Below are 52,247 nucleotides of genomic sequence, written 5' to 3' on the forward strand. Positions count from 1 at the left end.
TGTTCTTTCGAACTGACCAATGTTTTCTGCGTTAATTCTAAAGTATGCTTGTAATGGCATGTCAACTTTGACACCAGGTGGAACATAGATGAAAGAACCGCCACTCCATACTGCACTGTTAAGTGCTGCAAATTTGTTGTCCTCAGGAGGAATTACTTTACCAAAGTATTTCTTGAAAATTTCTGGATGCTCTTTTAATGCAGAGTCAGTATCCAAAAATAGAACACCTTGTTTTTGTAAATCTTCTCTCAGGCTATGATATACAACTTCGGATTCATATTGTGCACCAACACCTGCAAGGAATTTCTTTTCAGCTTCAGGAATTCCTAATTTGTCAAACGTGTTTTTGACATCTTCAGGAACATCATCCCAGTTCTTTTCTGCTTTGTCAGATGCTTTTGCATAATAGTAAATATTTTGGAAATCAATAACACTAAGATCCCCACCCCAAGTTGGCATTGGTTTTTTCATAAAAATTTCATATGAACGTAATCTAAAATCAAGCATCCATTGTGGTTCATCTTTCATTTTGCTGATGCCAATTACTGTATCCTTAGTCAGGCCTTTCTTGCTAAGGTGAACATACATTTCTGTAGAATCTTTAAAATCATATTTTGAATAATCCATGTCTAGATTTTCAGTTGCCATGAGGAAAATAACCCCGTTATATTATAAATACATGAGGAAAAATAGGCACAGCTAAATAGCTAGAGCTAAACTATTCTGTGCTAGATTATTTTTTGGATTTTTTCTTTGATTTCTTTTTGTCTTTTTTCTGATCATTCTTGTCTTTTTTCTTGTCAGTCTTCTCTTTCTTCTTATCTTTCTTCTTTTTTTCTTCTATTTCTAATTCGATCTCAATTTCAGTTTCTATTGCCTTTTCACAATGAGGGCATGTGATATGGATCTTCTTTTTAATTTCATATTCCATAAACGTAGATTATTTCTAGAGTATTAGAATTTGATCATGCAGTTAGTGTTTCTTTCATTGCATCAAAAGCGCCTGCCACAGTATGAACTTCAGCGACAGTATTTTTGACATTGAATTTTTTTAATTCATCAGACGTAAAGGGACCTATTGAAACCACTGATAGTTTAGAGAGATTTTCTAGAAGGTTTTCTTTTTCATAGTCTTTGGACATTATCTCAAAAAATCCCCTTACAGAGGATGCACTAGTAAAAAGAACACCATTCACTTTGTTTTGAGAAAATAGTTCTCGAAATTCATTCCATTGAGAAGTATCTCTAAATGCACAGACATCATAAAGATGAATTTCCATCACATCAATTCCAATTTTGTTTAGTAATTCTTTAAGAAAAGGAGTGGATGCACCACTACGAGGAACAATTACTTTTTTCCCAACAGCATTAATCTTAGTAAATTCTTCACCAACTCCAACTGAAGAAAATGTGTTTTCGGGTTGGTGGTTTACTTTAATTCCTTCATTTTCAAGTGCAATAGTGGTTTTTGGTCCAACTGACATCACACTAGTGTTTGCAATTGATAATTGTAATTCCTCTAATTTTCCAGATTGTTTTGCAGTATCAAATAGTAATTTTACTGCTTTTGAGCTCATGAAAACAGAATAATCAGGATTGTATGTCTTTACAGATTCTAAAAACTCCTCAACAATTTTTTCACCCTTGCTAACTAGTTCAATTGTGGGCAAAGGCATAGGAGTAGCTTTGTTCTGTTGTGCTAGTTCAATGAATTCAGAGGCATCATCTTTAGAACGAGTGATTGCAATTATTTTACCCTCTAGCATTATTTCCACCCAATAATATCAGAAAGATCCACTACGTTTCCAATAATGATGTTTGTAGGAGGAACAATTTTGTTTTCTTTAACTTTTTTTGCAATGTTGGAAACGTTTCCTTTAATCATTTTTTGTTTAGGAGTAGTACCATTTTGAATTACTGCAACTGGAGTTTTTTTATCCATACCTCCTGCGACAAGCTGTTTGCAAATAACATCTAGTCTAGACAAACCCATCATAATTACAATTGTGTCAACTGACTTTGCAAGTCGTTTCCACTTTACAACTTCATTTTTCTTTTCAGGATCTTCATGACCAGTTACAAAGACTACTGATGATGCATGTTTTCTATGAGTTAGTGGAATGCCAGCATAAGTAGCGGAACCAATACCAGAAGTTATTCCAGGAACAATTTCATATTTTACTTTGTGATCTTTGAGAAATTCTGCTTCTTCTCCACCGCGCCCAAATATTATAGGATCTCCACCCTTTAGTCTCACAACATGTTTTTTTGATTTTGCATATTCTACCATCAAATCATTGGTAGTGTTTTGGTGAGTAGTGTCATCTCCAACTGCTCTACCTACGTAAACTTTTTTGGCTTTTTTTGGAATCATAGAAATTATTTTCTTACTTACTAGCCTATCATACAAAACAACATCAGCTTTTTGAATTAATTCAACAGCTCTCATTGTGATTAGTTTACTATCTCCAGGACCTGCACCGACGAGATACACTTTACCAGTCATGCTTTATTCCACTCCTCTACCTTTTCTCTCCAATTTAATGCAAGATCTTTAACACCTTTTTCTTGTAATTCCTTTCCAGCATTATGACCAATAGAGATAGGATCATTCTTGGAGCCTCTAGTAGTAACTTGAAGAGATTGCTTTCCATCCACTGAAAAAGCAGTAACAGTCAAAGTCATTTCAGAGCCATTTGATTTTGCGTATGCACCAATAGGAAATCTGCATCCTGAATCAACATAGTCAGATAAAGCACGTTCAGCCTCAATTTCTAATCTGGAATCAGCGTCTTCAATACTTTTGAGCATCTGAATTGTTGATGAATCACCTTCTCTAGCAACAATTGCAATTGCTCCTTGTCCAGGAGAAGGAGAAAAATCATCAGTGGAAAGAATAGTATGATTTACCTCAACATCTAATCTAGAGATTCCAGCTTTGGCAAGAACAATAGCATCAAAATCTTCTCCTGATGCTTTCTTTATTCTAGTCTCAATATTTCCTCTGATTGGTTTGACTGTAACATCAGGTCTTTTTCGTGAAATTTGAACTGCACGTCTTAACGAACTAGTTCCAATAACAGAATTTGGTTTAATAGAATCCAAAGTAGAACCATCTGGAGAAATAAACACATCATTTACAACTTCACGCTTTGGGATACTTGCCAAAACTAAACCAGAATCAAGTTTTGATGGAACATCTTTTAGACTATGAACTGCAAAATCAACTTCCTTTTGGGCAACTGCTCTATCAACTTCTTTTTCAAAAATTCCTTTTTGATCAATTGTGAATAAGGGTCTGCTGTCAGTATCTCCTTTTGTAGTGATTGGTTTTATTTCAAATTCTGCATCTGGATTTACTTTTTTTAATTCTGAAATTACCCAATTTGTTTGGGCTACAGATAATTGACTCCCTCTAGCACCTACGAGATACTTCAATTTTTCACCGCTTTGAGTGCAATACGATATGCATCTAGTGTTTTGTTCAAATCAGTTGAAGTATGTGCATCAGACAAAAAGACCACCTCAAATTGAGATGGAGCTATGAAGACTTTGTTTTTTAGTAGAGTAGAAAAGAGTTTTTTGAATTTCTTTGCATCAGCATTTACCGAAGTCTCATAGTTAGTTACAGGTTTGTCTGAAAAGAAAATTTGCATCATTGAAGATGTAAAGTTGATTTGATGTGGAATATGAAAGTCAGTGGCAAGATCATCAACTGCCTTTGAGAAGCGTGCACAATATTTCTCTAATTTTGAATATAGTTTGTTTTCAAGTTTGTTTAGTGTCTTTATTGAGGCTAGAGCAGCACTAACAGCAATAGGATTTCCTGCAAAAGTGCTTGCTTGATACACTTTGCCTCCAGGAGATAATTGGTCCATAATCTGTTTTTTGCCCCCTACTGCTGCAATTCCAAATCCATTGCTCAGGGCTTTTGCCATTGTTGTGATATCCGGTTTAATTCCAAAATATTTTTGGGCGCCACCAGTAGATATTCTAAATCCAGTAACCACTTCATCAAAAATTAGAGGAATATTGTTTTGTTTTGTAAGCTTTCTTACATGCTTTAAGAAATTTTTTTCAGGGAGAATCAGACCCATGTTGGCTAGGATTGGTTCGATGATTACTCCAGCAATGTCATTATTTTTTTTAATGATATTTTCAATATCTTCAAAATTATTGTATTGTGCAACCAGTGTTTTTTTTGATACATCCTTTAGCCCACCTTCGGAAACAGAAATTCCATTGTGTGCAGAACCAGAACCGGCTTTAACCAAAACAGAATCATGGGCACCATGATAACATCCTTCAAATTTGATAATTTTGTTTTTCTTTGTGTAACCTCTTGCAAGACGAATTGCAGTCATTGTTGCTTCTCCGCCAGTATTTACCAATCTAACTTTGTCAATTGAAGGATAATTCTTTACAATCAATTTTGAGAGTTCAGTTTCATTTTCAGTTGGGGCACAATACAGAGTTCCAACTTTAAGTTGCTTTGAGACAGATGAAATAATCTCTTTTCTTCTATGACCTAATAGTAATGCGCCATATCCATTGCAAAAGTCAATCAGTTTTCTGTCATCAGCATCCCAAATGTATCTACCATTTGATTTTTTGACAAAGAATGGGTATGGCTCAAAATATCTAACAGGACTATTAACTCCAGATGGAATAACCTTTTTTGCATCATCAAATAATTTTTTTGACTTTAACAACATCAGAATTATTTCAGATGTTATTATTATTCGTAATAGAAAAGGAAGTTACTAAAACATCATTTCTCAGGCACAAATTCATGCTCAAAATTACAAATGGCCATACAAGTTATTGTTTTTCTTCCTATCATTGCACTGTTTACGAGTAGCCAGGGTTGACTCTTTTACAACTTGTTTAATGATGTCTGCCACTTCTTTGGATTGTAAGATTTTGGAAAATGATGAACCGTCGTGCTCAAGGAAGGAAGCAGTAGCCATTGATTATGCATAATTCTAATTCCATAAAACAAAATTGTAATTATTTTCTGTAAACATCCAAATCGACGTAATCTATATAGAAATTAATTATCTTAATGTGTTGCAAATATCATCACAGTAAGGACAAAATAAAACATCTTTTCCAAATTTCCCACGCCTTAAAATTTCAGTTTCATGGTTACCACATTTTTGACATTTAGTTTTTTGCATAAAATAATAATACATTTTGTGATCTAAAAAAACATCCTAAATAATTTACTGATTTTACGAAGAATTTCTCAGAAATATGTAATATCATAAATTTAAGAGGGTACAACAGTGAAATCTAGGAATAGTTTTTTCATTACAAGAATTACAAATTAATTGAAATACAGTATTACAATCTCTGCATTTGACATATTCATTTAATCGAGTTCCACACTTTCTACAACTTTCATCAGGCATTATTCACAAATAGTGTTAACTGATTTCCAATCATGATCTCGTAGCATAAAAGAAATTTTTTTTGTAAAATAACTTGGTATTATCTCCAAATCAGAAATTACAAACAAAATTCCATCAGAGTAAGGAAATAAGAATTCAAAGACAGTTTCTCTTTGTAAGGTAATACTGTCTAAAGGTCCTATGAGATCATCAAACTCTTTTCCCAAGGATGTCTGCAGTGTTCTCTGCATGAACAACATTTCAGATTCTTGTTTGGACATTTTTGAGATAATTCTATCATCTCTAAATTGTGCCTCAGTAACTCTTCCATTTTTGTTCAAGGAAGATACAAAGTAAACTCGTTCATTTGATGCCAAAATATCCATACATAATCGTGAAACTGCTACTGAGCGGTCATAATTTGTTAACATTTGTTGAAATTACAACTATGAACAACTAAAGAACCACGTAATTAGATCTTGTAAAACCATGTAATCTACGTAAAAACAGTATTTCTCAGGATTCGGAAATTCTTTGTTCTTGGAATTTCTTTCTAAACAAGAATGCAACTATCGTAGTACCTACAAAAGGAGCAGTCCAATATAACCAAAGATTTTCAAATGTTTCAGATAATAACGCAGGTGCCAATGCTCTTGCAGGATTCATCGAAGCTCCAGATATAGTAGCTAAAAATAGAATATCCAATCCAACAATTCCTCCGATAGCTACACCACTAAATCCTTTCAATCCCTTTGTGTAAACAACGTAAAAAATTACCCCCATAAGCATCGCAGAAGCTAATACTTCTACTGGAAATATCAAAAATATTGAATGATCAAAATTTGGTGCATTTGCACCAAGATCTGCAAAGTCACCAATGAAAGTTAGTACAAATATTGATGCTAAAATTGCGCCAATAATTTCAGCTGCAAAATAATATACGATTTGAATTTTTGAAATATGTCCTGTAATGTAATATCCAATTGTTACTGCAGGATTAAAGTGAGCCAATGAAATTTTTCCAAATGAGTAAACCCCAATCAGTAATGCAATAAAAGGTGCAACAGCTGCAAACGGAATTCCCAATTCACCATTGAACATTTTTACATCATATACAATAGAACCAGTTGCAAAAATAACAAGAATAAAAGTACCAATTAATTCAACCGTAAAAATTCGAAGATTAGAATACGTCATTATTTGTTCTCTAAGTTTTTTATTAAATTTGTAACTTGGTTTTTTATTTCATCACGAATTTCTCTAATTTGTACAAGATCTTTGCCTTTTGGATCTGATATATTCCAATCAATTACATCTTTTACAAATAATGCAGGACATGATTCTTTGTCCATACATCCCATATTGACAGTAATGGATTGAGAAATCATTTCATTGGTAAGTTCTTTAGGTTGTTGTTTTGTGATATCAATTCCAATTTCTTGCATTACTTTTACTACATTTGGATTAAGTTCTGATTTTGGTTGTGTTCCTGCGCTCAAAACCTCCATTTCAGGTGCAAAATGACGCAAAAATCCTTCAGCCATTTGACTTCGTCCTGCATTTTCAACACATACAAAAAGAATTTTTTTCATTTTCAAAACCAGATTATTTTATTGCTTTTATGACCAGACTGGAAATTTTTCTTCCATTAATTTTTTCACCTTCCATATAGGATCGTTCGTCCAATACTTCGATTTTTTCAAATCCTGCTGCTTTGATGGATGAAAGATAATTTTCTTTAGTCATTGCACCATCAATGCAATCACACCATTGATCGGAATTAATTTCACCTGGTAACAATTCCATATCAGTAATTAAATCAGAAATCACCATCCTTCCATTTTTTCTTAATATTCTAAAAACTTCTTTGAAAGCATTTGTTTTGTTTGTTGTAAGATTTATGACACAATTACTAATCACAGCATCAACAGAGTCGTGGTGTAATGGAATATTTTCTTCAATGTCTCCTTTCTTGAATTCAACATTTGAATAACTTCCTTTTATTGCGTTTTCTCTTGCTTTCTTGAGCATTTCATCTGTCATATCAATCCCAATGGCTTTTCCTGATTCCATAACTTTTTTTGCTGCCAAAAAAATATCAATTCCAGCTCCAGAACCCAAATCAACAACAATTTCACCTTCCTTTAGATCAGCGTGGTTAATTGGAGCTCCACATCCAACTCCCAAAATTGCTTCTTGAGGAATTGAGTCAAGTTCCTTTTGATCATAACCTATCAACCTTGTTGCATCAATAGGAGAATCACCAGTGTTACATTCACCGGGCATACAACAACAATCAGTATTCCCTGAAACTGCTATCTCAGAGTATTTTTTCTTAATATCGTTTTTAATTGAATTTTCCATGTCTCGGTTTACTAGGTAAACTATTAAAGTTGTAAAGTAGAAAGTATTGCATAAGGTGTAATTATGGAAACTAAAGGGAAGAAACTACCGATTGTTGAAAACAAGTGTGAATTTACAGGATATGATGCTTCAAAATTATTGAAAGAAACTTCGGTAATCAGAGATTTAATTACAAAAAGAGCAACACTAGAAATTCTATTTCCTTTATGTTGTACCACAAAGCCTGTAAGACACAAACAATTCAAAGAATCACTCAAAGGGATTAGTAGCAAGACATTATCAACAAGATTATCAGAGCTTGTATCTCAAGGAATTCTAGAGAGGCAAACATTTGCAGAAGTACCTCCACGTGTAGAATACAAATTAACTGATAAAGGTCAAGAGCTCGTTGAATCAATTACCAATCTATTAGATTGGATGAGAAAGTGGTCAAAGAAATAATTTTTAAAATTTTTCTGGTCTAACTACACCAACATCTGTTACATATAGTACAATAGCAAAGTTTGCAAATAGAGTTCTAGAGATTTCTTCAACTATATCAGATAGTTTTTCTTCACGCATAATCACTTCGACTTTAACATTTTTTTCGTTTTTTAGACCTTGTCCACGAACTCCTCTAGCACCGTTTCCATCTACTTCATAAGTTGTGTAACCTGTAATCTCATGTTTGTCTAGAATTTCAAGGATATTTTTTTGTGCTAAAATTTCACAAGTGATGGTAAGCAGTTTTACATTGAATAGTTTCATCGAAATACCTCCGTAACATGTTGGAATAAGTCTATCGTTCCTTCTCCAGAATGAAGGAATGTAGATAATGTAAATAGAATTGGCAAAGTAACAATGATGTTAAATGGGAATGTGATTCCCAATGCAGAAGTAATGTACAAACTTGGTTTTGCTTGAGGAATTGCATAACGCAAAACTGCAGGTGCTGCAATAAATGAAGCACTAGCCATAAGTAATCCAAACATTACTGCACCACCTACGCTCAATCCAAGCAGAGTTGCGACTACAACACCAATAGTTCCATTAAACACAGGAATGATTATTGCAAAAGCAGTAAGAAATACGCCAACCTTTTTGATATCATCAAGTCTTTGACCAGCAATAATTCCCATTTCAATCATGAAAATTACTATTGCTCCAGTAAACATATCATCAAAAACGATCTTGATTGGTTCAAAACCATCTTTGCCAATAATGTAACCAATTACTATACTTCCTAGAAGAATAACAATGGCTTTTCCGGTAATGGATTCACGTAATACTTGGGAAAGTTTTGTCTTTGTTTGATTAATCCCTATTTCCAAGTCAGAAGCATCATCTCCCAAAGATTGCTTCTTTGCTTTAATCTGTTTTGAGACTGCCATATTTGTCAAAAATATTGCCATGATGAATGCCATAGGTTCCAAAACTGCTAGAATTGCTGCAATGTATCCCTCAGAAGAAACTCCTTGGTTTTTCAAAAACGATAAACCAACTGAGAAATGAACTGCGCCCACTGCACCATAAGTTGATGCAAGTGCATAAGAATCAAAGATATTGAATTTACCAAGTCTACGTAAAATCTGATAGTGATTTAGTGTGAACAGTAATGACAAACCAATTGCAACAAACATTGGAATTAACATATTCTCAAAACCAGTATTTCTCATTTCAATTCCTCCGTGTAATCCAATTGCAGCAAGAAGATAGATGGGTAGGAATTCAGAAATTGCTTCAGGAATTTTCAAATCAGATTTTATTCTAGCTGCAACAATTCCAAACAAGAAGAATAGAATTATTGGAGTAAGTAAGTTAGCCTGAATTAGTTCAAGAATTTCCATTGATAATTCGGAAATTTTGTGCTAGAATAAAAACCAAGAGTAATTTATTCTGGCTTTGTGTGTGAAGCTATACGCTCAGGACTAGGTCTGTGCTTGCCTGTAACAATGTAGTTGATTGCATCACTCATGAAAACTGCATGGTCTCCAATTCTTTCTAAATATCTCAAGAGAAGAGCTTCGGCCAAAGCACATCTTGTATTATCAGATTCAATTAGTTTTGGAAGACGTTCTTTGTAGATTCTATCAATAACTTTTTCATCTTCACGGATTTTGATTGCCTTTCTAACATCAAGTTCTGCAAAAGACATGACTGCTTCTTTGATCATGTGTTTTACTTTTTTAGAAGATTCAATTAACGATGCATTTGTACATTCGGATACATCGCCAAACAAGTCTCGTACCAAAGTGATATCATAAGCATATCGTCCAAATCTTGAAAATGCATAAGATATTTCAGTTGATGAACGGATCAATCTGAAATCATCAGCTACTGGTTGATATTTTAGAAGCATATCAAAGGTCAAATCTTCTACTTCAAAGTATTTCTCTCTTATTGCATCTGAGAGTTTCAAAACTTTGTCTTTAGTGTTTGTTCCATCTACATAGGAATCGATAGCTAATGAAATTGATTCAACGACCATATCGCCCATTTCTGCCATTATGTAAGATAACTTCTGAAGAGAAGCATCAATTAGACGAGTCATTTAACCAAACTGACCTTGAACATATTTTGCAGTAAGTTCATTTTTAGGATCTGTAAACAGTTTCTTTGTTTCTCTAAATTCAATTAAATCGCCCAAATACATGAAACCAGTATAATCAGAAACTCTAACTGCTTGTTGCATGTTGTGGGTAACAATAATTATAGTGTATTCTTTTTTCAATTCTGTTATAGTTTCTTCAATTTTTTGAGTTGCAATAGGATCAAGTGCAGATGCAGGCTCATCCATGAGTAGAACCTCGGGTTGAATTGCTAGTGCACGAGCAATACAAAGTCGTTGTTGTTGACCACCAGATAATTCAATTGCAGATTTTTTCAAATCATGTTTTACTTCATCCCAAAGATATGCCATCTTTAGGGAATCTTCAACAATTTCATTGAGTATTTTTTTATCTCTAACACCATTTAATTTCAGACCAGCTGTGACGTTATCGTAAATAGACATTGTTGGGAATGGATTAGGTTTTTGGAAAACCATCCCGACTTTTCTTCTATGGTAGATAGGATCTATGGATTTATCATAAAGGTCAATATTATCAATCATAACTTTCCCTTCAACTTTAGCATTTTTTGTCATATCATGCATTCTGTTTAAACAACGCAAAAAGGTAGTTTTACCACAACCAGATGGACCAATTAATGCAGTAACAGAACGTTCTTTGAATTTCATTGTAATATCTTTGACAGCTTGAATTCCATCATAACTAATAGTAACATTTTCTGCAACCATTTTGAATTTGTCAGAATCTACAATATCTGGTTGATCAGATGTCATTTGTTTTTCAAGATCTGCAGGTTTTGTTGTCAACGCTGTCAATTTGATCCTTTAACTCCTTTCTTAATTAATCGTCCGAATAATGCATTCTTTCCTTTTCTGCTAGCAAAGAAGTAGCGAACACCAAGATTAATGCCAAGAATGATTATAATCAAAACAAGAGCTGATCCCCATCCTTGAAGTTGTGCACTATCATAGGGTAGCAACGACAATCTCCAAATTCTAAGTGGTAAAGCATCCATAGGAACATCCATGCTACTAAAGAACTGACTACTACCCAAAATAGTCATGATCAAAGGAGCAGTTTCGCCACCAATTCTAGAAACAGAGAGTAAAACTCCTGTTATCATACCATTTTTGGCAGCAGAAATTACAATTCTAAAGGTAATAACCCATTTTTTCAGTCCCAAAGCGGTTCCTGCTTCACGATATGTGACTGGAACCATTTTCAATGATTCTTCAGTAGTACGCGCCACAATTGGGAACATGATAAGAGATAATGCAAAAGCACCAGCCCATACTGAAAAATGACCTAGAATCAATACAATCATCAAGAATGCAAAAATACCTAGAACAATTGACGGAAACTCCATAAAGACATCATTGAAAAATCGAATACTTTTTGCAAGTTTGTTATCACCATATTCAGAAAGATAGATTCCAGACATTACACCAATCGGCACTCCAATTAAACTTGAGAGACCAATAATTATCAGAGTACCTTGTATGGCAGGACCAATTCCACCCTCACCAGTACCAATTGCACCAGGAGTTTCTGTTAAAAATTCATAACTGATAGCAGAAATTCCATTTTTAAAAACTTCAACAAGAATACTTCCTAACGGAATTATTGCAATTATCACACATGCAAAAACTACAATACGAACAGCCTTATCAACTACCAATCTCTTTTCAACATTTTGTTTGAAGAGTGCACGATATTGTTGTCTACGTTCTGTAGTGGTACTCAATTATTTATTGCTCCCTCTTTTACTTTTAGCATTCTTGTAACTAAAATGTGAGCAACAACATTGATTGCAATTGCAATTAATAACAATACTAACGCAACACCAATTATTGCTGGAAGATGTAATGTTCCCAACGAAGCTTCATTGAATTCATTTGCAATAATGCTAGACATTGTTTGACTTGAATCAAACAAAGAACCAGGAATTGCATTCAATCCAGTTGCATTTCCAATTAACATGGTAACTGCCATAGTTTCACCCACGGCTCTACCCAAACCAAGAATAGATGCACCAATTAAACCAGTTTTAGAATAAGGAAATACAGCTAATTTGAACATTTCCCATTTTGTTGCACCTAACATGTATGCTGCTTCTTTTTGTTGTTGAGGTACAGCTTTCATTACTTCACGAGATACAGCAGAGACAGTAGGGATAATCATAATTGCCAAAATTACACTTGCAGTAAGTATGTCAAGACCGAATGGAGTATCTGAAAATAACCAAATAGAATCACCAAATGCATCATGAAGGGGTTTTTCAACCCAATCCTTGAAATAAATTCTGAAAACAAAAAGACCCCAAAGTCCGTAAATTACACTTGGTACGGCAGCTAGTAACTCAACAAGAAATCCTAATGGACCGCCAATCTTTGCAGGTGCGTCTGAGATGAACATTGCTATCCCTAAACTTAGTGGAACACCAATTGCCATAGCAAGTCCTGCAGTTACCAATGTTCCAATGATGTACGGTAATGCTCCAAATGATTCACGGCCTTCAACTGCATTCCAATCTGTTTTTGCAATAAATGATAATCCATCTTCTTCCCAAATAGGATAAGATTCAGCGACTAGTTGAAAAACTAAAAGTGCAACCATTATGAGAACATAAACACCAGCTAACAATGCTCCAATTTTGAAAACTTTATCAGAAATTGGTCGCCTTTTGGGTTTTTCAGGTTTTAATTTTGGCCTAGCCATGTTTTTGAAGCGTGAAAATAGCATTATCTAACATGTGATCATATTTTATGAGAAGATCATAGATCTATATAGTTTCACATCAAAATTGTAAAAAGGAAAGTTTAGCAAATAGTTGTTAATTGGAAACTATAGAAAGTGCAAAACAAACAAGAAGAATGCAACTCAGTGGAGGTTCTACATACATTATTTCACTCCCTAAAAGTTGGATTGAAGAGCTAAAGATCAAAGTAGGAGATAATGTCACCATAATTAAAAATGCAAATCAATCATTAACACTAATTTCAAAAGAAAAAAACAATGAAACAGGAAAAAGTACTGCGATCATTTCATCCAGTCAAAAAGATTCAGGAGAAACTATCAAACGCAAAGTAATTTCGGCATATTTGGCAGGATACAAAACAATCAAAATTAAAACAAAAGGAATGAGGATTCCTGCTGAGCATTCCAGAGGCATTAGAGAGTTGGTTCGTTCTACAATGATTGGAACAGAAATTGTTGAATCTAGTTCAGAAACCATGATTATTCAAATATTGACAAGATTACCAGAATTATCATTTGAAACTGCGTTAAAGAGAATGTATCTAATGGCAAATAACATGGTTCTAGAAGCCATGGAATCGATAGAAGAAGTAGACATTGCTCATGCAGATGAAGTAGTAAATATGGATGACGAAGTAGACAGATTTGGACTATACATGAGAAGAAATCTTGTTCTTGCTGTTGGCAACGAAAGTATTCTTCAAGACATGGGGTTAAGAAAAGCATCGGATTGTTTAGGATATAGAGCTATTGTTAGTAGAATTGAAAGAATTGCGGACCATGCAGGATTAATTGCTAAAAGAACAAAATTTGTAGAAGATGAAATTGATTCAAAAATTTTTACAAAAATAAAAAAATTATCCGAAAAATCATTAGAAGTTTTTGAGAAATCAATTGCTGCAGTTCAAGAACATGATTTTGAAAAAGGGGAAAAAGTTGCTGAAGAAGTAAGCCAAGTAATTGATGAAGAAAAACAGATAATGAGTAAAGTAAAAGAAAATGAAAAAAATGTAACTATTATCAGATTTATTTTAGAAGATTTGAGAAGGATTGCTGAATATTCAAGTGACATTGCAGAAGTAGCTATAGATGAAAATATTCAAAATATCATTACAGAAGAATAATTTATAGAAAAACTCCATTCAACTAGCCTCAAATATTCAAAAAATAATCTTTTTTGTCAAAAAATTAACTTTCTTTTCATTTTATTGAACAAAAATGATCATTTAGAGGAATGATTGAATGGTTTTCCCAAGTCTTGTGTTGGAAACATGAAGGGATAGTAGATTCATCAACTGTTGCAAATGCATACATCTGGTTGACTTCTCATTTTACAGAGGTAGTAGGTCATGCAAGCTGCAGCATAAGTTATGTTGGAACTATCTAAATCAAAATAAAAGGAAAAGAAAAGAGAATCTACTGTACGTAGAAGCCTTGACCCCAATCGTGGGTATCTCTAAGGTCACTTGATTTAATGTTCTTTGCTTTTTCTATTTCAAACATTGCATCATAGACAGGATTGTTAGGATGATATCCTAAACATTCAAAGTCGATGATGTTTGCCAAAGCAAATCCCTTAAAGTAACCGTCTTCTTTATCGCGGTCTGATTCAACAACATAATCTGTTACCCTACAATCTTTGTAGTTAAATGAACGAACATGTTTTCCATCCACAAGTAAATCAACATCGACTTGGAATAGCTGTAAAACAGGATTTGTTCCAGATTGACGTTGGATGCTAAGATTTTCATCTATTACATTATAGAGTAGCGGAGTATCACCAACAATTCCTTCAAGTGTAAAGGTAGGACTAGATTTTGCTAACACATCATCACCTTGATCATAGAATGGAAAGTCAATTACTTCTTGTCCTTCTTCATAGGTAAATGTAGTAATTGCTTGAACGTTTCCAGAAACTGGGAATTCATGTGCTGGAAGTTCATTGGATACATATCTTGTTTTCCAAATTGGAGCATCACCATAAAGTGATTCTAAATTATCATTGACTGGAGTTAGGCCAGCGCAATTAAATCCAATTTGATTAACCATTGCAAATCCACTTTTTCCTGTGAATCCATCTTCTTTATCTTGCCAGGTAGTGATTTGTGCAGTATCTACAATACAATCCCTATAGTCAATAGCACGAAGAGTCTGACCACCTTTAGTAAATTCAACTAATGCATCAAAGTCATTGTTGAATGCTGCAGTAATGCCAGAAACTTTTCTTGATTTATCAATTGCTGCATAGAGCAAAGGATAATCTGCTACAACACTTTCTACTTCAAATTGAGCAGCAACATTGTCAAAATCTTCTGAAAATCCAGAGGTAGTTTCAAAGAATGGGAATTCAATTCTCTCTACTCCTTCATCAAAGTCAAAAGTGACAATTGTTCTTACATCATTTGCAAATTTGTAGTCAAGTGTACCATAGTCAGTGAATGTTCTTTCAGATGCTCTTACAGGTGTTACAGAAGGACCAACTTTGTCCAATCCACCACAATTGAATTCAATGTCATCGACTATTGCAAAACCAGTCTTAGAGGACATGTAACTTTCTTGGTCATCTCTAAGTGTTTTTACTTCATAATCTGTGACATCACAATCATGATAGTTTAGAGTTTTAATCACTTCACCATTTTTTACAAAATCAACATCTACTTCAAAATAACGATAGTCATATTCAAAGCTAGAACCGCCTGAAGTTTGAAGTCTGTATTGATATGCTTGGTCTAGTGCTTCATACAAATGAGGTGCATCAGTTAAAACTCCTTCAACATTAAATGAGATACCATTGTTTGCAATGAAATCTTCACCCATGTTGAATACTGGGAAGTTGTGTACTTCTACACCATCTCTAAAGGTAAATGTTAGAATTGCTTCTATATCATCTGCCATTTTGTATTTTGTTGTTGATTCTTCTTCTGCAAATGCACTGTTAAATTCTGCAATAGTTCCAAGTGCAAGAATTGCAACTAAGCTGAATGTTGTCGTCATCATTGCGTTTTTTGTCATCATTGAATTGCATATTCCAAATGATAGTATAAGCTGGATCCTTATTCACTACGATTAGAATATTGCAGTAGGTAGACTTCGTAACTCTATATAGTACTACAGAAAAAAATCAAATTCTAAAAAATTAGAATTACAAATCAAAATTACAAAATAAAATCAAGTTAAAGAAAATAAAGAAAAGAAAAAGTTTAGACTTTGAGAATTCCTTCTTTAATGAGGAATTGTAGTCCGTTGATGTAGTCTTCGTCTGTGATTAATCCTTCAGACCACCATTTGGCATTATCTCTAATCCATTTTGGAATTTCTAAGCTTCCAGTATCTGCAGATGCTTCATAATTCCACAATGTTTCTCCATCATAGGTTACTTGACCTAATCCTACTTTACCAAGTTCAGTTACCTTATCGGCAAGGGGAACATAGAGTAAGCTTGATGAGAATTCTTGACCATCAGTAATCATCCAATAAATCAAGTGGATTACAGCTTTTGCCTGTTCTTTGTTATCAGTTACTGACTTTAGATCATCATACACTAAGAGGTATGTGAAACTTGCTAGAGGATATGAATCGGCACCTGGTGCATTTACAAGAGATACACCTACCCAGCTGTCGATAGCGGCAGGTAATGAATCTGCAACACCGCTAGAAGCGGCAGAAATGGTATCTAATGTTGGTTCGATGAATCCAGATTTATCACCATTTTGTACTGATGCATAAGACATTCCTGTTTGGAATGCATAAGCAAGTTCAATGTATCCAATAGAGTATTCGGTAGATTTTACAATACCTGCAACTCCTTCATTTCCTGCAGCAGCTAAACCGTTTGGCCATGGAACAGATTTACCTTTTCCAATTTGCTCATCCCATGTAGGACTAACAACTGTTAGATAATCAGTAAAGATGAAAGTAGTTCCAGAACCATCTGATCTGTGAGCAGTTACAATATCTTTGTCAGGAAGATTCAAACCTGGATTTTCTGCTGCAATAGCAGGATCATTCCATTTTGTAATTTCTCCCAAAAATATTCCGGCAACTGCATCAGCAGTCAATTTGAGTCCTTTATTTGGAACTTCAGGTACGTTGTAAACTAGTACTACACCACCAATTGATTCTGGGATGTGTAATGTACCTGGAGCTAGTTCTCTTTCTGAGTCACTCATTGGTTTGTCTGAGGCTGCAAAGTTTACAGTTTTTTCAATGTGTTGTTTAATTCCACCACCACTTCCAATTGATTGGTAGTTTAGGTTAACGTTGTCATACAAGTTATTGTATTCAACTCTCCACAAATCAATTAGTGGGAATGGAAATGTTGCACCAGCAGCAGTAATATTGTATTCAATATTATCCTGAGGGGCATCTGGCATTGAATCTGCGTTTGCACTTAATGGAGGTACTATTGCAACTAGGGTTGCAATCAACAGTAACGAAGTTATCTTTGTTCTCATTGGATTTACATGATTCGGAATTTATTTACAAATAACAATAATAGATTACGAAAAAACAATACGTCTCTATTATCTATATAGAAAGAACCTATTCTTCACAGTTTACTAGAACATCAGTTACGGAATATGGGTAGCAGCGATCAAGATAGGTTCCGCCATCAAGAACATCAGATCCTGCATGAGAATATAGAATATCAATTCCGGCATCGCCTTTTAGAACATCATCGCCAGAATCTCCTTTGAGCACATCATCCCCTTCATTTCCAGAAATAATGTCATTGCCGGGACCACCGTAAATACAATCATTACCAGATCCACCAGATATCATATCATCTCCAGATAATCCAAATATCAAATCATCACCATCAGTGCCAACAATGACATCATCAGATTCAGTTCCTTCAATGAAATTGTAATCAGATGCATTCTTGCCACAAGCTACAACATTTACTGTTTGATAGGCACTCGAAGTATGTCCACTGTTATCAAATGCAACCCAGATAATATTTGAGATTCCCGGAGAGAACAACTCAGGGGCATTGTTAATGAGAGCCTTTATTCCACTTTCATCAGTGGCAGTGGCATTTCCAATGTTTACGCTGGTTAATCTTCCTGTTGCCTCTACAATAAGAGACTCTGGAGCAATGATTTCAGGCTTGGTTTGATCAATTACTTCTTTCTCAATTACAGGTTCAAAGTATGGAATTTGATCTTCAGATTGTTCATAAAATTCTGTTTCAAAGATTTGTATTTTATGAGTTGAAGAATCAACAATTAACAATTCACCATTTATGCCAATTTCAATATCAGAAATTGTTACAAAAGAATCAGGATATGGACCAATTGTTTGAACAGGTGTCAATAACAAATTTGCATCAGGAGACAAATGTAAGATTCTACCATTTGCACTGTTAACTACAAACAATTCGCCATTAGGATCAACTGTGATAGATTCTGGAGAAAATACATATTCATTGTAATAATATGCAAGTGACTTTACAAAAACACCATCAGAAGTAAATTTGTCAATTTTTCCATTTCCTCTGTCAGTTACATAGACATTACCTTCTGAATCAATTGCAATTCCAACTGGTGCAACAAATTGTCCCTCACCTAGACCACTTGAGCCAAATGAAGAAATGAATTCTCCTTCAGTTGAAAATATTTGAATGCGTTGATTACCAGTATCTACAACATAGAGTTTGTCATTGTAAAGTCTAATATCATTTGGGAAGAATAATTGTCCATCATAGCTACCTTTTTGTCCCCATTCTAGAACAAATTCACCACTTAAACTAAATTTTTGAATTCTGTGAAGATCTCTATCTACAACAAAGACAGCATCACTACTTACTGCAATTCCTGCAGGATAGTAAAATCCACCAGATTGTTTTCCACTAGAACCCCAATCAAGTATGTAATCACCACTACTTTGGAATTTTTGAACTCTTTTAGTTCCTAAATCATTTACATAGATAGTACCATCTTCACCAACTCCAATTTGTAATGGGTTAACAAATTTGCCTGGCTGAGTTCCAAGTGAACCCCATTTTCCAATTTCCTCATAATCAGACATTCCAAAAGAATTTTGGGTAAATGAATTAGCTAGAAGAAATACTGAAAATATTGAAAGTACGAGAAACAGTTTCAACAATAATTGATTTCAAAATTTAAGAAACAATACCAAAGTTAGCTAATGTTACAATTCTTGTCAACTTTCTGTCAAAATGGCTTGTTTACTTCACGCGTAAACACGTAACTTGCAAGTCCAACCATTACAAGAACAAATGCACAAATAATTCCCAGGCTCAAAATTATAGAGATCCCACCTTCTGAAACTCCTGTCATCATTTCTCGGACAAGCAAAACGGTGTAAGTTACAGGATTTAGTTTTGCAATTGCAGCAAGCCAATCAGGTAATAATTCCAAGGGGAATAAAGCTGGACTGAGCATAAACAATGGCATTCCAAGAAAATTAATCACACCCCAAAAGGTTTCTTGAGACTTTGCAGTAGCTGCTACCATCACAGAGATTCCAGAAAATCCCAAAGAAAACAAAATAACAATTGCCATAATTGGTGCAATCATTAGAGGGTTAGGAAATGTAACTCCAATAGCTAAAGCAATTCCTAAAATCAAACTAGCTTGTAAAGCTGAAATTAAAGAGATTGCAGACATTTTACCTAATGCAATTGCAGAACGAGAAATTGGTGAAGTTAGTGCTTTATTCATAAATCCATAACGTCTATCCCATAAAGTATTGACCCCACCAAAAATACTTGTAAAAATTGCAGTTAGAATAATCACACCTGGTGCCATAAACTCAATGTATTCACCTTCAAATCCGACTGATTGAATCAAAGGTTGAGTTCCTGAAAAAGTATTACCAATCACAATAATCCAAATTGCAGGTTGGATTAATCGAATTAAGACACCACTTCGGGATTTTTTGTAACGTTTTAGTTCCCTCCAAAAAATCGTATAAGTATCATACATCAAGGTGTTCATACACGTAACCTCTTCATTTTTGCATGTTCTCGTTTTCTGTTGTATGTTGAATCATCATCTCGAATTTCATGTCCGGTATATGAGATGAAAACATCATCAAGTGTTGGCTTTGTTAGAGAGATTGAAGTGATTGTCATAGAAAGATTATTTGATATTTGGAAAATTTTTGGAATTACTTCGGTACCATTTGATGCAAATAATGTAAACTTGTTTTGATCACGATTAATCTTTGAAACATGTTCTAGTTTTTCAAATTCAGATTGTATAGATTCAAAATTCTCATCATTTTCTATAGTAATTGAAATTACCTCATTTCCCATTGCATTTTTCATATTTTCAGGGGAATCAATTACTTGGATTTTTCCTCCATCAATAATTCCTATTCTATCACATAATTGGTCAGCTTCTTCCATATAGTGAGTAGTAAGAAAAATTGTCATGTCAAACTCATCATGAATTTTCTTGATATATTCCCAAATTTTGCGCCTAGTTTGAATATCAAGACCTACTGTAGGCTCATCTAGAAACAAGACTTTGGGACGATGTAGTAAACCACCAGCAATATCTAGTCGTTTTCTCATTCCACCTGAATAAGTAACAACTGCCTCGTTTTGTTTATCAGTCAACTCTATCAAATCTAATACATCATCAATTCTAGAATCAATTTCTGAGGTTGGAATGTGATTCAGTTTTGCTTGAAGAATTAGATTTTCTCGTCCTGTAAGATATTCATCTACAGTAGTCTCTTGTTGAACATAACCAATGTTTTCTCTAACTTTTTTTGGATTTTGTCTAACATCAAACCCAGAGATCATTGCTTTTCCAGATGTGGGTTTTAACAGAGTTGTAAGAATCATCATTGTAGTACTTTTGCCAGCTCCATTAGGACCCAAGAATCCAAAAATTTCACCAGTCTCAACTGAAAAGGATACATCGTTAACTGCAGTGACATCTCCAAATGATTTTACAAGAGACTGTGTTTCAACAGAATACAATATTTTGAACGCTTTTCTCAATTATAAATTGCTAAGTATTGTTTCAATCGATCCTCATAAAAAATTTAAAGACCAATATGAAAATTTTTGCGATGAAAGGACTTTGTCAGAAATGTCACGCTTCAAATGTTGAAATCATCATAGTAGAAGGAATTCCACTATGTGAAGCATGTATCAAAAAAGCAAATTAGACATTATTTGAAAAAAGAAATGTAAAGAGATTATTCAAGAGTCTTGAATTCATCTTTTGTCATTCTTAAAATGACTTTTTCTCCAACTCCCCAAATATCTGATCTGGACAGGACTTTAGAATTCAACAAACCATCACTGACTTCAATAGTTTCAATTTCATTTGTATCAGGATGTCTGTGAATGTGTTTCACCTTTCCAATTTTACGACTGTCTATGTCAGTTACTGGAATTCCAATTCTTACAGGAGGTCTGCTCAAGAGCAATGTCTCTTCAGAAAATTTGTCAATGTAATCTTCTGAAAGAAAGTAATCTCTTCTAAATCCCTGATGGATTGTAACACCAGAAACTGCTAATGTGTCTTGATTGATATGGATGTGTTTTACTTTACCATACTGAATTCCTTCTCTGTCAATTACTTTTTTTCCAGTAAATGTATCAGCAGTAGCCAAATTGGTTGGCATTCCTTCTAGTTTTACGGACATAGTCACAAATCATGAGATTTGCTTATCATAACAGATATCAGAATTTTCTATCAATGGGGTTAAATTACTTGACAGAACAAGTAACCACGCATGGAAATCAAAGAAAAAATTTTCAGACCAATTCTAATTACAAAGGGGCGAGTTTCAGGAAAACCTCATTCAGTTGAATTAAGGGCAGTAAATCATAATGGAAAGATTTACGTTTCAAGACACAGACCTGATGGAGACTGGTTCAAAAATGCAATAAAAAATCCTGCAATCAAAATAGAGTATAATGGACAAACATATTCTGGTAGAGCTAATGAAATAACAGATGAAGAGTTGAACAAAAAAATTTCAGAATTAAAATATCCTGGAGAAGAAAGAGCTAAAGAAAAAAGAGTTACAATAGAAATTACATTAGAAGAATAATTATTTTTTAAAATATTTTACAAGATAAAAAATTGTCAATCCACCTAAAATTGTAGTAATTATTACTAAAGGTAAAAATAATTCAGAACTGGATGCGGAAGTCATTTGTATTGCTTCTTCATTAGCAAAATTTTGAAATTCAACTACCTCATCAGATTCTAAATTAGCTGCACTATCATCCAAATCAGATTCAGCAACAGGTGCCGCAGCAATTCTAGCAGAGGATTCAGGGGCAGATTCAGAGAATTGAAGTTGCTTTTCAGACATTTCACTTGCAAACTGAGCAGGATCATCTACAACAACTGAATTTGGTTGTTCTAACTGAAATGCAGAAAGCAATCCAGAAATTCCAGTAGCAATACCCAATCCTGCTACTTTGTAAATATGACGAAATGAGCGAACCAATAACTTACTCTCCCTAGTTTTTTCAGAAAGTTTTGGAGGTACAATTACAATACTAAATTTTGATGCAGTATAGATTTTCATATCTTGGGATTTTGAATTTTTTTCAATCTTGGAAATTTTTACGACACCAAGATCTTGAAGTTTATTCAAATGGTACTTTACAAGTTGAAGTGAAATCTCTGTTTTTTGAGAAATTTGAGTTGCAGAGAGTTCTTCATTGAACAATAATTGAAGGATTTCACGGCTAGAATCATTGGTAAAGAGTTCCCCAAACGATTTTATCTTTTCATCGTCAGTAGCTAAAATTTTAATTTTTTCTGTTAGTTCATCAGGATTCTCATCTACAGACATTAGAGTTGTTATTGTAAATCATGTATATGTAAATTGTTTGGTAAAAATGAAATTTCACTAATCCTTTTATCTTCAACTACTAAATAGTAGTAATCACTAAATGATAGTTTTCAAAATTGAAGGCATTCGGAGTGAAATAAAAAATGAATTCAAAAATAACAATCCCAATTGCAGTTGTCATTTCGGTTATAGTTACAGCTGGAATAATGTATTCAGTTGGATTTGAACAAGAAGTTCAAGTTACTCAAACTCCACAAACGGAAATTGTCTATGTTGAAAAGACTGTCTCAGATATTTTAGAAGGAACAAATGAAATAAAAAAAATTTCATCTGAAGAGGAATTAACTGACTTGTTGCAAGCTTCTGCACTTTTTGGAGGCAATTTTTACGATAACAGAGCCAGAATGGTAGACTTTGCAATGCCAGAAGCTGCAGTAATGATGGAGTCAGATGCTGTTGCTACTTCAGGAGCACCAGTTGCTGAATCAAAATCACAGGGTTCTGATGACTATTCAACTACTAATGTTCAAGAAGAAAATGTTGATGAGCCAGACTATCTGAAAAATGATGGAAAATATGTTTACATTGTTTCAAGAAACACACTTTCAATAATTGATGCATATCCAGCAGAAGATGCAAGTTTAATTCTAAAAATTGCGTTAGATGTTGAGCATCAATACATCCAAAACATGTTCCTTAATGGAGACAGATTAGTTATTTTCTATAACGGACAAAGTGATAGAGAAATCATTCCAGAGTATGACTTTATTCCAAGGCAATCTTATGATCCAGTCACCCACGCACTAATTATCGACGTATCAGACAGAGAAAATCCATCCATCCTCAAAGACTACTCTATTGATGGCCACTTTATGGATGCAAGGATGATAGGAGACTATGCATACTTTGTTACAAACAGCTACATCAATCATCAACATCCAAGATTCCCAGTAATCATGGAAGATTCAGTTTCAATTATGACGCCTGAAGCATTTTACTTTGACAATATTGAAGAATTCTCAAACTTTAACACATTAACTGCAATCGACATATTTGGAGATACCATAAACTCTGAAACTTTTCTAATGGGACACACTGGAACATTTTACGTATCTGAAAGTAATTTCTATTTGACATATCAGCAATATCTTCCATTTGGTTTCCATGAAGATTCTTCAAGAGATAGATTCTTTGATGTTATAGTTCCATTATTACCAGCAAGTGTTCAAGATGAAATCAAATCCATACAAAGTGATTCTTCACTAAGTTCTGCTCAACAGTGGTCAATGATTTCTGAAGTAATGCAAAACTCTTACAATCAAATGGACAAAGTCCAAAAAGACAAACTCTTTGAAGATATCAAAGAAGCATTAATCGAATACGACACTAAAATTCAAGAAGACACTAGAAAAACAATCATCCACAAAATTGCAATTGATGAAGAAAAAATTGAATATGTTGCTAAAGGCTCAATTCCAGGTAGATTGTTAAATCAATTTTCAATGGATGAAAATGGTGACAGGTTCAGAGTTGCCACAACTACTGAAATCTATACTCAGTATGAAGGAACAATTCGTTCAAATGCAGTATACATACTTGATGAAAATCTGAAAATTGTAGGAGGATTAGACCAAATTGCTCCAGATGAAAGTATTTTCTCTGCCAGGTTTATTGATGACAGACTATACATGGTAACATTCCAACAAATCGACCCATTTTTTGTGATTGATTTGTCTACTGACACGCCTAAAATCCTTGGAGAGTTAAAGATTCCTGGATTTTCAAATTACCTTCACCCATATGATGAAGAACACATCATTGGAGTTGGTAGAGATACTAAAGAAATTGGAGATGGCAGAGTTCAACAGTTAGGAATCAAGATTGCACTATTCAATGTAGCAGATGTCAGTAACCCAATAGTTGCTGATGATATCGTCATTGGTGACAGATCAACTCATTCAGAAGCACTACATAACCACAAGGCATTTTTCTTTGATAAAACTAGAGGTGTTTTATCCATCCCAATAACTGGTGATGCAAATGAGCTTGATGAATTATCAAGTTCAAAAATGATTGCACCAGAATATGACAGATGGAGTGGATTTTATGTATTTGATCTTGATGGCAAATCAGGCTTTGATTTGAAAGGAACCGTTACGCATTCTGATGGCGATTCAAGATATTATGGAATGGGTAATGCTAGAACATTCTATATTGATGATGTATTGTATACAGCTTCTGAAAGTTATTTGAAAATGAATTCATTTGATAATCTGGATGAAGTAAACACAATCAAATTAGAGAATACTGGTAAATTCATTGAATACTTGGAAGAAGAATTTATCAGATAATCACACAATGTGAACTATTGTAGAGACTCCACGTTTGTCAACTTCCACATGATTTTCTATTTCAAAAACAGTTACTGTGAATGAAATCACATCGCGTTGATGTGCTTTTTCTGCATGAAGTTTTAGATGAATATCCATCAAATCAAATTCTTCATCAGGAAGATCTGTTTCTTCCAGATATGCGCCACATGTAGATTCGATTCTAAAGCGGTCATCTTTAAAATGAAAACCTAGTTTCATTTTTCTTCCATCTCTACCACTTGCCTTTACATTAACATCAATAACACCAGGCTTGGATTCGGTGTAGCTTGATTGTTGATTTACAAAGACGCCAATTTGCATGGGTTTTCCAGCAGTAGATTCGGCCATCTTTTGAATTCCATCATTCATGGTCACATCAATTGCTTTGATAGTTTGTGCAACTTTTGCAATCCACTCGTTAGTTCTAGTGATGGTAGCACGAATTCCTGCACGACGGCGTTTATCTTCATCTTCAGGCAATTTGTAATAATCTACCCAAGCCTCATAATCATGGGAAATATCCTCAATAAAGTCAATACATGTTCGCTTGTATTCAGTAGGATCATCTGTTCTCTCTGATGCATCATCAGTTCGCATACCATCAAAATCCATCGGCATTGCCATACAGAAATTCCAAACAAGTTCTAAAAAAACCAATCTTGAAAGATTATGATTATAATAGGAATTTTTGAAACACCATACATGATATTTACCGAATTAATCACAGATCTTCAAAATCAACTCAAACGAGATTTGGCACAGATTCGATTCATGTTAAAGAAAAATCCGGCTATGGGATATACCAAAATTGTTGAAATCGGAAAAGAAGTCGGTAAGAGATACAATATCAAACTAGTAGTTAATTTTCCAAAAGAGGGCAGAATTGAAGAGTTTGACATGTATGGAAAAAGAGATTTGAGTTTAATTATTGATCAAGAAAGAAAGAGATTTCCAATAGATAGACAGCTAATCAAAGACAAGGCAATTGAGATTCTTGGAGATGTTAAAACAGAGGATGCTTACATGTATGAAAATAAAGAAGGGGTCAGAGTATTTACAAACAAATGGAAAATCGATATTTTGCCTCATTCAGTTCATATCTGGACAGAATTTGATGAAAATGTTACAAAGTTTTGTGATTGGTTAATGGAAAACGCCTATCAAATGAAAAAGCAAGAATCCTAGGCTTCGTTTAATTTCTCTAAGAGATCCAGTGCCTCATCATTTTTAGGTTGGATTTCTAAAATTCTATTTACACAATCAATTGCCTCATCTTTTTGTTGCAGGGCAAGATGAACATTAGTTTTTAGAGTTAATGTTTCAACGTCTTTTTTGTCAAGTTCAAATGCTTTCTCAAAGTAAGGCAGTGCTTTTTTTGCATCATCTACAATAAAGAATGCACTTCCCATGATAAACATGAAATCATGGTCTTCGGCAAATTTGTCTTCTAGACTTTTTCCAAATGCTATAGCCTCATCATACTCCCCATCTTTGAGAAGTTTTTTCATCTTACGTTTTGGATAGAGAGTGAATCCTGCCATATTCTATACAGTATTTTTTGAAATTAAAACAATTTGAATGTAGACACCTAGGAAATATTCATGATTCCTTCTTTGATTAAGAATTGTATACCTTGAACAAAGGAGTTATCATCAATTGCTCCATCTGCCCACCAACCAGCATTTGTCTTAATCCAATCAGGGATTCCATCAGATCCACCACTAGAACCCTGAGTTGTAGGTGGAATTTGCATTATTCCTTCTTTAATCAAGAATTGAATTCCTTGAACAAAAGAACCATCATCGATTGCTCCATCTGCCCACCAACCAGCATTTGTCTTAATCCAATCAGGGATTGCAGGAGTGGAGGGAGTAACTGGATCTGGGATTGTTGGTATTGATGGAGAACCACCTTCACCAGCAAAAATCGTTACGGGAATTTCAACATAGTCAGATGCAGTAGATGGGACAATTCCTTCAGGTGCTAATCCGTAAATCCAAACAACATATTTTGCTTCTCCAGGTTCTTCTTCTACAATCAAGTCAAGGATATACTGACCTGATGGAGAGTAAAGAAATGGTCTACCTTCTTCCTGAGCAATGGAACGTAATGGTTTAAGATTATCATCTACTACAAGAAAGTCAAATTGAACTTGATTCAAAAATTCAGTATCATCAAATTTACTGATGAATTTGATTAGCCAGTCCATTTCACATCCTTGAACAGGATCCTCAGGTCCGTAAAATACATGAACTTGATAATCAAAACCTACCGTTGACTTCTTTACAGCAGTAGTTTTTTCTATATCAGTTTGACAGCCTTGAGCTGCAAATTTATCTGCAGTAGAAACAATTCCAACAAATGGACTTGATTCAACATTTTCTCTATATTCTAATAAAGTGAATTCATATTCAGGTGGAGGAATTCCTTCTGAAACATGAGTGAAAGTTTTAGCTTTAATTGGGAATGGAAAATCATCTACAATCCAAACTTTACTTGATGCGCCACCAGTTTTCCAGCCTACTTGAACAGTTTCCCAAGTTCCGGCTGGAACAGTTACAGTTTCAATTACTTGAGGTAAAACTTGTTCTCCACCAATGTTACCAATTTTTCCCCAAGATGTAGCTGAGAATGCCTTTGGACCTTTTCCATGTGATGGACCATCAGATGTTGCAAATGCTGAAAGCCAAACAACAGAGGATTTGAATGCACCTCGATAAACACCAAGTTCTTCACTACCGCCAGTTGGTTCTGGAGCAATCTTTCCAAGCTCCATTTCGCCAACAACTACTTTGTTACCATCATAAACTACTGTTTCAGCTAACCATTTTGTTTCACTTCCAGAAGTAACATCACCTTTTATCCACAAATCCATTCCAAATTCTGCACATTCTTTGTAGTCAACATGACATATTTCATAAGAAAAATAATCTCCATGTTTGAGTCCTTCACCAGCATGCCAAGTACCCTCTTTGTCTACACCGCCTTGTTGGAATTGAGCAAATGCTGAAGGCATCATCAATGAACCTAAAAGTAATGCAGTAATTACTGACAAAGCAAGAAAAATTCCTTTCAAATCTATAAAAAATTGGCAAAACGGATAGTTAAACGTTATTCATAAATTGAAAAACAAGTAAAAATACAATCGACGATCTTTTCAAATAAGCAAATATAGAGGCAAAATTACAGAAAAATTAGACATGTGTGATTGCTCAAAAATTCACTTGTATGGAGTAGAATTCAAACTAGATGGAATGACAGTAGTTCCAACATGCAAAGATTGTGGTTTTCCCCTTGATGAGAAACAGGCAGACAAATTCCAAAAAGAATTAGTCAAATCATGGGGTATGGAAGAAGAAGAAGAATAAAAAGAAAAGAAAAAAGTTTGTCTTTCTTTAATGTTCTGCGTTTTTACAAAGATCGCCGTTACAATCACAAGTAGAATCACAGTAACATTCACTCTGCATTGCACAATCGCATTCAACGCCGTTATCGGCGGATGCTGCACAACCACATGCTGCGTCTGACATATGATACAGCAAACATTACTTGTTTTAAAACATTATTTTATTAACATAAAATTCAGAATCAAGTTAGAAAAATTATTACAAATTTTTTGAATTTTAATAAAATGCACTAAGCTTTTTGCAATAAATTATTTAGAAATTACGTAGTAGAAATTATTTCTAGAATGGAATTTGCAGAATTTTTTACAGATTCAGATTGATGGATTAAATCATTAGAGTCAGCCTCCACATCAAAAGCAATCTTCAAGATATGAAATAGATCCTGTTCTCTATTCAATCTGTCTTTTATGCTTATGAAATTATTTCTATTTACATATCCCAGATAGAAATAACAGTTAGCAAGCATAGAATTTGAAACAAAATAATCATGTTTGAATCTAATTAAATTAGAAAAGGAGGAATCGTTAACAACATCAGAAAACCCGATTGTAGACTTTACCATTCTTTCAAGAAGAGTAGGAATAGCACGTTCAATTCCAATAGTTTGAGTAGCAACAGAAATGTGATCATTTATAGGATTTTTTTCTAATTTTCTTAATGCATCAAGCATACTAGAAGAGTTAGAATGAATTTGGTTTAATGCAGAAATAGCATCAATTAGAAAATAAGAAGAACATTTTTGCCAACAGGGTGCAAAAATATCAGCGTTTTCAACAGCATCTTTAGTCTTTTGGCAACAAAAAAGGGATTCAATTAAGCAATTTTTTGCAAAATCAGAAAAGAGTTGCTGCCGTTTTTCTTTAATTTTAGATAATAACATTTTCAATTCCCAGGAATCATCCTGAATTATTTGAAGAGTATCATACTGAAGAAGTAATTTAGAATTATTTTCAGATAATGTACCGTGATGAAGTACAATCAGATTTCTCTCATTTTCAATTAATTGATTTTGTTCAGGTTTTCCATCAAAGACTACTAAATCAAATACATTAGAATCAGAATTATCATTAGTTAATTTGTATTCTGCCATTCCAATAGGAAAATCAGAGAGATTATGATCTTTGATTACTTGTGAAAAATCCATATGGATTCTTGATTAGATTTTTCTATAAAGTAACCAACTCACAAAAATTTACTAATTCATCCAAAGTCGAAACATTTCCTTTAAATTGAGATTGAAATTGTTTTTTATCAAGCTCCTATAGTGTAGTCCGGTTAAGCATACTGCCCTCTCAAGGCAGTGACTCGGGTTCAAATCCCGATGGGAGCATTACACATCTGGTTTAATACTCTGCCAGTATTATGATATGATTAATGTCAAAACAGCAGATTTCCGGCTCAAAGCAGGACAAGATAAAACTCTACAATTATGATAGAATCATCACCAATACTTTTGCCCTGATGGAAAAAGATCTCAATGAAAATAATTTTAGAATTATCAAGAAGTTTGACAGGGTCCTGGTAAACGAGTCATTATCCGATGCCAGACGCTCTAAGATACTTGGAACGCTACTAAGTTTGTCAAGAATGCTCAAAATGAATTGGGATGAAACCACCAAAGAAGACATTGAAGAACTAGTGTACAACTTTAACAAAAAATTCAGCAAAGATGGTCAAGAGACAAACACAACTGCAGACCACAAAAAGATTCTCAAGAACTTTTACAGATGGTTAAAGTTTGATTCAAGAGACCAAAAGCAAGTTGGGGATCCTACAGAAACAAGTTGGATTAGAATCAAGAAACCAAAAGAAAATCTAACTGCAGACATGCTAATTACAGAAGCAGAAAAAAATTCTTTGCTCAAAGCATGCGGAGAGAATCTCAGGGACAGAGCATTTGTCCACACGTTTTCTGATTTAGCTTGCAGGCCTGGAGAAATATTGAGTCGTCAAATCAAACATGTAAGATTTGATGACAAGGGAGCAGTGATTGTAGTTGATGGAAAAACTGGACCTAGACCAGTCAGAGTAATTGAATGCGTTCCAGATTTGGCATCATACTTTGACAAGCATCCAAAAAACGACGATCCTGATGCACCGTTATGGATTGCAATGGATGAGAAAAAGTTCGGAGAGGCTTGGTCTTATCATGCAATGAGGAAAAGACTGCAAAGAGTTTGCGATGTTGCCGAAGTACACAAGAGAGTATGGCCAAATTTGTTCAGACATACAGGTGCAACAAAAACAGGAATGTTCCTTACTGAATCACTGCAAAAGAAGAGATACGGATGGTCTTCAGGCTCTAAAATGCCAGGTCGATATGAACACATGATGAATTCAGACGTAGAAGAGGCAATGCTCAAACACTATGGAATTTCAACTACCAAAAAAGAGAACTTGGTAAACAAACCAAAAATCTGCCATATTTGTGACCTTCCAAATTCCTACGATTCTAAAATCTGCTCAAAATGTGGCAAGCCGTTGGACCTCAAAACAGTACTAGAAAATGAAGAAAAAAATGAAGAAGAAAGACAAAGTCTCAAAAAAGAAGTTGACAATCTAAAGGAGAATATGGATACCATAATTCAGCAAAAAATGGAAGAATACAACAAATCATTCATCAAAGAAATAGAGAAAATCTATGACAAGGAAAACGATGCATTGATCAAGCGACTGGATGACATGGATGAAAAGTTCTACAAGAAAAACAAGTCATAACATGTGTCATGTTACACGTCGCAAAAATTGGTGATACCAGTTTCTTGTTTTATCAAAGCATCACTCAAATTATTTCATTTTCTTATTTCCAACTTGTCCAACCAACCCAAAGATATAGGGAAAATGGTTGGTTGGTTGGATTTTTAGGCACAAAATTAAGCAATTCACAACCCAATTCACAACCAGTTTTTGATAATTTAGGCACGATTTCCAACCCGGTTGTGACCCAAAAAATCATTTTTTTCTTTGATGTGTATATATACAGACGTAAATTGGTGATACCAGTTTCTTGTTTTCTAAAAAGCACAACTCAAAATGTTCTATTTTCTAAATTCTAACCTACTAACTAACCGGCAGAATATAGGGAATTGTGTTAGTTAGTTAGTTTTTAGGCACGAAATTGGGCAAAACCTAACCAAATACCTAACCAATTTTGCCATATTCTAGGCGTGAAAAATAACCTGTTATTGTCTAAATTCTGGTGATTTCAAGAGCTGAATTTCAAAAACAAATCATTTAGAACTGCAAGCTGCTCCATTGCAAGTGCCCTAAGTGATTTTATTTCATCTTTTAGCTCTGCAATGTGATCTTTTTGTTCAGAAATTGTCTGTCTCATACTGTTTGATTCGGATTCCAGCTCATCATACATGATTCTTAATTGTCCCTTGTCCAATGCCAGCATTTCGGCACGTGTTTTTTCAGTCTCTAATTGTGACTTTAGATTTTCAACCTCGTAATTCAGTGTAGTTATTCTGTTGCTAAGTACAACGTTGATTCTGGAATCCTCATCATAACCGTTGTTATTTTGTGCCGGATTGTTTCCATTAGAATTTGGTGGGGTGTATCTGTCCTTGTTTTCTGGTTCATCTGGAAGCTCAAAGACAACTATGTTTCCTTCCATCCAAGGATGGAGAATACAGAAATAATCATAGCTTCCTACACTGGTAAATCTGAAAGAATAATCATAGCTTCCCATTATCAGTCCTGAATCAAACACACCGTCCGGACCATCTGTCGGATTTCCACTTGTAACTGAATGTGCAGCAGCGTCCTTGTTAATCCACTTTACAGTGCTTCCTTGTTGAACAAGGACTCCTGATGGATCGTAACAGCTGTTGCTTGTCTCGCAACCTGGTGCGGCAGTTCCAGAAGGTATTGAGATTGTAACAGTTTCTGCAAATGCTTCTTGAAGTGTTATTGAAAACATGGTTCCAAAAAGTAATGAAAATGTAATGGCTACCATAATTGTATTATGCATATGTTGAATTAGACAGTTCAATAGATTATAAAGTATTCTATTATATTCTACTAGAATACCTTGGTTATGTGTTACAAAGTATGCCGTTATCATATATGAAGACAAAGACTACTGTATCTATAGACATAGAAGTCTACAAGTGGATTGAATCTATGGTCAAGCGTGGAAGATTTGCGACAATAAGTCATGGTATTGAATATTGTGCAAGAATAGTCAAAGAACAAAAATTGATCAATTGAAGAATCAACACGTCAGATAGATTAATGCTGATTTTGAGTCAGAATACTGATTATTTTACATTATTAGGTCTCTATCGGTAATTTCACATTCGCATCCAAAATTTGTACAAGCCCAAGTATAGTAAGGATATCCATTATTGTGAAAATTTACCGTTTTCATATGTCTTTCAGAATGTTTACAGTATAGACAAGTAGGTGTTTCGTAATCCCAACTCATGAGGTATTATGCTTATAGAATTAGTAAAAGATTGTGCTAGGAACAATTGTATTAATTATGTTTAATTGAGAGCCTTAGACTGATTTTACATTTCTCTATGAGAGAATTAAGGGACAAATCTCAACAGATTTGAACTTGGAAAAAATTCCAAAATTTTAGTGTAAAACATGGCACAGTTGTCTGTGTTTTACATGATTTGATCCAAAATAGATTTTAATAAAGAGTTTTCATCAAATTCCCATATTTTTCCACAAACAATTTTAAATTTTCTATGAATACTTTAAGATCATTTGGATTTATCTCATTTGTATGGGTTATTTTAAAAATTTTTAATGCATTTGAATATAATTCAATTAAAAAATCTATTTCTTCAGAATCAAGATTTTTTACTGTTTTATTATTTTTAACATGTTGTAGTGATTCAATTCTATTTTCGGTTCTAGTCTTAAATGAATTTAATTCAACTTCAATACCTGGAAATTTTAAATGTGTTAGAATCCAGTTGGGTAAAGATTTAACATCATAAATTTTTTCAGTTATAAAATCGAGATATGGTTGTTGTGCATTAGGATTATACAAAGAAAGATTTCGTAATTCAAGATTTGGATATTTTTGAGAGATTTTTTTAATAAAATCTTGAAGTAGATAGTCAATTTCTTGGGTATATCTATTTGGGAAGTTTCGTTCTAATGATAAAATGATGTTATTTAATAACGGAAATATGCCTGGATGTCCATCATTAATTCTTTTCATCTGAGAAATCAAGGAAGACAATCCATTTTGTGTGTAAGCTTCGAGATACATCGAATTATTAGAATGATGAAATTCAATAGTTTGAAGATTTGAAGAAATCTCATTTTTTGTTAAACGTTTAGCTTCTAATTCAGAAATATTTAATGAAGTTGAAGGATACAGAGTTGCAAAAATATTAACAAGACATCGTCCTATGTCTTCCTTGACATAGTTTACTTGATTATCCAAAAATTGGGACACCTTATTTGTTTGCTGATTTTGTTTATGTGCAATAACGGCTATCAATGTACCTAGAAAAATTTCAACAGCAAGTGTCATATTATTTCCAATTTGATTTGTATCTTCATTAAACCAATTTAGCACAGATAATGAAACAGCTATATAGAATATTGATAGTAAAATCCAAATTTTATATTGAGATACCCTGTTTTTAATTTTCTTTAATTGAATTTGTGTATTTAGTGAAATCAATTAAATAAATAACTATCTTCTTATTTTTAGCATTTTGGTGCAGTAAATATTGAACCTCAAAACATGGATAACTCTTCCATGTTATTCGTCTAAATTATGAAAGATATTTTGTAAATATTGGACGGTTCAAATCTTGGCAAGTTTACACTCCTTTTATTCTGTGATTACAAAAAAAGAAGATCTTTGATGACCACACAACTGAGAGTTGATTAGGGAATAACTTTTCATCAGGATGTTGGAAAGCCAATCCTTGTTCTTCATCGAAAAACCATTTTTCTGAATCCAATATTTCATCTTCCCAACTCACTCCAGCATAATGTTTGAAAGTAAGTATGGTGTAAGCAATGTGATGCAAAATGGATAAACCTGCTAAAGCATTAATGGTATTAGATAACGTACCATAATCAATCCCTTCAATTATGTCATGTTTGATTTTATTATATGCAAACCACCATTCTATATTATCGGAGTTTTTTAAGAAAGGTTGAAGGAGAATGTTAACACTACCAGGGTTTGCCATACCCACATGTTGTATTGTCAATAGTTTTTTTCTGTCAAGTCGATTCAAATAATCATATGAGCTACGTCCATTATTTTCTGGTACCAAGTCTAGTTCGCTTAGTAACAGTTTAGATATTTTTTCAATCTGAGGACAAATACTGAGAATAAGATTGACCAATCTAGGTGAATGTATTTCATTCCAACCCTTTGCAGGATCATTTTGGGTATACGGTATTATTTCATTGAATTCAATAAATTGACGTTCAGTTGACAGATACAACTGCTTCATTTTCAATAAATTCTTTTCAAATTCACTTACAGTCTTATTCACAGCAGTATTCATCTCAACATCTTAAAAAATCCAGATCTTAATCTTGAAAGAATTTTCCACAAACTTACGTCTAGTCTTTACCAACTTTTTTTATGATTCACATCCAATTCCATCTCCATCTCTGTCAAATCCATGAGGATCAGAGCCAGATACTCTGAAATTAGAATGTGGAATTTCTCCACAATCCAGATCTGGAGGATATGGCGGAATGCAAACAGAGTACGAAGGATCACAGGAGGGTCTTGCTGGTTGAGATGATTGTTGAAATGATTGAGATAACTCGTGTGGAGCAGATGATTTTGGTATGTCTGCTGTATCACTACTTTGGTTTGGAGAAACAAGATTTCCAGCAATTACTATTCCTGCCATTACAACCACTATTACAATTGCAACAATAAATCCAGCTTTCATACATTATGAAAATATAATAAGATAATTAAAAATTAGCTTCATAGTCTTAGTCGGTTCTGGCAAGAATCGGGACATGAAATTAGGCTTTGCTTTTAGAAGCAACATAAACAGTACCTGCAATCACAGCAACTGCAAGTACAACTCCTAGAATGGTAGTCCAATGACTTGGTTTTACTGCCTTGACAATTTTTCTTTTAATGCAAGTAACAGGAGGAATTTTCTTTAGTTTGTAAGGAATTGAAAAATGGTTTAGAATTATCTCTGTTTCTTTATGTGCAGAATAACTGTGTTCTGGGTTTAAGTGTGCAAACATGTATTCAGGGGGATATTCCATTTCACTTTCTATTGTTCCGTCTTGTAAAACTTTGAAATGAACTTGTGTGAATTCATCTATTCTTTTTGTTCTACTAAAAATTTGTCCACGTGGTTCTTCGAGAATTTGTTTTTTGAATCCTGTTTGTTTCATTTTATCAATTGTTTCTGAATTTAATGAAAGTATTTGAAAACAATGACAGTGATGTGGATCTAATTGCAATTTTATGTACCTTAACTTATGTATGGCAACATACGTTTGAAATTAGAAAGTTCAGACAAGGATAATTTTTCAATTGCCAACTCTATTTTTTGATCAAGAACAAATTTGTTAACATCTTCCAACATTCTACTTACTACAAGCATGTAATGCATTCTACGTAATACATTCCATTCATCTTTAGAAGGAATTGAAGTAATGCCACGACATATTTCGCAACTACATTTCAATCCACCGTTAGCGAACATTATTTTTACATCACGCCATGGTAATACGACTAAATGTTTAGGACTAAAAAATCCCCCATACCCTTCACTATCTGGTGAAAATCCACCACCGTCTTTATCCAATGCTCTTAAACTTGTAGAAACAAAATCAAAGCCTCCTGTGATGGCAGGATACATTTGATATCCTGCTTCAAGTAACATGAAAACTTTTTCCTCATCATTTTGTTTTACTACATTAACTGCTTCCAATATTTTCTTGAACATTCGCCTCTGGTAGACATAGGTAACTTTGTCTAATTCTAAATTTTTAATTTTTAACACGATGAACTTGGAATCCACAGATTTCAAATAATCTATCAAAAGGTCGACTAGTGCCTCACTTTTTAGCCATTGAGGAGTAAGAACCACATATGTAGCACAATTTTCTCCTACCCATACTGCTTGTGCTATTTTATTGATTTGTTTTGTAACCTCTAATAGTTCTGGACTGTACACAGCAGGTACTGGAGGCAATCCAATATCTGCACGCATGGAGTTTTGTAAGTCAAGAATTTTTGTAACTACATCAGATAATTTTCTCTTATCTTTTGCTAATCCTAACCAAAATTTCTCATATTCAATTTTTTCTTTTACATAACCTTCTGATTTTGTTAGTTCGCCTTTTTCCACTTTTGTTACAATGGCAAGTATTCGTTTTGCTAGTTTACGAACTTCTATTGGCGTGTCTTTGTTAGTAGAAAGAATTTTTCTGTATTGAGAGTACCATGTGTACTCCATACAAGGATCAATTAGAATCGGAGTTGTTTCAATAACATCTTTTTCAAAATCATAAGCAAGTTTTCCATCTAATGTTGTTTGATAGATGGATTGCAATAATGGCTTTAGTGTATTATGAAGTTCAAACATTCTAAACGTCATCATCCTAGCATGAGTTGATTCAGAAGGATGTTGTTTTAAATTATCAAAATAAGGAATGAAGTCGTAATCATAACTTGTTATTAATGGTGCTAATGTATGAAATGGTACTCTTTTGTTGCCAACTCTTAGAAAACCATTTCTAGTGCATCTATCCCATTTTGGCTCTTCAACATTTAGTGGTTTGTTACTGATCACTTGTCTACCACTCTTGCTCCATATGCGTGTAACTCAGTAATAAAGGATTGTAGATCAACAAAGTTTATCGTTACAGCACCTTTTACAGTAGGATTGTTGTATTCATCTTCAATTTTTTGTTGAATACATATTGATTTTTCATCCCCATTATCTAATACAAAAAATGAGTATGTACTTTCGTTGTTTTTTGATTTCATTTCTTCTTTTTGTTTAATTGAACCTGTGCGTTTGTAAAATGCAATTTGCATTCGTCCTAGTTGCCTACTCTCTTTGAATACTTGCTGAGTAGATACCAATGCATCTAGGTGTTTGGTAATTGTAGGTCTTGCAAGACCGGTTTTCTCGATGATTTCAGATAATGCGTAATCTTTTTTTTCATCTAATGTATTCAAAATCAAATTTTGAACATATCTGCCACGCTCTCTAGGGCGCAATCCTTTCAATTCCTCATTAGTAAGGAGGGATGTAGTTACGTTTTTTCGCATGTTTTTACCAACCATGTATAACATATATGTATTACTACCTTGTTAATAACCTTGTTTAACATAGTTGTTTTCATGCTAGTATAACATGGATTTTAAAATGGTAGTAAATCATACATGTTTTCAGGCACGAATTAACAGTTTGGTAGTTTTTGTAATTGCATTGGACTACTTTCCTTTGGTTATCAAAAGAAATTGCAAACCGAAAAGAAGGATATGATGCAAGTGGGTTGTACCATTGAATTACTTTAGAGATTCGAACCAAAGCAAAAATTCTCCATAAGGGATGTGCTATAGTTGATCAAAGGAAATCATGCTTAGCGTTGGTTTTCCCTTTTATGTTGAATTTAGACTTGCAAATCAATGCTTAATTTGGATTCGCTTTTTTTCTTTTGTTTCAGTTTCTATAACAATTATTTTTCCCGTTATCCATGGGTGTACCATGCAAAAATATTCGACAACACCTGCTTTGTCAAAAACATGTTCAAACTTTTCATTTGGCATAAACAATGAACTATCAAAATCTCCATCAGGACCTCCGTCAGGAGTTCCACTTGTAATTGTATGTGCTGCATTGTCATCATTTATCCATTTTACAATGGTTCCTTTTTCAATGGTTATGATTTCTGGCTCCAAGTATTTTCCATCATGAGGAACAGATGATTTGGGCAAAATTTTCACTGTTTTCTGCGGCTGTTCAAAATTTACTTTTGCAGTGGCAATGATATCTAAATTAGATTTTTTGATATTTGCTGGAACACTCCAGTCAACATATTTTGCAAAAATGCTATCTCCTGTAGAAATCTGAAGGCGATTGTTTCCAGAGATTTTTTTATCTAAAAGAACGACTCCTTCAAAAATACCTGTAGCCTCACTTGTTTCAGACAATTCCACCTCTATTCCTTCTAAATCTGTATCAGACCAAACTCTAATTTTTACAACATCTATTTTTTCAGGATCCAAGTTCATATCCGGATCAATTACTCTTATTTTTGCAGAAGATGGGGATGAATAGTATTCATTATCCCATTCAATTTCACCTATATTGTATCGAATCATTGCAGAACCGGTGTATTTTTCATATTCAGTAATCATTTCTACATTTAAGATGTCATCTTTATCACATGCTAATTTACCATTTATTGGACCATTTCCTTTCGTAATCCCAATTTTTTTAGGAATTTTTTTGGCATTTTTTGGAAAATTGTTTTTTAAACTAGTAAGCGTGATGTCACCTGTAAAAATTCCTGAGTCTTTTCCTGTTTCTATCAATTTATAATTCAAAAGCTTTCCTTTTTTTGTAGATATGTTTACTTTGCAATCAGGCTTATTTCCAATTACATCAGCTTTATGAGAATCAAAATTAAAATCTGGAGCAACTATTGTAAGACACACTTTATCTGTAGGAACATACACTCTTTGATCTAATTCAATTGCTGCACCAAAATTAGATGAGAAAATTGAAAGTTTTTCATTTCCACTACTAGATTTGAATTCAATTAAAATTTCCTCTCCAATAGAAACCGGCAGTTGGCCATTAAATGGACCTGTTCCTTTTGCCTTGTTTTTTACTCTTTTACCTTTTTTCTGTGTGTATAATGGAGTAAGTTCTAAAACTCCTTGAAATATTCCTGTAGAATCACCTGTTTCACGTAATTTGTAACCCTTGATTATTCCATGACTAGAAGAAAGTGTTAAGAAATGTTCTGGTTTGTTTCCAATAATCTCAGCTTTCTGATTGTCCTTATCTAAATCAGGAGCAATCACTGTCACAATTACATCCGAACCATTGATGTAAACTGATTTGTCTGTTTGAATAACCGGTCTACGTTTTGCAATGATTGTAGAGTCAGATGCTTCAAAATTACCATATTTTGCAATTACAGTATAACTATGCCCTAATTTCCAAACATTTCCTTTCATCCTAACATCGGTTTGGAATAAGTAATCAGGAGGACGCTCTAAATTATGTGTCTTATACGGATTAATGGTTCTAGAAATAATTGATTTTTTATTATTATCAATTATATCCATATGGATTGACTCATTTGGAATCAAATCAAATATTCTAAAACGAATATGCATGATGCTATCTAATGGATATACTGTTCGGTCAAATGACACTGTAATTGGGTTTCCTTTCAATTCTTTTTCCTCTTCCTTTTTGAAGATAGTGATAATTTAGTTTGTTTGTTTTGTTTCAATAACTCTAATAATTTTTTTGGATTTATTTCATCTTTCTTTAATCCTTCAAAAATAACACGGCCAGATTCTTCTTGAATTGGTTTCTCTGTGAATTTTGAGTTGTCATTATTTCCAAAACACTCCCCATAAGCAGAATAGACTGGTATGATTTCTTCATGTTTAATTTCGATATTTCCAATATAGTGAATGTTCTGTTTGTATTCATCAGATATTTCTATGAGTTCTTGTGCTGTATTAGCACTAAGTAAAATATGAGATGCGTCTCCGGCACTCATAATTCTTTGAGCATGAATAAGACCTCGCCCCCAATAATTTCCCTGTCCCTTAACTCCTCTGGTTTTTGAAATTAACCCTGAGTTAATTCCTATTCGGACCAAAATTTTTTCTTTTTTGGGTTTATTTTTATTAAAACGATTTAATTTTTTATGGAGATCAATTGACAACTCTAACGGTAAACGTGGATTTTCAGTAAAACAAATTGCAACCCCATCTCCTGTATGTGATGTAATTGTAGAATTTTTTAGAATTTTACTATTTGTGATATACCTAAACATAGTTTCTAATTTTTTACTTTGTGTCTCAGTAGATCCTAAACTTCTATCGGACAATGAAACCATGTCTACAAAAAATACATGTACAAAAAGCTCTGTATTTTTCAAATATTATTATCTCCATTAAAATTCTCTATAAGTTTGATGACATCTTTTCTATTCCATAGAACAATTCCTATTTTTGTAGCCAATTCTCGTGCCCCATTTGTGTAAAATGAATTTGTAATTACTATACCAACGTCTGCGTCATAATATGCTACTGCACCATGTGCTTCTTGTACTGCACCATTTGACACTTTTCTGTCAATAGAATATCGTTTTGCTTGAAAAACATATTTGGTACCATCTTTTGTTGCAAGCACATCCCCACCTTGATCACCGCTTTTTCCAGTTACTACTACATCTGAAAATCCATCGCTTTTTAGCAACTCAGCTACAAACTCTTGAAATGCATTCCCATCTAATCTGTCAGCTTGAAACATGTTCAATTTCTGAATATTTGTTCTTGTTGGATCATTTCTATTTTTAATTTGAGGTTTTGTGATATTTGTCTTTTCAATTTCTGCATGAATTAACTCCATTAATTTTCTCTTTGGTAATTTTTTTTAATCATCTGATCTTGTACAATTACAATGGCAAAACTTTCTCTATATTCTTCATCATCATATGAAAAATTTTGCATGAAATGTTGAATTACATTAGATAAAGTTCGTGTAGATTCAAAATCAGTCCAAAAATTATTTTCGAGATCTAGTGCTATTGGAGAATAAGCATCCCCACCAAGATATGCCAACTATCTCCATCCTCCTTTTTTATGAACTAGAACCTGTTTTTTGATTTTATCAAACACAATTATTTTACTTCCAAATAATTTTTTGACTTTAAACACAGAGAATTTACTGTTTGATGCGCACTCCCATTTCTTTATTTTTTGGAGTTCTTTATAGGATTGAATAATCTCTTGAACCTCTTGGTGTTCTTTTTCTACTGGTTGCAATTTTCTACATGTGTTGCAAAGTTTTCCACCAACACAACTGCTGTTGTAAGATTGTTCACATAGATTACATTTTCTGGAATCTTTCAAACAATGATTTTCCCCACAAATTCCACAGATAGTAATATCAGTTGAGCAAAAACGAGATTTACATTCGACACATTCAATAGAGTCTGATTGGCATAGACGTTTTTTACATATTTTACAGGCATAAAGAGACTTTTCACAGAATCTTTGGAAACAAATCTGACAGCTATCAGAGCAAAAATAACATGTTTTCTCAGAACAATGGGTACACGTAATAAGATGATTCTTGCATGTCAATTCGGTACAAAAATTACATCTTGAGGTACAATCAGAACAAAGTCCCTCTTGGCACACATAGCATGGATTAAGTTCATCAGCACATGATGCACAAACATCCTTCCCACATTTTACGCAATGAGTTGTACAAAAGTCACAACTTAGATGAGAATTAACGCAGAGATGAGTCATTTCCATTTGGTTATTACAGACTTCACAAGTCATAATGAAATTTTTTGAAGGATCAACATATTTTGTATAAATTTGCTTATCTGAAACATTATTTTTAAATTCTAAATTACAATCTGTTACGCTATACGAATACACTTTAGCTGCTACAAGTGCAAAATCCACTATTGGGCGGTATCTCTTCTCTATTTGTTCTATCTGAACTGCTTTATCTTTAGTTAATCTTTGAACTAGTTTTCCTAGTTTCTCTTGTTCTTTTACAATTCTTTCCTCTTGTTTACTTTTTTGTTCTGCGTATTTTACCTGAGTTTCATACGACCGTGCATTCAAAATTTTTCTATCATATTCATGTAATTTATTCCTCTGTAAACTAACATCTTGATTGTATTCTTTCATTCGTCTTTCATGTGCTTGGAGAACCGAATTGATGTCTCTTGTTTTGTTGTTTTCAGTTAAATCTGCATATTTTAGTGCCAGATACTGAATTTCATCATCTAGAAATTCTGTTGCTTTGCTATATGCATAGTCAATTCTAGAATCGTTTTGCTCATATTTTATTTCTCCTAACGATTCATCAACCATTATTTCCGACGGAAATTCAAGGATCTCAAGTGTCTCTAAATCAACATCGACCCACCTTAGCATAGCAACTCGTTTGATACTCTTCACGTTAATATTGAAAAAATACCTAACTGCCATTTTGATTTCTTCTTTAGAATCAATACAAGCAATTTCACAATTATGAGTAGGTATTGTGCCTACTTCTTCTTGTGGATTTTGTACCCGTTTTTGGAGATGTACACCGACCACGGGAGCCTGTTTTCGAATCTGGCTGAGAATAATATCTAAAAAATTACTTCCAGGCACAACAAGTTCACATGAATGGGTTTCGGCAATTTCATGATCAAATGTAACTCTCTTGGAGATCGTTCCAAAAATGGATTCAAATTCCTTAGGTATTGTAATAGAATACAATCCATGAGATTCTTCTACTTCAGCTCCAATCTTCTGCAGATAATCTAGAGAAAGTTCTTTTGAAAGTTCTAAAATTTCTTTATCGTTCATTTTTATCTACTCGTTGACAAATCAAAATTAGCAAATACTTGATCATCAAAGTCCATAATCGTATCATGCAAGTTTTTTTTGGTGTGAGATAGCCTATCACCTAATGCTGAGAACTTGTTTTGTGTATCTTTTCTAGTTGTTGCTGACATGTATGATTCAAAAATTTCTGAAGGAAGTTTTTCAAATCCTTCATCTTCGAATAATAAATCAAGATCTCCTATAGTCATTTTAAATAAATTAATTTTGTCAAATAGTAATTTTAGAACATATTCCTCAATACTTCCAATGATTGCTAAATTATGAATATGGACATCTTCCTCCTGCCCGATTCTATGAACTCTTCCTACTCTTTGCTCTACTCGCATTGGATTCCATGGCAAATCATAATTGATCACTTTACTACAAAATTGAAAATTTTGACCTTCGCCACCAGCTTCTGTTGCAATCATAATTTGAATATCTCGTTTAAATTTACTAACCGCGGTATCTCTTTCCCGTGCAGACATTGAACCGTTAAATTTTACTGCTTCAATTTCTTCATCATCAAAATAATCAAAAATGTAATCTTGTGTGTCTCTAAATTCTGTAAATATCAGATGTTTTTCTTCGGGGTTTTCTTTGATTATGTCCCGTAATCTTTGCATTTTAGAATCAACTTTAATTTTGTCAGCCAACTCCAAAATACTCTCAAGTTCATCTACATACTGAGGGAATTGCTGTTTTTTGTTCCTAATTGCGCCTCTCAAAGCAGATGTACTGCTTGAAATTTGCCTCTGAAGTGTCATTAGAGGCAGGACAAAGTTTCTTCCTCCTTTTTGTGCAAGCCATAATTTCCTAACAAATTCTGTTGCATGTTGATACAGTTGACTTTCATATTCAGATGGCTCTAAAAGATGAGTTCTCGGAATTCTATCTGTAAATTCAATGTATTCTTTTACTTCTTCTCGCGTTGTTCTGATAACTGCTTGTCTTAGAATTTCTTGTAATTCAAATCTTCTTTGAGGAATAATTTTCTGTGCCTTTTTATCACTTGTAAAACTAGATGCAAAATCTCTCCAAGACCCGAGATATCCTGGTTTGATTATTTCAACTAGGTTGTATAGCTCTTCTAAACTATTTTGAATTGGAGTAGCGGATAATAAGAAGATAAATTTTTTCTGTAATTCTCTTACAAACTGATTTGCCTGGGTAGTGGATTTTTTTAACCTATGAGCCTCATCTACAATTACTACATCCCATTCAATATCTTTTAACAAATTTGCATTTCGTGGTTGAATGGCGGATGATATTGAAGTGATAAGCATAGTATGTTTATCATATCCTTCAAATCTAGAATCATCTTTGTTAACTATGAAATCAAGTTCAAATTTTGACTTTAGTTCTTCTTGCCATTGACTTCGTAATGAGGGAGGAGTAAGAATTAATGCATTGCGTATTATTCCAGTTACAAAATATTCTTTTAGTAAAATCCCTGCTTCAACTGTTTTTCCCAAACCCACTTCGTCGGCTAGGATTACTCTTCCATTAAGATTGTTTTTTACAAGTTTTGCTGCCATGATTTGATGATCAAAAATTGAGATAGTTGAATTTAATGAATTTTGTATTGTTAGACCGCGAGATTGTTGGGCATTGATTATTTCATATGCCTTTAATAGATTTGACAAATCCTTAGGTCTATCAAAAATTAATTGCCTAAGTTTGTTTTTTACGCCATAGGTATCAAAATACCTTAACTCAACTCGATTATCACTATTCCAATTTGACAAATTCTATCATGTTTCTGCAATTATTTCCTTGGCAACGGTTTCCTTTTGTGTTATACTTTCCACACTTGATTCAATGTCCATGTATGCACGTATGAGTTCATTGCGAAGTTTACTTCGATCTTTCCATAATGTTTGATGTAAACGAATTTCTTTATCTTGTAATTTACGCATTTTCTCATTCGTTTCATATACGATCTTAATCAGATTTGAGAATTCTGAACTTATCATATAATCAAAGAGTTTTGCCTCTTTTGCATCCCTATCTTTTGCACCTTTTTTTATCCGTGAAATTTCAATTATGTTGTCTCTGCATCTAGTTACAACTTCAATCAGTATCCTTGGATTTACAATAATCATTCCATCTTTGAGTCCATAGATTCCATTTGGAGCATATGATTTTGGAATGTCAGTTGAAACTATGATGACGTATTTTATATTACTATTTTCAGCATATTTCTTAGCTTTTTCAATATCTGTAGATTTTACTTTTGTATTTTCTTTATTGTCAAAAGCAATTTGAATATCTAATTTTTTCTCATTCGATACAATTGTTTGATAAATATCTGCAGTGGAAATGCCTCTTTTCTGGCGATTGAATTTATCATTTGGAAATGCAGCATGTAATTGTTCTAACAAATTCAATTCACCTACTTCACCTTTTAGCTCTGACTGAGTTTGAGAAAGTTTGTTTTGTAATTCTTCAGCTTGGTCATTTGCACGTTTTATCTGAATATCTTTTTGACGTAGTTCTTTTTCTATTTCCAATAGTTTAATATCATAATCACTTTTTGCTTTTTCATATGCAATCTGATGTGCTTTTTGTTTGATTTTTTCTAATTTCTTAATCTCTTCATTCTTTTCTTTCATTAAGGCTTTCATTGATTTGTTAAATTGAAGTTCTGCATCTTTATGCTGTTTTTTAATTTGTTTGATCATTTCTTCATATTGTTTTTTATTACTACGTCCTGTTTCATCAGATTGTTTTTTTGTTTGTTTTAACATATCTGCATAATGTTGTTTCAGTTTGATTTCTGATTGCTTCTTATCTTTTTCTAAATCTGTACGAAGCGTGTTGATTTGAACCTTGTAAAATGTTTGTTGTTCTTTTTTATCATTTTCATGTTTTTTTGTAATTTCATCTAATTTCTTGTCAAATTTTTCTTTGTTTTTTTGCTCTTCATTTTTGTATCTTTCTTCAATTTGCTTTTCTAATTTGTTTAATGCCAAATTGTATTCTTCAGTTGTAATAGGCCTATTACAAAGTGGACATTGTTGTTCAGAATCAAACTGAGATTTGCTCATTTAGATAAAATAAGAGAACTAGAATTTAAAGAGGATCATTATTTTTAAAAATAATATTGAGATCATATTTTTATAGAATATTAAGATACGAAAAAGTATGAAAAGAGAACCTTTTAGAAAAGTTCGCAGCGATAAAAAAATTGGAAACATAAAAGATCTTCCAAAAAAAGCTGTAGAAGGTAGAAGAAAAGATACACAACTAGGCACTATTTTGAATGAAAATAATGTTACGAACAAAGAAGAGCTAAAAAGAAAATTCAGGAATCATAATAGATTAAACAAATTCAATCAACGTACAGATTAGATTTATGCATCATTGAAATCAGATTGACAAATAAAAAAAATATTTTGGAATCACCCAATGTAGAAAAAAATTAGAGACATTTATGGTGAATGTACTTTAGGAGGATAATTAATTTGGATTTTTTCTCCTTTGGGCGGAGTATCTTTATCATTACAGAGTTTACCCTTATCCCCACCATAGCCATAGTATAATGTGTGTTCGATATTACTTCGCATAGTTTCATCGGGCACCAAAGCATAGTAGATATGTCTGTTCTCGTCAGTTGCTTCTTGCATGCATTTTTTGTTATCTCTTTTGTGAGCATTGATTCTTTCGGCAATATCGCCTTTTCCTACATATCGTGCTATTTGATTAGTTTGGCCAAGAGTATTTGCAATTATGTATACACCTTTTTCTTCGGAATACGTTACAGGTTTTTCCTCACTGTTTTTTTCTTTATGAATCATAGGTCCTTTCCATTCAACATGCATACGATACACGTGACAAATTCATCTTTAAACATTTTTTTAGATTCTCACTAGTGAGATTTTAACCAATTAGAAAATGCTCCATACGAGTTTTCAATAGATAGGCTTGCACATCAAATACTATTTTAGCGAATATTGGCTTACGTGTAATTGTGATGTGTGAATTAAAATGTGTTTGTTGACCTTGGATTTAAAATAATTTTAAATTTTATCAAAAGACATCCAATCAATTTCTTCACTACATTTAAGACAAATTGTTGGCCTAAATTTATTTTTTTAAATTCAATGTTTACATGACGTTTTGGATTTACACATTATAAAACAACTGTTTTAGTTAATTTTTTACCAATGATTCGAAATATCTCAACTGATAGAAATATGAAAGTTGCTAGATGTTTGAACCAGAATAGCATACATCATCATTTCTCTTTGGAAAATGAGTTTATGATTTCTAAAATTTCCTTGAGTACAACTTCATGAAATCCTTCACAGTCAAGACTTACAAGAATTAATCCATTCTCATTAAATGGGATTGTGATTCTTTTTACTTTTCCATACTCTGCCATAGCATACTTGGGAGCTCCAAGTTTCTCAGATAATCTGATTCTGGTTTTCCATCTATCTAACGCATCTTCAATTGACTGTTCTGTCTCAGTTTCTTCTAGTAATGGAGTCATGTCTTTTCTGACATGACAGTATTTGTTGTCTTTATGGTATATTTCGACAAAACGTACCGTGCTGCTTATCTCAAATATGGAGTCTCCAAGCTTGGAATAGTCCATTCTAGATTTATTTGCTCAACATGAAACTATGAAGGCCGTACTAACAAAAAATTGTTCTACAGATGAACATAATTACACTGCATGCCTGTAATGATTCAAAACCAGAGATTTGGCTTGCACGCCAAATACTGTTTACCGAGTATTGGTCAAGTATGAACAACATCAATTTAATCCAGAGTCATTTGGGTTTTCAGGATCTGAAGATCCTGTATAAGAGCCTGTTACATCCTCAGACACTGAAGGAAATGCGTCAAGACTCATATGATTAAGAAAGTTGTTTAAGATATTTCCATCAATAGGCACATTTTGAATTGGATAATTGTTTAAAGTGCCAAAACCACAATTCCCAACTGCAGCAAAACCATTTAATGAAAGCGTTGTTGCAAATTGACTTGAAGAAATGTAATGTGGTTCTCCATTACATATTGAGTTATGTTGGTATATTGTAAATTGAAATGCAGGATATTGGCGTCCATTATCTACAGTAACTAGAGGAATAGAAAAAGATTGGTTTGGATCATATGGCCCATCTATAGATGAGATGCCTGCAAGATATTCTTCAACTATATCTTCAATTGCAGCATATGCTTCATCATACGTGTCAAAATTGTATGTGCTAGTACCAAGTTTCACTTGGATTTTTCCACTAATAGTAGGTACAACAGAGGTGGAGGTAGTTGAACTGTCTGGATAAGTTATTGTTGCTTTTGTTCCACTGTTTGTCAGCAAGACAGTGGTTCCATCTGGATAAATAATAGTGACAGTGCCATTAGGATTCTCAACTCTAGAGATATTATTTTCATCTTCTAAATTATTTGAATTAGTTTCGACATCCTCGTTAGGATGCAATACTGTTCGTGTCCCATCTGGATATACAATTATTGTGAATCCATCATCATATTGAAGAATTTCCATACCATCAGGATATGTAGTAATTTTTCCCACTCCAGGTGCAATATCTTCACTATATCCTTCAATAGTATTTCCAGCAGAGTCCATTACAGTTTCAACACCATTTGGATCAGTGGTAATTGAATTCCCATTTTGGTATGTGGTGATGGTTGTTCCATCTGGATATCTTGTCGTATGCACTCCATCTTTTGTGGTGGTAGCACTACTTCCGTCATCATAGTAAGTAGTTGTTGAGCCATCAGCATTATCAGTAGTTCCTGTTACAATATTTTCTCCACAGGTATCACATGCAGTATCATTATTTTCATCTTGTAATTCATTATCACATGTTTCACATGGATTTTCAGTAGGGTCTGTCTCGGTACCTCCAACTAACTCACCGCACTCTAGACATATCTCATCATCTTCTTGACCATATTCAACCCCACATGAATCACAATCAAGATCAGGTTCAGGAGGGATTGGAGATGGTGAAACTTCAGAAACATGAATTTCGTTTCCGTCATGGGGGCCAAAGCACGTGATACAGATATTTTCATCTAATTCGCCAGAGCAAGAACCACAATATTGACAGACGTCAAGTACTGCATCTTCTTCAAATCCAGGTAATCCACTCAGATACTCCCATTCTTCTTCTGTGATATCTCCATCATCAATAAATTCACAGATTTGTTCAGAAAAAGTCACATCAACCAAATCAATACATTCACCAGAATCCATTGGGTTTAGAGTCAAACCATCAGGACAGAGAGTTTTCTTATCGAAGAAACATTTTCCAGGAACTAAATCAGTCCATGAATAGAAATCATTGCATTGAGGAGTTACAACAGCAGTTTGCCCATAAACATAAACAATTACAATAGTACCATTGACATGAATATATTTAGAATATCCATAATCATCGCTTCTTTCAAAAAGCGTGGCACCAGAGATTAAAGATTCAACATATTGTTGATCTGCAAGCATGGGAATAATAGATTCAGAAACAGAAGAGTTGCCGTCTGGAAAATCTCCTAAAGTGGCACCAACACCAGTTCCAGGGTGTAAATCATCAATCACACTGTCAACTAATTCCCCATTTTGAAATGTTGGTAAACCGTTCAGATATTCTAATTCCTCTTGTGTAAATACATCACCAGGAATAAAGATATCAGGCCAGTCTTCATCTTCATTTGTATCAAGAAGTTCACCAAGTTCTTTTACTTCATCTGTAGAAAGTTTTTGTTTTTCTTTACGTTCAGAGACTTCGTTTTGTATTTTTTCAGAATTAATTATTCCTTGACTCATTAAATGTCCAATAGAGTTAACAATTTCACCATCTGAAACAATTCCATCACTCCAAAAACCAAAAACATCTTTTTGATAACTTGGAATAACAAAATCTCCACCTTTTGGTACACCTGCTTGATGTTCAAGTCCAGATGACGATTTGATGAATTTATCAAGAGGAATTACATCTTGAATCATCAAACTCTCCAATGCATTAATCATATCTGCATCAGAGATTAGACCATTTTTCCACCATTTGGCATTGCTTTTGAACCAATCAGGCATTATTGCATCAGATTGTGCACTCTGAACTCCAGTTCCTCCTCCCCACTGTTGAGGAAATGGAATGTCTTCTTCTTGGCCATAAGACATGGAATAACTTTGTAAAAGTAAGATCATTCTCAGAAATGTAACGATAAAAAATCTAAGCAATACTTTCAAGACTAGAAGATTTTACTTAAAGGTGATCGTATGGAAGTCAGAATTCCATAAGGCTTTGAGTTATTTTTGGAGAACATATTTGGTTCACAGACCAACCACCATTTCACAAATATTGGTTTCAGAGAGAGTTTAACTAAATGGATAATTCCCCATAAGGAACTGAATTTGTTTCCATAACGGTCCGGGTCTGTAAGGATTCAACTCCACAGAAACTCAGCCGCTATTTTGGGTACAAAAATGGATGCATGTAGGCATGAGAATTGTTTATCCAATAGAGATTAGAATGACTTTCTAATTTGATAAATCATTATTGTTGGAGCTGCAACGTACATGCCCAAGTTAAGTGCAATAACAGATATTCCTAATCCAAGAACTTCAATTTCAGAGCCACTGTCAGCCAATGTCATGAGGGATAGAGTTGAAATCATCGGAGTGATGAATGCTCTAACTGCTTCTTGGAATATTGGGTTTTCTCTTTCCCAGTCAGCTATTGTTGGTGAGAACGAATAGTACAATTGGTTGAATTCGGCCATGAAGAAAGAACCTGATGAAGTGTTCATTACTGTGTTGTCTCTAATTTCTCTCAAGAACTGTACTTGGGGGGCAAGCTCTGATCCATATGTTGCAGTTGCAATAAGACACCCTCCTCCTTCCGATTTAGTAATTTTCGGTTCTGAAATTGGTTGTTCTATAGTCTTTTCTGCAATTGGGGGTTCTGTAATTTTTGGTTCTGCAATGATTCCACTTATGGCAATTGTTCCGCTTTGTGCAGGTTCAATTCTTAACCAAGAATCGGTATTACCTTGATAGTAAATTTGATGTTCGATTAATTTTCCATCAAGGAAAACTTGCAATGGTTTTGTCATCAAAGAATCTGGAATTCGCACAATCATAGGCATGTTATCATATATGTTAAACAAAACTTTTCCATCATCATGAATAAAGCCATCAATATTTGAATCAGACATAATTTGAACACTTTGTTTAGTACCTTTTGTAGAAACTGAAAATTCTTTGATAGTTGCATCACTAGTATCATAACTAATTGAGATTTGTCCTGGAGACATTTCTAAAGAATTATTTTCTACAGAGATTGGAAAATCATTCATTGAAACAACATTTGCCAGAGGTGGTAAAGTTATGAAGGTATTTTCATTAACAGTGTAAGAAATTCTCCACAATCCTGCATCATTCGTAACAATATCAGCATTGTAAGATAGCGTAACAAAAGTTACACCAAGTGTGTCTATACGTATTGAATCTCCTTGTTGAGTAGTATCTAAAATAATTCCTTCATCATCTATTGCTACTATTTCAGAAATTTTTTCAGAAATAGACGTCACTACTACTGTTGAAATTGTTGATTTTGTACTAAGAGTATGAACAACTTTTGCATCTCCTTTTGCTGAGATGTTTATTTCAAGATTTTTTTCAGCTGCACCAATGCTTGTGGGAATAATGAATACAAGCAACAAAACTGGGATAAGTGAATAGTAATTCATAATTTCCATCTAACCCGAATGTTATTAAATTCTATATTTTGGAATTTAGAATTTCTCAAATCCAAGACGTGTTTTTTTAACATAACATAACCCAAGATCGATTAATTAGCAACTAAGGAATTATTCTTCATCTTCATCTTCATCTTCATCTTCATCTTCATCTTCATCTTCATCTTCGTTGGAATTTTCAATACTAGAGTTGTCTAGTTCATCATCGTCATCATCTCTTGCTTCGTCATCTTCATCTCGCTCATCATCGTCATCATCTCTTGCTTCGTCATCTTCATCTCGCTCATCATCGT

The 52,247-nt window shown here is 33.7% G+C and carries 54 protein-coding genes, 1 tRNA gene and 1 pseudogene; 10 read left to right on the plus strand and 46 right to left on the minus strand.

What is annotated here, in order from left to right:
- The 10 genes and pseudogenes from Q0941_RS09425 to arsM all read right to left on the minus strand — a co-directional run.
- A pseudogene (locus tag Q0941_RS09425) lies at positions 1-648 on the minus strand (Fe-S cluster assembly protein SufB); the annotation flags it as partial.
- Positions 649-733: 85 nt separating this feature from the next.
- Positions 734-931: a hypothetical protein gene (locus Q0941_RS09430; protein WP_299293444.1), complete on the minus strand. Its 198-nt coding sequence runs from the start codon at positions 929-931 to the stop codon at positions 734-736.
- Positions 932-965: 34 nt separating this feature from the next.
- Entirely contained in the window at positions 966-1,766 is an 801-nt protein-coding gene (locus Q0941_RS09435) for a uroporphyrinogen-III synthase (RefSeq protein WP_299293447.1), read from the minus strand.
- Positions 1,766-2,506, minus strand: coding sequence for a uroporphyrinogen-III C-methyltransferase (gene cobA, locus Q0941_RS09440; RefSeq protein ID WP_299293450.1), 741 nt, complete (start codon positions 2,504-2,506; stop codon positions 1,766-1,768). The genes Q0941_RS09435 and cobA overlap by 1 nt, the downstream gene beginning before the upstream one ends.
- The gene (gene hemC / locus Q0941_RS09445) at positions 2,503-3,438 is read right to left on the minus strand and encodes a hydroxymethylbilane synthase (protein ID WP_299293453.1); all 936 of its coding nucleotides are present in this window, start codon (positions 3,436-3,438) and stop codon (positions 2,503-2,505) included. The genes cobA and hemC overlap by 4 nt, the downstream gene beginning before the upstream one ends.
- The gene (gene hemL, locus Q0941_RS09450) at positions 3,435-4,715 is read right to left on the minus strand and encodes a glutamate-1-semialdehyde 2,1-aminomutase (RefSeq protein WP_299293456.1); all 1,281 of its coding nucleotides are present in this window, start codon (positions 4,713-4,715) and stop codon (positions 3,435-3,437) included. The genes hemC and hemL overlap by 4 nt, the downstream gene beginning before the upstream one ends.
- Positions 4,716-5,413: 698 nt before the next feature.
- Complete coding sequence (locus Q0941_RS09455) at positions 5,414-5,824, minus strand: hypothetical protein (RefSeq protein ID WP_299293459.1); 411 nt, start codon at positions 5,822-5,824, stop codon at positions 5,414-5,416.
- Positions 5,825-5,909: 85 nt separating this feature from the next.
- The gene (locus Q0941_RS09460; protein WP_299293461.1) at positions 5,910-6,590 is read right to left on the minus strand and encodes an MIP/aquaporin family protein; all 681 of its coding nucleotides are present in this window, start codon (positions 6,588-6,590) and stop codon (positions 5,910-5,912) included.
- A complete protein-coding gene (locus Q0941_RS09465) occupies positions 6,590-6,985 on the minus strand; it encodes an arsenate reductase ArsC (protein ID WP_299293464.1) in 396 nt (131 codons plus the stop codon). Before Q0941_RS09465 ends, Q0941_RS09460 begins: the two co-directional genes overlap by 1 nt.
- Positions 6,986-6,998: 13 nt before the next feature.
- Positions 6,999-7,757: an arsenite methyltransferase gene (gene arsM / locus Q0941_RS09470; RefSeq protein WP_299293467.1), complete on the minus strand. Its 759-nt coding sequence runs from the start codon at positions 7,755-7,757 to the stop codon at positions 6,999-7,001.
- A gap of 63 nt (positions 7,758-7,820) precedes the next feature.
- Here arsM and Q0941_RS09475 point away from each other — a divergent pair, with 63 nt between their 5' ends.
- Positions 7,821-8,198, plus strand: coding sequence for a helix-turn-helix domain-containing protein (locus tag Q0941_RS09475; RefSeq protein WP_299293470.1), 378 nt, complete (start codon positions 7,821-7,823; stop codon positions 8,196-8,198).
- A 3-nt stretch (positions 8,199-8,201) separates the two neighbouring features.
- On the opposite strand, the gene Q0941_RS09480 is transcribed toward Q0941_RS09475, so the two are convergent.
- The 6 genes from Q0941_RS09480 to pstC all read right to left on the minus strand — a co-directional run bounded on the left by Q0941_RS09480 (position 8,202) and on the right by pstC (position 13,024).
- A complete protein-coding gene (locus Q0941_RS09480; RefSeq protein WP_299293473.1) occupies positions 8,202-8,504 on the minus strand; it encodes a hypothetical protein in 303 nt (100 codons plus the stop codon).
- Positions 8,501-9,583 carry a sodium-dependent bicarbonate transport family permease gene (locus Q0941_RS09485; protein WP_299293476.1) on the minus strand — a complete coding sequence of 361 codons (1,083 nt, stop codon included), beginning with the start codon at positions 9,581-9,583 and terminating at the stop codon, positions 8,501-8,503. The genes Q0941_RS09480 and Q0941_RS09485 overlap by 4 nt, the downstream gene beginning before the upstream one ends.
- 44 nt (positions 9,584-9,627) lie before the next feature.
- The gene (locus Q0941_RS09490) at positions 9,628-10,287 is read right to left on the minus strand and encodes a PhoU domain-containing protein (RefSeq protein WP_299293479.1); all 660 of its coding nucleotides are present in this window, start codon (positions 10,285-10,287) and stop codon (positions 9,628-9,630) included.
- Positions 10,288-11,034: a phosphate ABC transporter ATP-binding protein PstB gene (gene pstB, locus Q0941_RS09495; RefSeq protein ID WP_367277491.1), complete on the minus strand. Its 747-nt coding sequence runs from the start codon at positions 11,032-11,034 to the stop codon at positions 10,288-10,290.
- 83 nt (positions 11,035-11,117) lie between these two features.
- On the minus strand, positions 11,118-12,050 hold the full coding sequence (gene pstA / locus Q0941_RS09500) for a phosphate ABC transporter permease PstA (RefSeq protein WP_299293485.1): 933 nt from the start codon (positions 12,048-12,050) through the stop codon (positions 11,118-11,120).
- On the minus strand, positions 12,047-13,024 hold the full coding sequence (pstC, locus tag Q0941_RS09505) for a phosphate ABC transporter permease subunit PstC (protein ID WP_299293487.1): 978 nt from the start codon (positions 13,022-13,024) through the stop codon (positions 12,047-12,049). Before pstC ends, pstA begins: the two co-directional genes overlap by 4 nt.
- A 119-nt stretch (positions 13,025-13,143) precedes the next feature.
- Between pstC and Q0941_RS09510 the strand changes: the two genes are divergently transcribed.
- The gene (locus tag Q0941_RS09510) at positions 13,144-14,187 is read left to right on the plus strand and encodes a phosphate uptake regulator PhoU (protein WP_299293489.1); all 1,044 of its coding nucleotides are present in this window, start codon (positions 13,144-13,146) and stop codon (positions 14,185-14,187) included.
- 110 nt (positions 14,188-14,297) lie between these two features.
- A complete protein-coding gene (locus Q0941_RS09515) occupies positions 14,298-14,450 on the plus strand; it encodes a hypothetical protein (RefSeq protein WP_299293491.1) in 153 nt (50 codons plus the stop codon).
- Between the two features lie 29 nt (positions 14,451-14,479).
- Here Q0941_RS09515 and Q0941_RS09520 read toward each other — a convergent pair whose 3' ends face one another.
- From Q0941_RS09520 to Q0941_RS09545, 6 genes are all read right to left on the minus strand, one after another.
- Entirely contained in the window at positions 14,480-16,078 is a 1,599-nt protein-coding gene (locus Q0941_RS09520) for a hypothetical protein (protein WP_299293494.1), read from the minus strand.
- Positions 16,079-16,263: 185 nt separating this feature from the next.
- Positions 16,264-17,517: a phosphate ABC transporter substrate-binding protein PstS gene (gene pstS, locus Q0941_RS09525; RefSeq protein ID WP_299293497.1), complete on the minus strand. Its 1,254-nt coding sequence runs from the start codon at positions 17,515-17,517 to the stop codon at positions 16,264-16,266.
- An 88-nt stretch (positions 17,518-17,605) separates the two neighbouring features.
- Positions 17,606-19,093 carry a 6-bladed beta-propeller gene (locus Q0941_RS09530; RefSeq protein ID WP_299293500.1) on the minus strand — a complete coding sequence of 496 codons (1,488 nt, stop codon included), beginning with the start codon at positions 19,091-19,093 and terminating at the stop codon, positions 17,606-17,608.
- A gap of 146 nt (positions 19,094-19,239) precedes the next feature.
- Positions 19,240-20,025, minus strand: a complete 786-nt coding sequence (locus tag Q0941_RS09535; RefSeq protein WP_299293503.1) for an ABC transporter permease — start codon at positions 20,023-20,025, stop codon at positions 19,240-19,242.
- The gene (locus tag Q0941_RS09540) at positions 20,022-21,020 is read right to left on the minus strand and encodes an ATP-binding cassette domain-containing protein (RefSeq protein WP_299293506.1); all 999 of its coding nucleotides are present in this window, start codon (positions 21,018-21,020) and stop codon (positions 20,022-20,024) included. Before Q0941_RS09540 ends, Q0941_RS09535 begins: the two co-directional genes overlap by 4 nt.
- Positions 21,021-21,241: 221 nt before the next feature.
- Entirely contained in the window at positions 21,242-21,694 is a 453-nt protein-coding gene (locus tag Q0941_RS09545) for a hypothetical protein (protein WP_299293510.1), read from the minus strand.
- 90 nt (positions 21,695-21,784) lie between these two features.
- Here Q0941_RS09545 and Q0941_RS09550 point away from each other — a divergent pair, with 90 nt between their 5' ends.
- Positions 21,785-22,105 carry a nitroreductase/quinone reductase family protein gene (locus Q0941_RS09550; protein ID WP_299293514.1) on the plus strand — a complete coding sequence of 107 codons (321 nt, stop codon included), beginning with the start codon at positions 21,785-21,787 and terminating at the stop codon, positions 22,103-22,105.
- Here the strand turns inward: Q0941_RS09550 and Q0941_RS09555 are convergent, their stop codons facing one another.
- Positions 22,106-22,861, minus strand: a complete 756-nt coding sequence (locus tag Q0941_RS09555) for a helix-turn-helix domain-containing protein (protein ID WP_299293517.1) — start codon at positions 22,859-22,861, stop codon at positions 22,106-22,108.
- A gap of 143 nt (positions 22,862-23,004) precedes the next feature.
- Here Q0941_RS09555 and Q0941_RS09560 point away from each other — a divergent pair, with 143 nt between their 5' ends.
- Entirely contained in the window at positions 23,005-25,212 is a 2,208-nt protein-coding gene (locus Q0941_RS09560; protein WP_299293519.1) for a beta-propeller domain-containing protein, read from the plus strand.
- Here the strand turns inward: Q0941_RS09560 and Q0941_RS09565 are convergent, their stop codons facing one another.
- Positions 25,213-25,857: a hypothetical protein gene (locus Q0941_RS09565; protein WP_299293522.1), complete on the minus strand. Its 645-nt coding sequence runs from the start codon at positions 25,855-25,857 to the stop codon at positions 25,213-25,215.
- Between the two features lie 78 nt (positions 25,858-25,935).
- On the opposite strand from Q0941_RS09565, the gene Q0941_RS09570 reads away from it, so the two are divergent.
- On the plus strand, positions 25,936-26,418 hold the full coding sequence (locus Q0941_RS09570; RefSeq protein ID WP_299293525.1) for a hypothetical protein: 483 nt from the start codon (positions 25,936-25,938) through the stop codon (positions 26,416-26,418).
- Here the strand turns inward: Q0941_RS09570 and Q0941_RS09575 are convergent.
- Both Q0941_RS09575 and Q0941_RS09580 read right to left on the minus strand, forming a co-directional pair.
- On the minus strand, positions 26,415-26,774 hold the full coding sequence (locus tag Q0941_RS09575; RefSeq protein WP_299293528.1) for a tetratricopeptide repeat protein: 360 nt from the start codon (positions 26,772-26,774) through the stop codon (positions 26,415-26,417). The two genes, Q0941_RS09570 and Q0941_RS09575, sit on opposite strands and share 4 nt — an antisense overlap.
- 47 nt (positions 26,775-26,821) lie before the next feature.
- Positions 26,822-28,252 carry a peptidase gene (locus Q0941_RS09580; protein WP_299293598.1) on the minus strand — a complete coding sequence of 477 codons (1,431 nt, stop codon included), beginning with the start codon at positions 28,250-28,252 and terminating at the stop codon, positions 26,822-26,824.
- Between the two features lie 181 nt (positions 28,253-28,433).
- Between Q0941_RS09580 and Q0941_RS09585 the strand changes: the two genes are divergently transcribed.
- Complete coding sequence (locus Q0941_RS09585; protein ID WP_299293531.1) at positions 28,434-28,601, plus strand: hypothetical protein; 168 nt, start codon at positions 28,434-28,436, stop codon at positions 28,599-28,601.
- 298 nt (positions 28,602-28,899) lie between these two features.
- Here Q0941_RS09585 and Q0941_RS09590 read toward each other — a convergent pair whose 3' ends face one another.
- Positions 28,900-29,784: a hypothetical protein gene (locus Q0941_RS09590; RefSeq protein ID WP_299293534.1), complete on the minus strand. Its 885-nt coding sequence runs from the start codon at positions 29,782-29,784 to the stop codon at positions 28,900-28,902.
- 111 nt (positions 29,785-29,895) lie between these two features.
- On the opposite strand from Q0941_RS09590, the gene Q0941_RS09595 reads away from it, so the two are divergent.
- A tRNA-Glu gene (locus Q0941_RS09595) sits at positions 29,896-29,970 on the plus strand.
- A gap of 44 nt (positions 29,971-30,014) precedes the next feature.
- Positions 30,015-31,358, plus strand: a complete 1,344-nt coding sequence (locus Q0941_RS09600; RefSeq protein WP_299293537.1) for a site-specific integrase — start codon at positions 30,015-30,017, stop codon at positions 31,356-31,358.
- 487 nt (positions 31,359-31,845) lie between these two features.
- Here the strand turns inward: Q0941_RS09600 and Q0941_RS09605 are convergent, their stop codons facing one another.
- From Q0941_RS09605 to Q0941_RS09670, 14 genes are all read right to left on the minus strand, one after another.
- Positions 31,846-32,601 (minus strand): plastocyanin/azurin family copper-binding protein, encoded by a 756-nt coding sequence (locus Q0941_RS09605; protein ID WP_299293540.1) that lies wholly within the window; start codon positions 32,599-32,601, stop codon positions 31,846-31,848.
- Between the two features lie 684 nt (positions 32,602-33,285).
- Complete coding sequence (locus tag Q0941_RS09610) at positions 33,286-34,188, minus strand: hypothetical protein (protein ID WP_299293544.1); 903 nt, start codon at positions 34,186-34,188, stop codon at positions 33,286-33,288.
- Between the two features lie 250 nt (positions 34,189-34,438).
- A complete protein-coding gene (locus Q0941_RS09615) occupies positions 34,439-35,140 on the minus strand; it encodes a hypothetical protein (protein ID WP_299293547.1) in 702 nt (233 codons plus the stop codon).
- 78 nt (positions 35,141-35,218) lie between these two features.
- A complete protein-coding gene (locus Q0941_RS09620; RefSeq protein ID WP_299293550.1) occupies positions 35,219-35,539 on the minus strand; it encodes a hypothetical protein in 321 nt (106 codons plus the stop codon).
- 79 nt (positions 35,540-35,618) lie between these two features.
- Complete coding sequence (locus tag Q0941_RS09625; protein WP_299293553.1) at positions 35,619-36,005, minus strand: hypothetical protein; 387 nt, start codon at positions 36,003-36,005, stop codon at positions 35,619-35,621.
- Between the two features lie 80 nt (positions 36,006-36,085).
- A complete protein-coding gene (locus Q0941_RS09630; protein WP_299293556.1) occupies positions 36,086-37,411 on the minus strand; it encodes a hypothetical protein in 1,326 nt (441 codons plus the stop codon).
- On the minus strand, positions 37,408-37,896 hold the full coding sequence (locus Q0941_RS09635; protein WP_299293559.1) for a hypothetical protein: 489 nt from the start codon (positions 37,894-37,896) through the stop codon (positions 37,408-37,410). The genes Q0941_RS09630 and Q0941_RS09635 overlap by 4 nt, the downstream gene beginning before the upstream one ends.
- A 357-nt stretch (positions 37,897-38,253) precedes the next feature.
- On the minus strand, positions 38,254-40,038 hold the full coding sequence (locus tag Q0941_RS09640) for a hypothetical protein (RefSeq protein WP_299293562.1): 1,785 nt from the start codon (positions 40,036-40,038) through the stop codon (positions 38,254-38,256).
- Positions 40,035-40,757 (minus strand): adenylate/guanylate cyclase domain-containing protein, encoded by a 723-nt coding sequence (locus tag Q0941_RS09645; RefSeq protein WP_299293565.1) that lies wholly within the window; start codon positions 40,755-40,757, stop codon positions 40,035-40,037. Before Q0941_RS09645 ends, Q0941_RS09640 begins: the two co-directional genes overlap by 4 nt.
- Positions 40,754-41,230 (minus strand): restriction endonuclease, encoded by a 477-nt coding sequence (locus Q0941_RS09650; RefSeq protein WP_299293568.1) that lies wholly within the window; start codon positions 41,228-41,230, stop codon positions 40,754-40,756. Before Q0941_RS09650 ends, Q0941_RS09645 begins: the two co-directional genes overlap by 4 nt.
- On the minus strand, positions 41,230-41,442 hold the full coding sequence (locus tag Q0941_RS09655) for a hypothetical protein (RefSeq protein ID WP_299293570.1): 213 nt from the start codon (positions 41,440-41,442) through the stop codon (positions 41,230-41,232). The genes Q0941_RS09650 and Q0941_RS09655 overlap by 1 nt, the downstream gene beginning before the upstream one ends.
- Complete coding sequence (locus Q0941_RS09660) at positions 41,443-43,200, minus strand: hypothetical protein (protein ID WP_299293573.1); 1,758 nt, start codon at positions 43,198-43,200, stop codon at positions 41,443-41,445.
- A 2-nt stretch (positions 43,201-43,202) separates the two neighbouring features.
- Positions 43,203-44,966 carry a DEAD/DEAH box helicase gene (locus Q0941_RS09665; protein ID WP_299293575.1) on the minus strand — a complete coding sequence of 588 codons (1,764 nt, stop codon included), beginning with the start codon at positions 44,964-44,966 and terminating at the stop codon, positions 43,203-43,205.
- A gap of 6 nt (positions 44,967-44,972) precedes the next feature.
- A complete protein-coding gene (locus Q0941_RS09670; protein WP_299293578.1) occupies positions 44,973-46,268 on the minus strand; it encodes a DUF2130 domain-containing protein in 1,296 nt (431 codons plus the stop codon).
- Between the two features lie 97 nt (positions 46,269-46,365).
- Between Q0941_RS09670 and Q0941_RS09675 the strand changes: the two genes are divergently transcribed.
- Positions 46,366-46,572, plus strand: a complete 207-nt coding sequence (locus Q0941_RS09675) for a hypothetical protein (protein WP_299293581.1) — start codon at positions 46,366-46,368, stop codon at positions 46,570-46,572.
- 80 nt (positions 46,573-46,652) lie between these two features.
- On the opposite strand, the gene Q0941_RS09680 is transcribed toward Q0941_RS09675, so the two are convergent.
- The 5 genes from Q0941_RS09680 to Q0941_RS09700 all read right to left on the minus strand — a co-directional run.
- The gene (locus Q0941_RS09680) at positions 46,653-47,042 is read right to left on the minus strand and encodes a hypothetical protein (RefSeq protein ID WP_299293584.1); all 390 of its coding nucleotides are present in this window, start codon (positions 47,040-47,042) and stop codon (positions 46,653-46,655) included.
- A gap of 416 nt (positions 47,043-47,458) precedes the next feature.
- Positions 47,459-47,821: a hypothetical protein gene (locus tag Q0941_RS09685; RefSeq protein WP_299293587.1), complete on the minus strand. Its 363-nt coding sequence runs from the start codon at positions 47,819-47,821 to the stop codon at positions 47,459-47,461.
- Positions 47,822-47,983: 162 nt separating this feature from the next.
- Entirely contained in the window at positions 47,984-50,401 is a 2,418-nt protein-coding gene (locus Q0941_RS09690; RefSeq protein WP_299293590.1) for a hypothetical protein, read from the minus strand.
- A 320-nt stretch (positions 50,402-50,721) separates the two neighbouring features.
- The gene (locus tag Q0941_RS09695) at positions 50,722-51,945 is read right to left on the minus strand and encodes a CFI-box-CTERM domain-containing protein (protein WP_299293593.1); all 1,224 of its coding nucleotides are present in this window, start codon (positions 51,943-51,945) and stop codon (positions 50,722-50,724) included.
- 120 nt (positions 51,946-52,065) lie between these two features.
- A partial coding sequence (locus Q0941_RS09700; protein ID WP_299293596.1) for a hypothetical protein occupies positions 52,066-52,247 on the minus strand: 182 nt, incomplete at its 5' end.

Origin of the sequence: Candidatus Nitrosopumilus sp. (genome assembly GCF_028278985.1) — an archaeon.
Classification (GTDB): Archaea; Thermoproteota; Nitrososphaeria; order Nitrososphaerales; family Nitrosopumilaceae; genus Nitrosopumilus.

Bases quoted from the DNA above. Each gene is read 5' to 3' on its own strand.
- Q0941_RS09430 (WP_299293444.1), bottom strand. From the start codon at position 931: ATGGAATATGAAATTAAAAAGAAGATCCATATCACATGCCCTCATTGT.
- Q0941_RS09435 (WP_299293447.1), bottom strand. From the start codon at position 1,766: ATGCTAGAGGGTAAAATAATTGCAATCACTCGTTCTAAAGATGATGCC.
- cobA (WP_299293450.1), bottom strand. From the start codon at position 2,506: ATGACTGGTAAAGTGTATCTCGTCGGTGCAGGTCCTGGAGATAGTAAA.
- hemL (WP_299293456.1), bottom strand. From the start codon at position 4,715: ATGTTGTTAAAGTCAAAAAAATTATTTGATGATGCAAAAAAGGTTATT.
- Q0941_RS09455 (WP_299293459.1), bottom strand. From the start codon at position 5,824: ATGTTAACAAATTATGACCGCTCAGTAGCAGTTTCACGATTATGTATG.
- Q0941_RS09460 (WP_299293461.1), bottom strand. From the start codon at position 6,590: ATGACGTATTCTAATCTTCGAATTTTTACGGTTGAATTAATTGGTACT.
- Q0941_RS09465 (WP_299293464.1), bottom strand. From the start codon at position 6,985: ATGAAAAAAATTCTTTTTGTATGTGTTGAAAATGCAGGACGAAGTCAA.
- arsM (WP_299293467.1), bottom strand. From the start codon at position 7,757: ATGGAAAATTCAATTAAAAACGATATTAAGAAAAAATACTCTGAGATA.
- Q0941_RS09475 (WP_299293470.1), top strand. From the start codon at position 7,821: ATGGAAACTAAAGGGAAGAAACTACCGATTGTTGAAAACAAGTGTGAA.
- Q0941_RS09480 (WP_299293473.1), bottom strand. From the start codon at position 8,504: ATGAAACTATTCAATGTAAAACTGCTTACCATCACTTGTGAAATTTTA.
- Q0941_RS09485 (WP_299293476.1), bottom strand. From the start codon at position 9,583: ATGGAAATTCTTGAACTAATTCAGGCTAACTTACTTACTCCAATAATT.
- Q0941_RS09490 (WP_299293479.1), bottom strand. From the start codon at position 10,287: ATGACTCGTCTAATTGATGCTTCTCTTCAGAAGTTATCTTACATAATG.
- pstB (WP_367277491.1), bottom strand. From the start codon at position 11,034: ATGGTTGCAGAAAATGTTACTATTAGTTATGATGGAATTCAAGCTGTC.
- pstC (WP_299293487.1), bottom strand. From the start codon at position 13,024: ATGGCTAGGCCAAAATTAAAACCTGAAAAACCCAAAAGGCGACCAATT.
- Q0941_RS09515 (WP_299293491.1), top strand. From the start codon at position 14,298: ATGATTGAATGGTTTTCCCAAGTCTTGTGTTGGAAACATGAAGGGATA.
- Q0941_RS09520 (WP_299293494.1), bottom strand. From the start codon at position 16,078: ATGATGACAAAAAACGCAATGATGACGACAACATTCAGCTTAGTTGCA.
- pstS (WP_299293497.1), bottom strand. From the start codon at position 17,517: ATGAGAACAAAGATAACTTCGTTACTGTTGATTGCAACCCTAGTTGCA.
- Q0941_RS09530 (WP_299293500.1), bottom strand. From the start codon at position 19,093: ATGTCTGATTATGAGGAAATTGGAAAATGGGGTTCACTTGGAACTCAG.
- Q0941_RS09535 (WP_299293503.1), bottom strand. From the start codon at position 20,025: ATGAACACCTTGATGTATGATACTTATACGATTTTTTGGAGGGAACTA.
- Q0941_RS09545 (WP_299293510.1), bottom strand. From the start codon at position 21,694: ATGTCCGTAAAACTAGAAGGAATGCCAACCAATTTGGCTACTGCTGAT.
- Q0941_RS09550 (WP_299293514.1), top strand. From the start codon at position 21,785: ATGGAAATCAAAGAAAAAATTTTCAGACCAATTCTAATTACAAAGGGG.
- Q0941_RS09555 (WP_299293517.1), bottom strand. From the start codon at position 22,861: ATGTCTGTAGATGAGAATCCTGATGAACTAACAGAAAAAATTAAAATT.
- Q0941_RS09560 (WP_299293519.1), top strand. From the start codon at position 23,005: ATGAATTCAAAAATAACAATCCCAATTGCAGTTGTCATTTCGGTTATA.
- Q0941_RS09565 (WP_299293522.1), bottom strand. From the start codon at position 25,857: ATGGCAATGCCGATGGATTTTGATGGTATGCGAACTGATGATGCATCA.
- Q0941_RS09570 (WP_299293525.1), top strand. From the start codon at position 25,936: ATGATATTTACCGAATTAATCACAGATCTTCAAAATCAACTCAAACGA.
- Q0941_RS09575 (WP_299293528.1), bottom strand. From the start codon at position 26,774: ATGGCAGGATTCACTCTCTATCCAAAACGTAAGATGAAAAAACTTCTC.
- Q0941_RS09580 (WP_299293598.1), bottom strand. From the start codon at position 28,252: ATGATGCCTTCAGCATTTGCTCAATTCCAACAAGGCGGTGTAGACAAA.
- Q0941_RS09585 (WP_299293531.1), top strand. From the start codon at position 28,434: ATGTGTGATTGCTCAAAAATTCACTTGTATGGAGTAGAATTCAAACTA.
- Q0941_RS09590 (WP_299293534.1), bottom strand. From the start codon at position 29,784: ATGGATTTTTCACAAGTAATCAAAGATCATAATCTCTCTGATTTTCCT.
- Q0941_RS09600 (WP_299293537.1), top strand. From the start codon at position 30,015: ATGTCAAAACAGCAGATTTCCGGCTCAAAGCAGGACAAGATAAAACTC.
- Q0941_RS09605 (WP_299293540.1), bottom strand. From the start codon at position 32,601: ATGGTAGCCATTACATTTTCATTACTTTTTGGAACCATGTTTTCAATA.
- Q0941_RS09615 (WP_299293547.1), bottom strand. From the start codon at position 35,140: ATGAATACTGCTGTGAATAAGACTGTAAGTGAATTTGAAAAGAATTTA.
- Q0941_RS09620 (WP_299293550.1), bottom strand. From the start codon at position 35,539: ATGAAAGCTGGATTTATTGTTGCAATTGTAATAGTGGTTGTAATGGCA.
- Q0941_RS09625 (WP_299293553.1), bottom strand. From the start codon at position 36,005: ATGAAACAAACAGGATTCAAAAAACAAATTCTCGAAGAACCACGTGGA.
- Q0941_RS09635 (WP_299293559.1), bottom strand. From the start codon at position 37,896: ATGCGAAAAAACGTAACTACATCCCTCCTTACTAATGAGGAATTGAAA.
- Q0941_RS09650 (WP_299293568.1), bottom strand. From the start codon at position 41,230: ATGGAGTTAATTCATGCAGAAATTGAAAAGACAAATATCACAAAACCT.
- Q0941_RS09660 (WP_299293573.1), bottom strand. From the start codon at position 43,200: ATGAACGATAAAGAAATTTTAGAACTTTCAAAAGAACTTTCTCTAGAT.
- Q0941_RS09670 (WP_299293578.1), bottom strand. From the start codon at position 46,268: ATGAGCAAATCTCAGTTTGATTCTGAACAACAATGTCCACTTTGTAAT.
- Q0941_RS09675 (WP_299293581.1), top strand. From the start codon at position 46,366: ATGAAAAGAGAACCTTTTAGAAAAGTTCGCAGCGATAAAAAAATTGGA.
- Q0941_RS09680 (WP_299293584.1), bottom strand. From the start codon at position 47,042: ATGCATGTTGAATGGAAAGGACCTATGATTCATAAAGAAAAAAACAGT.
- Q0941_RS09685 (WP_299293587.1), bottom strand. From the start codon at position 47,821: ATGGACTATTCCAAGCTTGGAGACTCCATATTTGAGATAAGCAGCACG.
- Q0941_RS09690 (WP_299293590.1), bottom strand. From the start codon at position 50,401: ATGATCTTACTTTTACAAAGTTATTCCATGTCTTATGGCCAAGAAGAA.
- Q0941_RS09695 (WP_299293593.1), bottom strand. From the start codon at position 51,945: ATGAATTACTATTCACTTATCCCAGTTTTGTTGCTTGTATTCATTATT.